Source organism: Bacteroides sp. MSK.20.12 (assembly GCF_019052435.1).
Lineage (GTDB): Bacteria > Bacteroidota > Bacteroidia > Bacteroidales > Bacteroidaceae > Bacteroides > Bacteroides xylanisolvens.
Genome location: NZ_JAHQVH010000039.1, coordinates 1 through 57,671 on the forward strand (window position 1 = coordinate 1; position 57,671 = coordinate 57,671).

Below are 57,671 nucleotides of genomic sequence, written 5' to 3' on the forward strand. Positions count from 1 at the left end.
TAAGAGAGTTTGGATTACTTTTTCAATTTTCAGGAAAAGATACCTGAGTAGTTACGAATTACAAAAATGAAAAAGTACTCTCATGCAGCACTCGGTCTTTTCATCGCCGAGCAGTTTAAGAAAGCAGGTGTGAAGATAGCTCCCATGTGCGCTGAAATAGGCTTGGGCAAAGCTGTCTACTATGCAAAGGTTATAAAAGGGGAGACGTTCGTTTAAGCCATTTCACCCGTCTTTTGGCTTACTTCTATGACTGTCATACCAAAGAGGAATTTCGAGCCAAAGCAATTGAATGGGTCGACCGTTATATTGATTATCGTGAGAAACACGGGTGATGGGAAAGAAATTTAATCAGTTGATAATAAAATAATGCAGGAAGTCCAACGTTTCAATAAAGTCCTAAAATCTTTTGTCCTTCTAGGGGACATCATCTTATTGAACTTGCTGTTATGGATGTTTACTTCGATCTGGGAAAACCGGTCTCCATTTGAGTATTCAATGCCTCTTCTCCAGAACATGGCTCTGATGACTTTATGTTATCTGGTTTGCAACATCCGTTCAGGAGTGATCCTTCATCGTCCGGTGGTTCGCCCGGAACAAATTATGCTTCGGGTGGCCCGGAATATGATTCCTTTTGTATTGATAGTCTTTGGGCTTTCATATATATTCCATTTTGAATGTGTCAATCTGCGTCAGTTAGGGGTATTTTATATAGTTCTCATTATCGTTATCATTTCCTATCGTCTGACGTTCCGATCTATTCTGGAGCTTTATCGCAAAAGTGGGGAAAATGTCCGAAAGGTAGTGTTGGTGGGTAGCCATGAAAATATGCAGGAACTTTATCATTCCATGACGGATGATCCGACATCCGGGTATCGTGTATTGGGATATTTTGAAGATTTTCCGTCAGACCGCTATCCTACGAACATAGCTTATTTGGGACAGCCGTGTGAAGCTGTTGATTATTTGACTCGTAATGCGGGAAAGGTAGACCAGCTTTATTGTAGTCTTCCTTCCGCCCGTAGTGCTGAAATTGTGCCGATTATCAACTATTGTGAGAACCATCTGATTCGTTTCTTCAGCGTTCCCAATGTCCGGAACTATCTGAAACGGAGAATGTATTTTGAAATGTTAGGTAATGTCCCGGTACTTTCTATCCGTCGTGAGCCACTTGAATTATTGGAAAATCGTATGATGAAACGTGGCTTTGATATTATTTGCTCGCTACTGTTCCTTTGTACTTTTTTCCCTATTATATACATCATTGTGGGACTGGCTATAAAGATTAGTTCGCCTGGACCTGTTTTTTTCAAACAGAAACGAAGTGGGGAGGATGGTCGTGAATTTTGGTGCTATAAGTTTCGTTCAATGCGAGTAAATGCTCAATGTGATACATTACAGGCTACAGAACATGATCCTCGTAAAACCCGAATCGGTGATCTGATTCGTAAGACGAATGTGGATGAACTTCCTCAATTTATTAATGTATTGAAAGGAGATATGTCTTTAGTGGGTCCCCGTCCGCACATGTTGAAGCACACAGAAGAATATTCCCATTTAATAAATAAATATATGGTTCGTCATTTTGTAAAGCCTGGTATTACAGGTTGGGCACAAGTGACAGGTTTCCGTGGAGAAACGAAGGAGCTTTGGCAGATGGAAGGACGTGTGCAACGTGACATCTGGTATATTGAGCATTGGACGTTTCTTTTGGATTTATATATCATGTATAAGACTGTGTATAATGTAATCCGTGGGGATAAAGAGGCTTATTAGGCGAAGAGTTGGAATTTGAATAAAGATTAAATCAATAGTTGTAAAATTACATGAGTAGGTGGTTATGAGAAAATTGAAACGATTGACTTTGGGTGCGTTACTTGCTTTTTTGCTGGTATCCTGCCAATCATATAAGAAAGTGCCTTATTTGCAGGATACGGCTTTTGTGAATGATACAGAACAGAGTGTTCGTCAGACAGGTGTGAAGGTTATGCCCAAGGATTTGTTGACGATTGCCGTATCTTGTTCTACTCCGGAACTGGCTGCACCTTTCAATCTGGTAAATTCGGGTACTGCTAATGGAACGGAGGGAAAGACGGTAGGACAAGGAACTGCATCATCTGCTCTACAGCAATATCTGGTGGATAATCAGGGGAATATCAACTTTCCAGTATTGGGCGAGATTCATGTAGGTGGATTGACTAAACTGGAGATAGAAAATCTGATTATAGATAAGTTGAAGGTTTATTTGAAAGAAGCACCGCTTGTAACTGTACGTATTGTTAATTATCGGATTTCGGTATTGGGAGAGGTTACTAAGCCAGGAAGCTTTGTAGTCTCTAACGAGAAGATTAATTTGCTGGAAGCACTCGCCATGGCAGGTGATTTGACTATTTATGGTATGCGTGATAATGTGAAATTAATCCGGACAGGGCAAGATAATAAGCAGGAAATTATTACTATGGACTTGAATAAGGCTGAAACGGTACTGTCTCCTTATTATCAGTTACAGCAGAATGATATAATTTATGTGACACCTAATAAGACTAAGGCGAAGAATTCGGATATAGGAACCAATACGGGATTATGGCTGTCTAGTACTTCTATTCTGGTTTCACTTGCAAACATATTGGTAATTTTATTAAAATAACAATCAACAATGAAAGAAAATTCGTATGACAATAATATGAATGAATTGGACGAAGAGAAAGTAGATTATCAGGAACTTTTTTTTAAATATGTAATTCATTGGCCTTGGTTTGTAGCTTCCGTTTTAGCTTGCCTAATTGGTGCTTGGGTGTATTTGCATTTTCAAACTCCCGTGTATCAGGTTTCTGCTTCCATCATGATAAAAGATGATAAAAAAAACGGTGGTGGAAATGTTGCTGATTTGGAAAGCTTGGGATTGGGTGGAGTGATTACTTCTGCACAAAGTATTGATAATGAGATTGAAGTTTTACGCTCAAAAACGATTTTAAAAGAAGTTATCAATAATCTGGAACTTTATATAACTTATTATGATGAGGATGAATTCCCTAAAAAAGAATTATATAAGACTTCTCCGGTAGTCGTAAACCTGACACCTCAGGAAGCAGACGAATTGTTGGATGTAGCTTTGATTAATATGAAGCTTACTCCAGAGGGTGGTCTGGATGTAAATTTGAAAATAGGGTTGAATGAATATGCTAAACATTTTGATCAACTTCCAGCAGTGTTACCTACAGATGCGGGTACATTTGGGTTTGCATTGAAAGATTCCTTGGCGAATGGGAATATAGAAGGACAGAATGTGGTGCGAAATATCAGTGCTGTGGTCAGTCAGCCGTTTAGAGTAGCAAAAGGATATCAGTGGGCATTGGAAATAGCACCCACTTCCAAAACGACTTCTGTAGCAGTTGTTTCATTGATGAATACGAATATACAGCGAGGACAGGATTTTATCAATAAGTTGATGGAAATGTATAATCGGAATACAAATAATGACAAGAATGAGATTGCTGAAAAGACAAGGGAATTTATCAATGAACGTATTAAGATTATTGATGAAGAATTAGGAAGTACGGAGAATAAATTGGAAGCCTTTAAAAGAAATGCGGGTTTGACAGATATTAGCAGTGATGCTCAATTGGCTGTATCGGGGAATGCTGAATATGAAAAGAAGCGTGTAGAGAATGGAACCCAGATTAATTTGGTTCGCGACCTTGTTAAATATATCAATAATCCGTCAAATGAGTATGAAGTTTTACCAGGTAATATCGGTTTATCTGATGATGGATTGACTACTCAGATAGAACGTTATAATGAATTAATTATTGAACGTAAACGTTTGCTTCGTACTTCTACGGAGAGCAATCCGATGATAGTGAATCTGGATACGAGTATTCGTGCTATGAAATCGAATGTTCAGGCTGCTATTAATGGTACTTTGCAGGGTTTACTTATTGTGAAGGCTGATTTAGATCGTGAAGCGAGCCGTTTTTCTCGTCGTATCAGTGATGCTCCGGGGCAAGAACGTCAATATGTAAGTATTGCACGGCAGCAAGAAATCAAGGCAGGACTTTATTTGATGCTTTTGCAGAAGCGTGAAGAGAACGCCATCACTTTGGCCGCTACAGCCAACAATGCTAAGATTATAGATGAGCCAGCAGCTGAAGGTGCTCCGGTATCTCCGAAACCAAAGATGATTTACATGATTGCTTTGGTGGTAGGTGTAGGATTACCTATTGGTATCATTTTCCTGATTGGTTTGACTAAATTCAAAATAGAGGGGCGTGGTGATGTTGAGAATTTAACGAGTCGACCTATTGTGGGTGATGTACCATTAACTACTGAAAAAAATGGAACTATTGCTGTATTTGAGAATCAGAATACTTTAATGAGTGAGACTTTTCGTAATGTCCGTACTAATCTTCAGTTTATGCTTAAAAGTGATCAAAAAGTGATACTAGTCACTTCTACTGTCAGTGGTGAAGGTAAATCTTTTATTTCTTCAAACCTTGCGATTAGCCTTTCTTTATTGGGAAAAAAGGTTGTAATTGTTGGTCTTGATATTCGTAAGCCTGGTTTGAATAAAGTGTTTAATATTCCTCGTAAAGAATTGGGTATTACTCAATACTTAGCAAATCCAGAAAAGAATCTGATGGATTTTGTTCAGCCTTCGGATATAAGTAAGAGTCTGTATATTCTTCCAGGTGGAACTGTGCCGCCTAATCCTACAGAATTATTAGCTCGAGATGGTTTGGATAAGGCGGTTGAAACATTGAGAAAGAACTTTGATTATGTGATTCTAGATACAGCTCCAGTTGGTATGGTGACGGATACTTTATTGATAGGTCGTGTAGCTGACTTGTCGGTGTATGTATGTCGTGCTGATTATACTCGAAAAGCTGAATTTACTTTGATTAATGAATTGGCTGATAGTAATAAATTGCCTAATCTTTGTTCCATAATTAATGGTCTTGATCTTCAAAAGAAGAAGTATGGTTATTATTATGGCTATGGCAAATATGGCAAGTATTATGGCTATGGCAAACGTTATGGATACGGTTATGGGTATGGAGAACATAAAGTGAAGGAAGAATGAATAGCTAATAAGGTCATTAAATCGTTTCATTGTTTGGATACTAAAAAGTATCTAAAACAGTGAGGAGTACTCTTGTCTGAGTATAACTTTAATCTGCGTGAAATATAAAATTCGGAATAACCCAATGAAGGAAATTATAGCGACTGATACACAAAGAATTGCGAAAAATTCACTATTCTTATATTTAAGAATGTTGTTCACGATGGGTGTATCATTCTATACATCAAGAGTGATCTTAAACACATTAGGTGTCGTAGATTTTGGAGTATATAATGTGGTAGGTGGCGTAACGGTCATGCTTTCTTTCTTTAATGGTTCACTTCAATCAGCAAGTTCTCGTTATTTGACATTTTCAATCGGAAAGGGGAATGTTGATGAAGTGAAAAAAGTTTTCAGAAGCGTGTTAGGTGTTCATCTAATACTTGCATTAGTTTTATTTGTCTTGTGTGAAACTGTAGGTCTTTGGTTTGTATTAAATAAACTTATTATACCAGAAGAACGATATGATGCAGCTTTATGGGTATATCAATGTTCTATTATTGCCATGCTCGTTTCAGTGGTTAGTGTACCATTTAATGCTTTAGTAATAGCTCATGAAAAGATGAATGTTTTTGCTTATATATCAATAGTGGAGTCGACATTAAAACTTTCTATTGTATTTTTATTATTGATAATTCCGTATGATAAATTAATAAGTTATTCTATTTTGTTCTTGTTGGTTCAATTAATGTTAAGAGCAATATACACCATATATTGCTCAAAGAATTTTGTAGAGAGTAGAGAGAAACCGCAATGGAATTCAAAATTGTCAAAGGAACTGATTGTATATGCTGGTTGGGCATCAAATGGTAGTCTTGCTTTATTGGCAAATAATCAAGGTATAAATATTCTTTTAAATATGTTTTTTGGACCTGTAGTGAATGCAGCTCGCGGTTTAACAACCCAAGTACAGGCCGCTGTTTTAGTGTTTGTGCAAAACTATCAAATGGCATTGTCACCTCCTATTATTAAAGCGTATGCAACTAACGATTTGCAGAATATGCATAAATTGGTGATAGCGTCTTCTAAATATGGTTATTTAGTTATGGTTTTAGTTGTTTTTCCTTTATTTGTTTTTGCCTCTGTTGTTCTCCAATTATGGCTAGGCACTGTACCTGAATATACAATTAGCTTTGTCCGAATAACATTACTTATTTGTTTGTTGGCGCCATTAAGACAGGCTATGATAAATGCAGTACATGCTACAGGTAACATAAAAAGATTCCAAGTTTATGAGGGTACTACAATGTTATTGGTCTTGCCCTTTTCCTATATAGGTCTTAAAATGTTTGACATATCTCCAGATTCTGTAATGATAATATATGGAATTATAGAGGCACTTGTTCAGTGTATTAGGTTTTATATTGTATTACCATTGATAAAAATATCCTTTGAAGAATATTTTAAAAAAGCTTTAATGCGTCCTTTATTATTAACTGTATCATTGTTTCTTCTGGTATTTTTCTTGCCGTCATATGACTCTCTATCTGTAGATACTTTTTTATGTATGGTAGTTGTGTTCATGATAGAAATCTTTTTCCTTTTCTTTATTGGATTGTCTTTGGGTGAACGGGAAAAAATATTGTTACTAATTAGAACTAAATTGTTATGACGCCATACACTTCCACTGCAATCCGTATTGTGCGTTTTCCATTAGCTGTTCTTGTAGTATTTATACATAGTGTAGGACCAACAGATAATATTGCTTATTATCCTTTTCGTGATTTCTTTTCTCATACATTTTGTAGTTTTGTTGTACCTGCTTTTTTCATCATATCTGGGTTCTTGTTTTTTCAGCGGATGGAGAATGGGTTTACGAAAAAGATCTATATTAAGAAGTTAAATTCGAGAATCTCTACTTTACTTATACCATATTTCGTTTGGAATGCCGTAACTCTAGTGATTGATTTGCTAAAGTTCTATACAGGAAGACCTTCCTGGATTGATTATGGAAATGCTTCGATAGGTGAAATTATAGTCCATTGTTTTTGGGGCAACGTTTCCGATATCTCAAGTGGTATTTATTACCCGATAAATCTTCCTCTATGGTATATACGTGATTTGATAGTGTTGTGTTTGTTTTCTCCGATAATATATAAAATCTGTGATAAGTTTGGCTGGTTTACAATTGTGGCTTTAACTGTATCATATTTTTTAGGTTTACATCTTTTGTACTTTAACTTGCTCGGCATTCTATTTTTTAGTTTAGGCGCTTTTCTGGCTATACATAATCGTAATCTGGTTTATGATAAGTGGTATTATATGTGTCCCATTATCATTATCGGACTGATTGTTTATATAATGACAGGACAAGAAATAATCCTAAAATTATATATTTTTACTATGCCATTCTTTATATTTTTTCTATGTTCGAAAATAAGAAAAGTCGAAAAAATAGCCTCTTTGGGCAAGTATTCAACAGTGATATATTATAGTCATTATCCGCTTACGTTAATTGTAGCTTTTAAGATAGTCGGGTTAATTTTGCCTTGTTATTCACTTATAAATTATTTTATTATCCCGTTGTTGGCTGTACTTTTGAGCATAATGCTGTGTGAGATATTAAGCTCTTTACGTCTAAAATATGGAAAAAGAAAAAATTAAATATTCAATAATCGTTCCAGTTTATAATGCGCAGCGGTACATTGAACGCTGTATAAACAGTGTCTTTTTGCAGACAGAAACAAATTGGGAGTTGATATTAATAGATGATGGAAGCAAAGATGGATCAGGTGAGATATGTCAAAGGTTTGCTGCTTTAGATACTAGAGTTAAGTATTTATATCAAGAAAATAAGGGAGTTAGTGCAGCTCGTAATAAAGGATTAGACATTGCGTGTGGTGAATGGATTACCTTTATGGATTCGGACGATTGGGTAGAGCCGTTTCATCTGGCTACATTTAATAAACAAGTAGAAAAAAATGTAGATTTGTGTATCAATAGTTTTATTATAGATTTATATTATGGAGTAAGAACATTCAATTATTTAGATTCTGTGTCAAAGAATAAGAATGAAAGCTTAGATCTGTTTTTGGGACCATTGAAAGCACATTCTCAATTCTTGTGGATAAAGGCTTTTAAATCCTCAATAATAAATAAATACGGATTACGATTTGACGTTAGTGTTAGTCTAGGTGAAGATAATATTTTTATTCTTAGTTATCTTCTTTATGTCAAAACGTTGTCAAGTACTTCCATTGCAACTTATCACTATGACCAGATTGATGAAAATCAGAATTCTTTAGGACGTAAGAAAAGGCCGGTGAAGGATGCATTGCATCAAATAAAGCAAAATACGACGGCTATTTACAGTATATATGAGCAGACTGGCAGGGAATCGTTGTTACACTATTCTTCTGATTATTATTATACACGGGTTTTTGAACGCATTCTGGTTCAAAATAAAAGAAAAATAGGGGGGGGGATTTTTTTATAAGCCTGCTCTGACTGGCGATTTTAGAAGTTTTATTAAAGACTTAAGAATTGAATATGTTCAAGATCGTTTAATTAGATTTTATTGGCTGTCATTTGACAAACCGATAAATGCTTTCGTTTTATTCAATTATTACATAATAAGAAAATGCTTGACATTAAAGACAATAAGATGTGTTGTGGCTGCGAAGCATGTAGTCAAGCGTGCCCTAAGGCATGCATAGAGATGAGAGTCGATGATGAAGGATTCTTTTATCCCGTAATTGATTATGCTATATGTGTCGACTGTGGTTTATGTGAAAAAGTTTGTCCGGTAATTAATAAGAGAGAAGCTTTGCTTGTACGAGAGGCTTATGCGATAAAAAATCCGTCTAAATTTATTCAACAACAAAGTTCATCTGGCGGTTTTTTTTCTCTTGTAAGCGAATATGTACTACAGAATAAAGGTGTAGTTTTTGGCGCTCGTTTTGATAAAGACTGGGGAGTACGGATGGATTATGTTGAGGAGCGGAACTATTTATCGAAGTTTAGAGGTTCCAAATATGTGCAGTGCAGAAATGAAGAGACTTTTGCTAAAGCTAGGGAATTTCTAAAGAATGGCAAGCTAGTACTTTATACAGGTACTCCCTGTCAGATTGCAGCTTTAAAGAACTTTCTAGGCAGAGACTATACTAATCTTATAACTATAGACTTTATTTGTCATGGTGTACCTAGTCCGGGAGTCTGGCAAAAGTATCTTAGCGAACAAAAAAACAAATTGTCCTTGCAAAGCATAGCAAATGAAAAAGATACATTCTTATCTTCTTCTCTAAAGGAAAGACTTGAGATTACAGGTATTAATTTCAGAGAGAAAGCAGGATTCGGATGGGAAAAATTTGGTTTTATCATTCGTGGAATGTCGGTTTCTAAAATGGATCAAAATCAGATATTGTTCTCTGAAATGCATAGTCATAATCCTTTTATGAAAGGTTTTCTTTCTAATATAACAATTCGTCCATCGTGTTCGTTATGTCCTGCGAAGGGGGGGCGTTCTCAAAGTGATATTTCAATGGCTGATTTTTGGGGTATTAAGGAGATTGATAAAAGGTTCTATGATCCAAATGGGGTAAGCTTAGTTTTTGTTCATACTGAAAAAGGTGATAGCATAATGGAGAAGTTAGTCTGTGAAAAAAAATCGGTAACACCTGATGATATAGTCTTTACTAATATCTCCTATATGCATAGCTCACCTCTTCATCCTAAACGAATAGCCTTTTTTTCTAGATGGAAATCCGAGTCTGTTGTAAAATTGCTGGAGGAATTTGCAAAACCATCATTGCTTGATAAACTTAAATTTATTATTAGAATGATACTTATTAAGCTTAACCTGAATTATAAGTTAAATAAGCTGCTTAAAAAACGATAAAGATGAATATTGGTATAATTACGATGTGGAATAGTAAAGATAATTATGGTCAAGTATTACAGTGTTATGCGCTTCAGCATTATCTTCGGGAACAAGGTCATAATGCTTTTTTGATAAAAAGTATCAGTGATGCAGTAGAGAAGAAGTCTTTGAATACACGATTTCTTCAGTTGCCGGGAAAGATCTTCTCTTATCGTTTTTGGTCGTTATTGATATTTAGATTTAAATTGAAGCAGTTTTCGAGACGATATGGTCATTTGGATAGAGGATTTGATTATTTCCGAACGAAGTTTATTGTATCAACAGATAAGATTTATGATATTGCTATGCTGGAAGATAATCCTCCTCTATGTGATGCTTATATTACGGGTAGCGATCAGGTGTGGGGGGCATTGTCTAAAGTCTATTTTTTGACCTTTGTTCATGATAAACCCAAATATTCATATGCTGCAAGTTTTGGTAGTAATCCTTTTACTATAGATGGACGTAAAAAGATGGCAGAAATGCTCTTTTCATTCTCTGCAGTTACAGTAAGGGAGGAAAAAGGTCTAATTTATTGTAAGGAAATGGGTATTGATGCTCGTCGTGTTATTGATCCAACTGGGTTACTCACAAAAGAGGATTATCTTAATATTGCAGATATACCAGAGGAAAAAGATTATATATTACTTTATCTATTAGGTAATTATACAGATGTTAACATAGATGATATTTATAGTTATGCTAAAATAAAACACTTGAAAATAAAATATATAGCTAGTCAGGCTCGTAATGACAAATATGAAAAAATATTCCCCTCACCAACAGAATGGCTTGGATTGATATCAAAAGCTAAATATATATTGACTAATTCATATCACTGTTGTATGTTTGGTATTTATTTTGAGAAACCATTTATGTTTTTTGAATTAAAGGGTATTTTTAGAGGTATGAATTCCAGAATGGAAACCTTGATATCACAATATGCAGTACCACGAGTGCGTCGATTGGAAGAACTTGATTTTTGCGAATTTGACTATAGTAAAATTTCCCAAACTCTGAATCGCGATAGAAACGAGGGAAGAAAGATGTTGCAATCGTGGTTTTCATAATTCATTATTAGAGATGAGCTTAAAAACAAAAACATTTCGCTATTGGATACATCTGTATTTGTATAACAATAGTTTTATCTTACATGTTAAACGTAATATTAAGAGTCATTTATTTTCAAATTCGGTATTGTTGGTTTGTTTTCCCTATATTCTTTTGAACTATTGGTTTTCTATGTTTTATGAGAAAGCTTGGGGATTTAGGAAAGTTGAGAAAATTATGGAAAAAGAAAGAAGTGAAATATTCAAACATGAAGTCGCAATTGTGTCCATCAGTAAAAATGAAGGTCCTTATCTGATAGAGTGGATTGAATTTCACAGAATGGTAGGGGTTACAAAATTTTATTTTTATGATAATGAAAGTAATGATGATACTTTAGATTTACTAAAACCTTATATAGAAGCAGGTATTGTGGATTATACCTTACAAAGAGGTAAAGCACAGCAGCTAGTAGCTTATAATGATGCTATCAAAAAACATAAAAGGGAATGCAGGTGGATGGCTTTTCTTGATATGGATGAGTATTTGATGCCTGTGGATAGTTCTAAAGGTTTGGGTGAAGTAATGAATGAACTTGTTTATAAAGCTAAATTGGGGGCTTGTGGTGTAGGAGTGAATTGGGCTATATTCGGAACCTGTGGCTTAAAACATAAACCGGAAGGACTTATAACGGAAAATTATACGAAAAGAGCTGAAAATAACTATTATTTAAATATCCATATTAAAACAATTTGTAATCCTCGATTGGTGATAGATTACATCTCACCTCACTATCCTCTTTATGTAAAAGGTGGATATTCTATTCGAGAAGCATGGGGTAATCGTATTTTTGGCTGGGGAGCTAGTGATATTGTTTTCAGAAATTTGCGTATTAACCATTATTATACAAAATCAGAAGAAGAATATATCGCTAAACGAGCGAGAGGGTTAGGCGACCGTATAGGTATTTATGACGATGATCATTTTAAGAAATATAATAAATATGATATAGAGGATTACTCAATGAAGCCGTTTATAAGTGAACTGCGGAATAGAATTGTGAAATATCCTAATATAAGATAAGTATGATACCCAAAATTATTCATTGGTGCTGGCTAAGTGGAGATCCTTTGCCTGACAAAATTAAAAACTGTATTGATTCTTGGAAAATATGTCTTCCTGATTATGAGATAAAATGCTGGACTACTCAAAATTTTGATATCAATTCCATAGAGTATGTAAGGGAAGCTTTCGAACAAAAGAAGTGGGCTTTTTGTGCAGACTATATACGTGCTTATGCTTTATTTACAGAGGGTGGCATCTATTTAGACTCTGATGTACAGGTGCTTAAATCGTTTAATGATTTGCTTCATTTTCATTTTTTCTCTTCAGTGGAATATATTCCTGATAATGTGAAATGTTTTGATGTAGTGAATAAATGCTTGGATACAAATTTAAATCGTTTGCCTAATGTAGACTATGTACAGGGAATAGGAATTCAAGCGGCCATTATGGGTGCAGAAAAAGGAAACGAATATATGAGTGATTGCCTGGCTTATTATAGAAATCTTCATTTTTCAATGAATAAGGGTTATGATAACATGGCTATTGTTGCTCCCAACATTTATGCCGTGAATGCTGAAAAATATGGCTTTAGATATAAAAATGAAGATCAGTATCTGGATAATAATATGGTAATTTTTAAAGATGAGGTTTTTTGTGTGCCAGAATTTATGAATCATCGTACCTATGCATTGCATCTGGTTGCTCATAGTTGGTATAATCCTACGCTATCACAGAAGATATATCAATCATTGGCTCAAATAAAATTTCTGAAGAGAATATTTGACTGGCTTGAGAATAGTAAATGTACTCGTAATATGATTGCTCTTATAAAGAAAAATATATGGCTGAAGTAGTGGCAAAAGAGGTGTTTACTTTTAAAAATGGATTTTTCCTACTTCTTTGTATGTGTTCAGTTGCATCTTATTTAGGAGGCCCGATCTGTTATGCTTTATTGGTGTTGTATTCGTTGTCGAAAGTTTTTAGAATTAAGGGATATACTTATAATATATTTGCTGCTCTTTTTATTCTTATTGCCATTATTAGTACATTGGTGAATTTAAGTGAAACAGAGGCTGTTTTTAAACCGGGACAAAGAATTGTAATGCTAATTTTGGTGATGATTGTATTCTCTCCTGTAATAACTAATCGTTCAATATATGCATATAGAAAAAGACTTTTTATCTACCTGCTTGCTGGTTTGTCTATTACTTCATTTATTTCTTCAGTTTTAGGCTTATTAGGAAAGAGATTTATTGATGGCTATCTTGTGGGATGGTATGACTTTCCTAATTCTTTAGGTTATGCGCAAGGTTTAACTATTATAGCATTGGCAAGTCTTCTTGGCGTTGTTTCTCTAAAATTGAAATTATTATGTATAGGTGGAATTTTAGTCACTATTGTTGCTATACCATTAACAGGTACTCGTACAGCTTTTTATTCTATTCCGTTAGTTATGGTCGGTTATGCTTTCTTGAAAAGTCGAAATATAAAGAAACTGTTTCAAATATTAGCAATTGTTATTGCCGGCGGTATATTATTCCTTAATTATGTAGATTTGGATACATCTATTATAGATCGCAAAAATAAATTGCAAGAGATTGAGGGGAGTAGTCGGGATGCTTTATGGAAAGCGCGTATGAATGAATATGAACAGTCCCCTATAATAGGTATTGGTACGTTTAGAGCGGATATGCGTTGGTCCATCGTGAATAAAAATGGTAATGTTGAAGCAGGTAACTCTTTCTTAATGATGTTATCAATGAATGGTTTATTGGGGTTTGTAAATTTCTGCTTATTGTATTTGGGTGTTGTTATACCTTTCTGCAAATACATACTAAAAAAGCGAAAGTCCGGGCTTTCACCCTTTGAGATTATGTTAAGTTTAGTGATTACATATAATTTTATCTCTATGCAGCAAACTGGGTTGCTTTTAAATGTTGGACTATATTTCACAGGTATTAATTGGCTTACTCTATCATTGGCTTACAAGATCAATAGATTTAACACTATTAATTAAGTATGATAAAACGGTTATATTTTATTGATAATCTTAAAATGACTGCTATCTTTTGTGTAGTGCTCGGTCATATTGGTGGCATTACTTCTATTCCTTGGCTCGTTGAGATTATCTATAGCTTTCATATGGCATTATTTTTTGCAGCCAGTTCTTATGTTTTGGCTATTAATGGTAGAGTTCTTTCTAATAAAAAGAAGGCTCAACAATTATTGATTCCCTATATTAGTATATGTATGCTTGCTATAACTTTGCATGGTTTCACTGTAGATGCTATAAAGGGGTATTTCTTATCAGAAACAAGATGGGGCTATTGGTTTTTACCAACTTTGTGGTTACTGTTTTGTTTGATAAAGATTAATATGATAAAACTATTTAGATCTAGTACTTTTTTATTCATAATTATCGCTGTAGCAATAGAATTTTTTCTTTGTTTATGCAAATTGATACTACCTCCATCATTCGTTGAATTCTTTTGTATTAGGCATTTAGTTACAAACTGGCCTTTGTTTATATTGGGATATTTATATCATGATTTACATATATTACATGGAAAGAAAATCTTGTTATTTTCTTTGTTTGTGTGGATATCTGTATTGTTTTTATCTCTTGCTTTGGGTATTTCTAATGAAATTATTCGTATGTGCGGTCGTTTTGCAGCTGTCTTGTTTTTTTTAATACTTATCAGAGAATTCTCAATGTTGATATTGCATATATTACTTCCATTGGTAGAGCCTCATTGACGATTTATCTATTTCATTATTTTCTTTTGCAATTCATTCCGGCTTGTAAAATGGGCGGTATATATTCTCTGCTTATATCTTTATTTGGTAGTTGTTTGATAATCTTGATTTGCTGTATATGGCATTATCAAGTGATACAACGATTTAATATACTTCAAGTTTTATTTTGTGGAAAGATTAGTTTGTTAAAATCAATTATAAATAAATGAAGCGTGTAAAAATATTCTTAAGTCTTTTATTACCTTGGTGTTTGAAAAGAAGATTACTAAATAGTATTAAGGGATTTGAAGTATCTAAAGAGGCTTATATTGGATTATCTTTTGTAAATCCTCAAATCTTAGTATTAAAGCCAGGAAGTAATATCGGCCATTTTAATGTTATAATTAATTTGGATAAATTGGTTTTGAATGAGAATTCGTCTATTGGTAGAAGTAATTGGATTACAGGTTTCCCGACAAAGAGTGATAGTAGGCATTTTGCTCATGATAAAGGACGAGAAAGTGAATTAATCATAGGTAAGGAATCTGCTATTACAAAGAATCATCATTTGGATTGTACTAATGCGATACATATAGGTGATTTTGTCACAATTGCAGGCTACAATTCGCAGTTACTGACTCATTCTATAGATATTTATAAAGGTAGGCAAGATAGCCATCCGATAATGATAGGTGATTATTGTTTTGTCTCTACTGATGTAAATATTTTAGGTGGTTCAGTATTGCCTGCTTATAGTGTTTTGGCAGCAGGGGCTGTATTGAATAAAATATATGCAGAAGAATGGAAACTCTATGGTGGTGTTCCAGCCAAACCTATAAAAGATATATCTAAAGATGCTAAATATTTCAATCGTAAAATAGGATTTGTTTATTAATAAACTGTATAATGGAAACTACTAAAAATTATAATACGGTTGATATCGGTAAGTTCATTGCCTGCATTGGGATTGTAGCTCTACATGTCTCTCCTTTGAGCTCTTTATGCCATTGTGTTTTTCTTCATTCTACTTTAGGATTCCTCACAAGTCTATGTGTTCCCTATTTTTTTGTTATAAGTGCTTTTTTATTTTTTTCTCGTAATCCTGATTATTCATTAAACAAACTTTTACATTTTGTGAAACGTATCACTATATTGTATTTGGGTTGGCTTCTCATTTATATTATTGTTACTTGGGATTACCAACTGTTTACAAATTTTTCGTTTGCTAAATTATTTAACTCCTTTTATGGCTCTTGGTTCTATGTAGCATTGGTAATTTCGACAGTTATAATCACTTTTCTCTCAAAAATTAACGAATACTTAGCTATAATATGTTGTGCTATAGTTTTTGTCTATTTTGTAGCTTGTCATTGTGGATTTGAATGTAAGGCTGTTTACGATTGGAGTTATAAGCACATCAATGGATGGTTCTTAAGTTTTCCATATGCATTGATTTTTACTTGTATTGGATTGATTGTGGGGGGGTAAAAAAAAGAGACATATTCTTAAAATTGTCATTACTAAATATGCTAGTACCTCTTTTATTATTATTAATAGGTTTTGATGTTTTTATTGATGCTCTTAGCTGGATTGGTCGTCTCATAGTGGTAACATTCTTAACTTTTATCTCTATAAATTTAAGAATCAATAAAAAAATGCCATATAGAACATTACGTGGATTGAGTGTGCTCATTTTTATGATACACTTCTACTTCTTTTATACAATAACACAGGAGAGACCACTAGGTTGGTTTAACTTGAGATTTATTTTTGTACTAGCCCTAACAATCGTAGTTGCTTTGTTTCTATATAGATTATCAAAATATCGTTATGGTTCTTTTCTAAAATATCTATTTTAATCATTTATTTATGATTCTAATTCATTATATACCCAGTCTCGATCGTACATCGGGGGGGACAGCTGCTTATATGCAATTACTTGCTAAGGAGTTAGGAAAACTTGTGGAACTTCATGTGGTGAGTCATACCAGTAACAATCCTATGAAAATGGAAAACTGTGAGGTGCACAATGTGGCATCCATGTGCCATCCTTTAGAAATGAATCGTCAATGGACATTTTTGCTGCATGAGATACAACCTGATGTAGTGCATGTGAATTGCTGTTGGATACCGACTTGTGCTTTCATACAAAAGTGGGCGCAGAATCTAGGATATAAAGTGGTACTTACTCCGCATGGTATGTTAGAGCCGTGGATTATGGCGCGTCATTATTGGACTCGTAAGTTACCGTCATTATTGCTCTATCAAAAAGAAGCAGTGAAGAATGCGAACAGGCTTCATGCCACAGCAGAGAGTGAAAAGGAGAATCTCCTCAAATTGGGGTATAATGATAAGATTATCGTGATAGCCAATGGTGTAGATGTGGAAAGTATTGTGATGAAGCAAAGTTGGAAGCGAAATAAGGAAATTCTCTTTTTGAGTCGAGTTCATGTGAAGAAAGGTATTAACTTCTTGGTGGAAGCGGTAGCACAACTTAAAGAACTATTGCAAGGGTATGTGGTACGTATTGCCGGTGAAGGTGATGCTACCTATATGGAGGACTTGAGGCAATTGGCTGTATACTTGGGAGTGTCGAATTTAATTCGTTTTGAAGGGGGTGTTTATGGCAATCGTAAATGGAAACTGTTTCAACAGACGGATTTATTTGTACTACCTACGCATAGCGAGAATTTTGGTATTGTGGTGGCGGAGGCTTTGGCTAGTGGAACTCCTGTGGTAACTACCAAAGGTACACCGTGGAGTGAATTGGAAAGTGAACATTGCGGTTGGTGGACGGAAGTTGGTACGGAAGCAACTGTACAAGCACTTCGCAGTTTTTTGTCGCTTACCGAAGATGAACTGGAGACGATGGGACGCAATGGTCGTAAACTAGTAGAGGAGAAGTATTCAGCACGTAAAGTGGCACAGGAATTTGTGGGAATGTACAAATCTGTGTGATTATGAGCATAATTGTGGTATGTGATTTCCTTCTCTCATAAAGTCGAAAAGAATAGAAATACCTATTATCTGCAATACTGTAACTATCTTGTTAACAACTGATGATATACATCTTGTGGCAGATAGCAGATGCTTTTGTTTTTCTAGTGTGTCCCGTTTTGTGGATATTTGTAATAATTTGTATTTAAGAATACTGATAACAGAAAAAATATATGATAAAGAATTTGATGGAGTATAAAACTCCATATTCGAAAAGTAATAAACTGCGATTAGTATGGGACGTTATCGAGTCCTATTTAGCTCACCTGTTTCTTTGCACTGGAGTGATGGGAAACCCTGCTAATTTAATACCTTCATTGTTTTTTCTCGAGAGTTACTAACCTGTAGAATATTGCTGCATAAATAATGTGCTTAATGGAAAAGAAAATTTTAATTTGTGGTCATCGTTCATTTGTGGCAACTGGACTAATAAATAAGTTCAAAACTGCGGGGATTGATTTTGATTGTTTTTCTCGTGGAAAAGAAGAACGAAATGGAAATGTTGTAACGGGAGATGTATTTTTGATGCATCAGAATTCAGAACTTTCTGAAAATTACGATACTGTTGTTAATTATATATTATTGAAGGGAAAGAGTGTTGAGGAGAATATTCAATATTGTCAATCTCTCCTACAATTTTGTAAAGATAAACATGTAAAGCATCTTATTCAGATTTCTTCTATTAGTGTCTATCCCAATGAATCCTTAGAGGTGGATGAAACATCTGCTATCGAAGAAGATTATCACAATAAAGGTGGCTATGCAAGTATTAAAGTGGCAGTTGATCATTACTTAATGGAACATCCAATAGGAGGGTTACATGTGTCTTTCGTAAGACCAGGCTATATCTATACCAAGAATCAAGATATCAGTAAAGCTGGAATTCTGGTTTCAAAGTTTGGCTTAAATATCTTATTGGGAGATAAAAGAACAACTTTACCTCTTATTTGTCGAGAGAAAATTCATGAAGCATTACTTCGTATCATTCAAACTGATAAGAAAGAATCAGTTTATCTTTTATTGAATAAAGATAAGGAAGAGGGTACAAAATACAATTTTGTAACTCGGCAATGGAATGTCAAACCTATTTGCTTGCCTTATTTTTTCTTAATGATAATTGCTAAAGGCTTGAAATCTATAGGAATAGCAAAACAACATCACTATTTAAAGGTTGTTGGGTTATTTAAACGAACTTGGTTTAATTCTGCTAAAACAGAGCAGGTTTTAAACCTTGATTTGGGCAAAAGGAAGATAGCGGTAATTGGCGCAGGTACCTATGGTAGTTATACGTCAGACTTACTAGCCAGCGTTTATCCGCATGAGGATATTACTCTCATTGACGTTGGAGATTCACACTTAAAGACCGAATCAGAGATGGGTTATATTTCACATGTCGTGAATGCGCCTTACGAAGGTTTGCAAAAAGCACGTTTCTTTGGCTATGGAGGAGCTTCTGCTAAATGGGGCGGTCAATTGCTGACTTTTACAGAAAATGATTTTGCTAATCCAACAGAGTTCATGAAAGGAATAGTAGCTCTTGATATAAAATACAAAGATCGGGTTTTGGCAAAATTTGGTTTGGAAAATAAAATCCCGGAGGTTAGATTAGAACATAACCTGTTCACCAAGACAGGAATATGGTTGAGCTATTTTCATCGAAATCTTTTTACGCATTTTAGGATTGCAAAGAATAAGAAGATTAAACTATTAAGTAATTCTCGTGTAATTAAATTCCTGAATGAAGGAAAACTGATTACCGGAATTGAATTAATTCAGCATGGACAACACAAGACGCTTTCTTTTGATCAGTACTTTTTAACGTCAGGAGCATTTGAAAGTAGTCGTCTTCTAGTAGAATCTGGATTGTCAAAAGAAAAAGGAACAATGACTTTTTCCGATCATCTTTCTCAACGTGCTTTTAAGGTGAAGAGCGGTCCTCAAATGGGAGACCAAGATTTTACTTTCCATGTTCAAGGTGCTTCTTTGGTTACAAAACGATTTGTTGGTGAAGTTGATGGCTACTCTTTTTATTCTCAGCCCATCTGTAATGAGGACTTCCCATTCTTTAGAGATTTAAAGAAACTATTGTTTGGGCATAAGTTTCGTGCCGGATTGTTGATGAACATTATTAAGAATATTCCTTCTTGTGTTGCTTTTGCATGGAACATGATAATTCTTAAAAGAATGTATATCTACAAGAATGAGTTTTATCTCCAAATAGATATAGAGGCTCCACGAGAATCAGGTAAGATGAGTATGAACAATGAAAAAGATGCATTTGGTGAACGTAGTGTCGATGTTGACTTGACTATCATGCCTAAAACTGGAGAGTTGTTTACCAAAGCACGAGCTTGTGTGAAGTCTTACTTGGATAAAAATGGAGTTGTTTATGAAGAACTGCCTTTTAGTACTTCTGCAGAAAAATATGAAGATGTATATCATCCTTTTGGAATGTTCTGTGATTTTAATAGTGTAGAGGATTATTTTCAACGCTTTGAAAATATGTTGGTGGTAAACACAGGAGTACTTCCTCGTGCCGGCGGTATAAACTCAACTTGCGCGGTTTTACCTTTAGTGGAAGAATATGTAAATAATGTAATGGAATAATGGGCTTTCAATCATCAAATATTGGAAAGGTATCTTTAACCAATAAAATGCTGCGGACTCTTTGGTATATTGTAAGATTCCTTCTATTCCGTCCATTTGGAACTAAATTATTTTTGCCTTGGCGATTGTTCTTATTAAAGCTGTTTGGGGCAAAAGTGCATTGGGATTCGGGGGTATATAGCAGTACTGTTATCTGGGCACCTTGGAATTTAAGACTTGGGCATAATGCTTGGTTGGGACCCCATGTGATTTGCTACAATCAAGCTCTGGTTACATTAGAAGATGATGTGACGGTTTCTCAATACAGCTATTTATGTACTGCGGGCCATGAACTCTCTTGTAGAAACAGCAACCAAGGAGGACTGATTGTTGCTCCCATAACTTTGCATAAAGCCTCATGGATTGGGACTCGCGCATTCATTAGTATGGGAGTTGAGATCGGTGAAAATGCAGTAGTTGGAGCAACAGCCTCCGTCTATAAAGATGTTGGTCCCGATATGGTAGTTGGTGGTAATCCTGCAAAAATTATAAAAAGGAGATTATGAGCAAGGAAAAAATTGTTGGCGTGGAGTTTATTAGACTCTGTGCCACCATAGGAGTAATCATGAATCATGTAGGTGTTTGTTGGATTTCTGCATATGGAGATACTGCGAATGCTAACGGGTTGGTATTGTTTAAAACAATTAATGGTTTGGCTTTTTGGCCTGTGCCGCTCTTTATGATGATCACAGGATTCCTGCTCCTTTCGAGACAACCTATTGATTATAACAAAGCATTTTGTTATTTCAAACGAATTGCTATACTCTTGGCTTTATTCGGAACATTATTTGCATCTATGGAATTGTTCTTTAAAACCAAATCGTTGACTTTAGATTTGTTTGTTAACTCGTTTGTTGATATGATTCAAGGAAAAACTTGGAATCATCTTTGGTATTTGTATATGTTGTTAGGAATATATTTAATACTTCCAATATTTAGTTGGAAAAATACCTCTCCCCATCCCAAGCAGTTGTTGATTTTACTCCTGATAATATTCTTTTTCACATCCATACTGCCATGTGTAAAACAAGATATTGGTATCGTCTTTCCACTTTCATCAGTTTATGTTGGCTATTTACTACTTGGCTATTTTTTATCAATAGAAGAAGTGAAAGATTGGTGTTCTTGTTATTTGAAAGATGAATATTGCGTTTTTATAATATTATTTCTATTTGCCCTGGTTGTAATAGAATACGTATTTGATATACAATTTCGCTTTTCTGGCTACACATCGCCATTCACTGTAATGCAGGTTACCTTGATGTTCATAATGGCGATGAGACAGAGAAAATTGATTGATAAAATTTGTTGTAATCCTCTTGTGAAAAATTTTAATAGATGCTCATTGGGTATCTATATAATTCATATGGTTTGGATTAATTTGATTATTAAAGTGTTACATGTTAATATCATGGGGCTTAATATTCTTATGATATTGATGGTATCGCTAGCTATTGTAATACTTTCTTGGATGTCAGTAAATGTTTTGATCAGAGTTCCCATTTTAAAGAAATATTTATGAAACAATCGATTGCAGCTGTCATTCTGACCAAGAATGAAGAAAAGCATATTGTTCGCTGTTTGAAATCGTTAAAAGGAATTTGTGATGACATAGTTGTCGTAGATTGTTTTAGTGACGACAGAACGACGGAACTAGCTAAAGAACATGGTGCAAGGGTAATCCAGCATGAGTGGAAAAATTACGCCACACAGTTTAATTACGGTGTTTATGAATGTGGTATTACTGCAGATTGGATATGGCGAATAGATGCAGATGAGTTCCTAGAAGGTGAACTCGGCACAGCTGTAAAAGAAGCCGTTAGTAAATGCTCCGACCAAGTCAATGGTGTTTATGTGCGTAAACGCATTGACTTTATGGGCCATCCATTGCTCCATGGTGGCTGGTATCCTAGCTATCATTTGAAAATCTTTCGTAGAGGGCATGGAGAGTGCGAAAACAGATGGATGGATGAACACATTCGTCTAACTGATGGAACATCCATTACCGTAAATATGGGCAATCAAGTGGATGCTAATCTTAATAATTTGACATGGTGGACAGATAAACATAACGGATATGCAACTCGTGAAATGGCTGATATGCTGATGACAGAGTATGCCATGGATGCCAAAGCGCAGGAAGTAGTACCTAAATTTTTCGGAACGGAGGAGCAACGCAAACGTTGGCTAAAAATAAAATACATTAAGTCACCTCTTTTCATACGACCTTTTGTCAACTTTACTATCCGTTATATTTTGAAAGGCGGGTTTCTTGATGGAAAAGAAGGTTTCATTTGGCACATCTTACAAGGTTTTTGGTACAGAATGCTGGTAGATGCAAAGGTGTATGAATTGAAGAAGCAATGTGGGTGGAATGAAGAAATGATAAAGACATATTTGAAAGAGAAATTCCTATGATCTTTTAATATGTGTAAGGTCTTTGATGTATAATAAAATTTTATGAAAGTATCTATAATAACGTCGTGCTTTAATCGTGCGGCGACGATTCGTGGTGCCATAGAGAGTGTTTTGGCGCAGGATTATAATAACATAGAGTTTATTGTTGTAGATGGGGCGAGTACAGATGGTTCGTTAGAGATTATTAGAGAATATGAAGGTCGTATCTCAACTATTATCTCGGAGCCCGATCATGGAATGTATGAAGCCATCAATAAGGGAATTCGTTTGGCTACAGGTGATGTAATTGGATTACTACATTCGGATGATTTCTTCTATGATAATGGGGTCATAAGCCGCATTGTGGAACACATGAAGACTACTCGAGCAGATTTTCTGTATGGTGATGGACTTTTTGTGAATCCTGATAATACAGACAAGGTGATACGTAACTGGATTGGCGGTGATTATCGTTTATGGAAGGTACGTCATGGCTGGCTTCCATTACATCCTACTTGTTATATTCGCCGCGAGGTAATGATGAGACTAGGTCTTTATAACGAAAGTTATAAGATTGCTGCGGATAGTGAACTGTTGGTGCGTTATCTGATGACGGGCGGACTTTCTGTTACTTATTTGAAAGAGTATGTTGTACGTATGCGCATGGGAGGGCTTTCTACCGATAGTGCTAAGCGTAAGAAAATGTGGGGAGAAGACATTAGAGTGTACTCCTCTCACGGTCTATGGCCTACTCTGACTAAATTAGAGAAGATGGCATGGAAAGTACCACAGTTTGTGTTGGCATTATTGAAAGGATAATGGCAATTAAATGAGATTGGTTGCTGATTTGTGCAGAGCAACTAGCTATTTTCTAAAAATAGCTCCTGAAGATTATTAGCTTATAATATAACGATACATGTAGGTCCCTAATTTCATGCTACACACATGAATCCCCTACATTTTGCAGGTTGGGAAAAATACAGCGGTATATTCCTGATCTGTCCCCCTCATATTAGCAAAATGCTGATATGTATTCTAAATATATCAACTGTCTGTGAAGATCGTTGATATATTGTTTTTTAATAGTATGCTTGTTGATTAAAAATAATATTCAGATTTCTAGTTTTGTATTATAGAAAGGATTAGGATATTTATCCTTGCTTCGTGAGTATATGCGAAAGAATTCTGCTAAATATGGTATTTCTTGCATGGGGATATTTGGCTCCGTTACTCGTGGTGAACAACGTGAGGGTAGTGATGTCGATACTTGTGTTGAAATTTTCATTCTTAAATGTGGATAAATGAAATTTTATTTGTTTCTTTGCAATGAAAGCTTTATAATTTATCAGGTAGTGTATGATGGATACAGTAGAAATAGTGAAAATCTTAAAGAAGTTTAAGGCTGAATCTGCTCATAAATATGGGATTAAATCTCTTGGTATTTTCGGCTCATTCGCGCGTTGTCAGCAAAATGAAGCGAGTGACTTGGATATATTTGTCATGCTACAGGAATCTGATTATTTTATTTTGGAGAAAATAAAAGAGGAACTAGAACATCTGATACATTTCAAAGTTGATGTCGTTAATTTTAGAGATTCATTACGTGAGTCTTTTAAACAAAATATTTTGCGAGATGCGATCTATATCTAAAGCTTTAGTTATTGAATATCTGGAATTATGATTGATAAATCAAATCTGGTAATAGAACGTAATAAATCAATAGTAAACGTTCATGACTTTTTGATTTCTCCTGAAAGAATGGAGAAATTTGATGCTGCTTGTATGCTTATTCAAGTGATAGGTGAAACGGCTAAAAAAATAGATGATTGGACGTCATCCAATTTATTCTGTAATTATCCAGATGTTTATTGGAGAGGAGTGTTTGGATGTAGAAATATTATTTCCCATGAATATGGTAATGTTGATTCGGAACAGATTTTTATAATTATAAAAAAGTATTTACCGGAATTAATACTTTGTACGGTTAATATTGTAAAAGATGTGCAAGAGGGAAAACATGACTTATTGTTCCATGAGAAATGAAAATGCCCCAAATGACTGTGACATCTTTCCTATCTCAAATTCCTAAAATACGCCCGCACTTTCCGCATAATCTTGATTCCCATCACTACGCCATCAAATACAGCCATACCGGTATTGAACGAACGCATGATTGCATCTGCTTTATTGGTTGCCGGAGCAAGCGGGGCGAATATTTCGCGTGTAGTAGCTGTCATGGCCTTTTTTTGAGCATGGATCTCATTTAAAAGCTTCTTTTTACGTTCGGCAATCTCTTCTAATGTAAATTTCTGCGGGGTCTGCGCATTCATAATTTATTTATTTGAATCAGTTAAAAATAAATTAGCGAGGAAGTTCACCATCGGAGAAATGATGAGCTGCTTGCGGAAAATAATAACCAGGGCGATGAGAACAACATTGATGCCTGCAATGATGGCGAAACTCGACATCAGGCCGCCCACTAAAGGCTCCAATATATAAGCAAGAGCAAAAAGCAGATAAAACAGGGCCACCATGCCAAGGATAATAAGTATTAATATCATAATTAACGTGGAAAAAAGTATGGTTAACTTCTCCGTCAATTCTAATTTGGTATATTCTTTTTGAAGCTCCAGATATTTCTTGAACTCGAAAAACAACTGCTGAAAATTCTCAATACTTTTATCGTCTGCAAACATGGTCGCTCTGTTTTTAGTCTTTGATTACTCACTTATTCTGCTATTTCTCCTTTCATCTCCGCAGCAATCTCATCAACGAGAGTTTCCATTTCGCTGCGATTCAGCTTGATTCCCTTTTTACGAAGAATCTCTGCGATTTTGTGACGGGTGTCTTCTCCTTTTTCAGGAGCAAATAAAATACCAAGGGCTGCGCCTACGGCTGCACCACCCAGAAAAGCTGCTAAAACATTCAATCCTTTCATAATGTATAATGTTTAAAATGATTATGATACAACAAATATAACATTTTTATGGAAAGGTTGTTCGTGAAAACTGAAATTTTTTGCTACGTTTTATAATTCTTTTTTTCTTTTATGGTTTAATCTTATTTAACTGACTTTCGTAGCTAACCTTTGAAGGTTAAGGCGTACTTTTGTTTTCGAATATTGTAAATCAAAACATAATGGAAGCTAAGATTGTTTTTATAACCGGTGCCAGTAGCGGAATTGGCGAAGGTTGTGCCCGTAAATTTGCGAAGGAGGGATGGAATCTGATTCTGAATGCCCGTACCGTTTCGAAACTGGAAGAACTGAAAGCTGAACTGGAAGCGACGCATGGTGTACGGGTTTATATATTGCCCTTTGATGTGCGCGACCGGAAGCTGGCTGCCGCCTCTTTGGAATCATTGCCTGAAGAATGGAAGGCGATTGATGTGTTGGTGAACAACGCCGGACTGGTGATCGGTGTGGATAAGGAATTCGAGGGTAACCTGGATGAATGGGATATCATGATCGATACGAATATAAGAGGACTGCTGGCAATGACGCGTTTGGTGGTTCCCGGTATGGTAGAACGCGGACGCGGGCATATTATTAATATCGGATCTATTGCCGGTGATGCCGCTTATCCGGGTGGGAGTGTGTATTGCGCAACGAAAGCTGCCGTGAAGGCTCTTTCGGACGGGCTCCGGATCGATTTGGTGGATACTCCGTTGAGAGTGACGAACATCAAACCGGGAATGGTGGAGACAAACTTTACAGTGGTGCGTTACCGGGGAGATAAGGAAGCTGCCGATAATTTTTATAAAGGGATTCGTCCGTTGACGGGAGATGACATTGCGGAAACAGTTTATTTTGCCGCGTCGGCTCCTGCGCATATTCAGATTGCGGAGGTGCTTTTGATGCCTACTTATCAGGCAACGGGTACTATTTCGTATAAGAAAAAGCCGGAATAGATGTTTTTTTGACGGATTTCTTTGCCGGATGATAAAATTTCTATTATTTTGTTGCCCGAAACTAAATGTAATAGACGAAAATATTGAATTATTAATTAAAACAGAGTATAGGATTATGAAAAAATTAGTCGTATTAGGAATGGGAGTATGCTTGGTGCTAGCATTTGCATCTTGTAAATCCAGCGAAAGTGCCTATAAGAAAGCTTACGAAAAAGCGAAACAGCAAGAATTGGCAGAACCGCAGGTGGAAGCTCCGGTAGAAGTAACTCCGGTGGTTGCAGCTCCTGTGACAACTACTAAAGTAGCAGATACATCCGGCGTTCGTCAGGAAAAGGTTACAGTGGTTTCCGGCAACGAAGGGTTGAAAGATTATAGCATCGTAGCAGGTAGCTTTGGTGTGAAAGCGAATGCTGAAGGCCTGAAAGATTGGTTGGATGGACAAGGATATCACTCTACGATTGCATTTAATGCTGACAAGGCAATGTATCGCGTTATCGTGAATTCATTTGCTGATAAGGCTGCTGCTGCTGAAGCTCGCGACGCATTCAAGGCTAAATATCCGAACCGTTCGGATTTCCAGGGCGCTTGGTTGCTGTATCGCGTATATTGATTTCTTTTTGGTAATATATATTGGAAAGAACGAACGTTTTTTTCCGAATAAGAAGGCGGTAACTGGGAAGTTACTGCTTTTTTATTGAAAATGAGTGACTTCTTCGTTTAGATATTTTTATCTTTCTACTAAAAGAAGTTATAAATGATAGGAGGGAAACTTTTATAGCAAAGAAAGTTTTTACTTTTGTCAATTCTTAATTTGGAGAATGTATTGCCTGAATGTGAATAGGGCATTAATTTAGAGATTGAATGGAACAAAAATATGTAATGGCTGCTATCGACGCGGCTTTAAAAGCAGGTGAAAAGATTCTTTCTATTTATAATGATCCGGCATCGGACTTTGAAATAGAGAGGAAGGCCGATAACTCTCCGCTAACTATAGCAGACAGAAAAGCGCATGAAGCAATTGTGGCTATTCTGAATGATACTCCTTTTCCTGTTCTTAGTGAAGAAGGGAAGCATTTAGGGTATGAGACTCGACGTGAGTGGGATACTTTATGGATTGTAGATCCGCTGGATGGAACGAAGGAGTTTATCAAGCGTAATGGAGAATTTACGGTAAATATCGCTTTGGTGCAGAACTCTGTGCCTGTGTTCGGTGTTATTTATGTGCCTGTGAAAAAAGAACTTTATTTCGGGATTGAAGGTGCAGGAGCTTATAAATGTTCTGGTATTGTCAGTTTGGAAGGTGACGGCGTGGCATTGGAAGAACTGATCGGAAAATCAGAACGGTTACCTTTGAAGGAAGTGCACGATCATCTGATTGTGGTTGCTTCACGTTCGCACCTGTCGCCTGAAACAGAATCATATATTGCAGATTTAAAGAAGAAACACGGCAGTGTGGAGTTGATTTCGAGTGGAAGTTCTATTAAAATCTGTCTGGTTGCTGAAGGAAAGGCTGATGTATATCCGCGTTTCGCTCCGACGATGGAGTGGGATACGGCTGCAGGGCATGCGATAGCCCGTGCCGCAGGGATGGAAGTATATCAGGCTGGAAAGGAAGAACCTCTACGATATAACAAGGAGGATTTATTGAATCCGTGGTTTGTTGTTGAGCCAAAAAGAGAACACTAAATAATGTTTATATGACATTTGAAATTGTATTTGTACTATTATCCCTATTAGGAATGGTAGCGGCTTTGGTAGCAGACAAGATGCGTCCGGGCATGATACTTTTTTCGGTAGTGGTTTTGTTTCTGTGTGCCGGCATTCTGACTCCTAAGGAGATGCTGGAAGGGTTTAGTAATAAAGGGATGATTACCGTTGCTCTGCTGTTTTTGGTGAGTGAAGGTATTCGTCAGTCGGGTACACTGGGACAAGTGATTAAGAAGTTGCTTCCGCAGGGAAAGACAACGGTGTTTAAAGCACAGTTGCGTATCTTGCCTTCGGTGGCTTTTATTTCTGCCTTTCTGAATAATACGCCTGTCGTGGTTATTTTTGCCCCGATTATCAAGCATTGGGCTAAATCGGTGAATCTCCCGGCTACGAAGTTCCTGATTCCTCTTTCTTATGTGACTATTTTGGGAGGTATCTGTACGTTGATCGGTACTTCTACTAACCTGGTGGTGCACGGAATGATATTGGAGGCCGGATTTGAGGGCTTTTCTATGTTCGAACTCGGAAAGGTGGGAATATTCATCGCTATTGCCGGAATTATTTATATATTTCTTTTTTCCAAGCGCCTTTTGCCGGATGCGCGTCCAGATACGGCTGTGCCGGATGAAGAAGTAGAGGAAGGGGAGAAGTTGCATCGGGTAGAGGCGGTTTTGGGTGCCCGTTTTCCCGGTATCAATAAAAAACTGAAGGATTTTAATTTCCAACGTCATTACGGTGCGGAGGTAAAAGAGATTAAAACACGTAACGGACAACGTTTTGTGTCGAATCTGGAGGATGTGGTGCTTCATGAAGGAGATACGCTGGTGGTGATGGCTGATGATACATTTATTCCGACATGGGGTGAATCTTCTGTGTTTGTCTTGTTGACGAACGGAAATGAACCGGATACTACCGGAAAGAAAAAGCGGTGGTTTGCTTTGCTGTTATTGGTTCTGATGATTGTCGGCGCAACGGTAGGTGAACTTCCGGTAACAAAGGAGATGTTTCCGGATATCAAGCTGGATATGTTTTTCTTTGTGTCTATCACTACTATTATTATGGCATGGACAAATCTGTTCCCTGCCCGTAAATACACTAAATATATTTCGTGGGATATATTGATTACGATTGCCTGTGCGTTTGCTATCAGTAAGGCAATGGTGAATTCCGGCGTGGCAGATAGCGTTGCGAAGTTTATTATCGGATTGAGTGATGATTATGGTCCGCACGTGTTGCTCGCGATGTTGTTTATCATTACGAATCTGTTTACGGAACTGATAACGAATAATGCTGCGGCTGCCTTGGCTTTCCCGTTGGCATTGTCGATTGCTTCACAATTGGGAGTAAGCCCGACGCCCTTCTTTGTGGTGATTTGTATGGCTGCATCTGCCAGCTTCTCAACGCCTATCGGTTATCAAACGAATCTGATTGTGCAAGGTATCGGTAACTATAAGTTTACGGATTTTGTACGTATCGGTTTGCCGCTTAATATTATAACTTTCTTAATATCTATTATCCTGATCCCATTGATCTGGAACTTTTAATAAATAAATCTGTAAATGGAAGAAAAGAACCATATATATCCGATATTTGACCGCATGATGACGCGGCAGGATAAAGAAGAACTTTTAGGGCAACACAGTGTGATGATTTGGTTTACCGGATTGAGCGGTTCCGGAAAGAGCACGATTGCTATTGCATTGGAACGTGAACTCCATAAGCGCGGATTGCTTTGCCGTATCTTGGATGGGGATAATATCCGTAGTGGAATTAATAATAACCTGGGATTCTCCGAAACGGACCGGGTGGAAAATATTCGTCGTATAGCTGAAGTGTCTAAGCTGTTTCTGGATAGTGGCATCATTACGATTGCTGCATTTATCAGCCCTAATAATGATATTCGCGAAATGGCTGCGAATATTATCGGTAAGGATGATTTTATGGAAGTTTTCGTTAGCACTCCGTTGGAGGAGTGTGAGAAACGTGATGTGAAAGGCTTATATGCGAAGGCACGGAAAGGGGAGATTCAGAATTTTACAGGAATTTCCGCACCATTCGAAGTTCCGGAACATCCGGCTTTGTCACTGGATACTTCCAAATTGACTTTGGAGGAATCGGTGAACCGTTTGTTGGAGCTTGTTTTGCCAAAAGTGAAGAGTATAAAATGAAGAATGACGAATGAGGGATGAAGAATTAGTATGCGGTTATCAGCAAATTCATAATTCGTAATTCATAATTTTAAAAATAATGGAAGAATATAAATTAAGCCACTTGAAGGAACTCGAAGCCGAGTCTATTCATATCATCCGCGAGGTGGCGGCGGAATTTGAGAATCCGGTGATGCTTTACAGTATCGGAAAGGATTCTTCGGTGATGGTACGCTTGGCTGAAAAAGCGTTTTATCCGGGTAAAGTGCCATTCCCATTGATGCACATCGACTCGAAATGGAAATTCAAGGAGATGATTCAGTTCCGTGATGAATATGCGAAGAAGTACGGATGGAATCTGATCGTGGAAAGTAATATGGAGGCTTTTCATGCAGGGGTAGGACCTTTTACGCATGGAAGTAAAGTGCATACAGACTTGATGAAGACGCAGGCATTGCTTCATGCGCTGGATAAATATAAGTTTGATGCTGCATTTGGTGGGGCCCGCCGCGATGAGGAAAAGTCACGTGCGAAGGAACGTATTTTCTCTTTCCGGGATAAATTTCATCAATGGGACCCGAAAAATCAGCGTCCTGAATTGTGGGATATTTATAATGCCCGTGTGCACAAAGGGGAAAGTATCCGTGTATTCCCGATTAGTAACTGGACAGAGTTGGATATCTGGCAGTATATTCGTCTGGAGAATATTCCGATTGTTCCGCTTTATTATGCTAAGGAACGTCCGGTGATTAATTTGGATGGTAATATTATTATGGCAGATGATGAGCGTTTGCCTGAAAAGTACCGGGATCAGATTGAAATGAAGATGGTGCGTTTCCGTACGTTGGGCTGTTGGCCTCTGACTGGGGCGGTGGAAAGCGGAGCTGCTACAATCGAAGAGATTGTGGAAGAAATGATGACTACCACCAAGAGTGAACGTACTACCCGTGTGATTGACTTTGACCAGGAGGGTAGTATGGAACAAAAGAAACGTGAAGGATACTTTTAATTGTAACTAGTAATGGCAGATAATAAATTAGATATAAAAGCTTTTCTGGACAAGGATGAACAGAAAGACTTATTGAGACTGTTGACGGCGGGTTCGGTGGATGACGGAAAATCAACATTGATCGGACGCTTGTTGTTTGACAGTAAGAAATTGTATGAAGATCAACTGGATGCACTGGAACGTGATAGTAAGCGTGTAGGAAATGCAGGTGAGCATATCGACTATGCGTTATTGCTGGATGGTTTGAAGGCTGAACGTGAACAGGGAATTACAATTGATGTGGCTTATCGCTATTTTTCTACTAATGGACGTAAATTTATCATCGCGGATACTCCGGGACACGAACAATACACCCGTAACATGATTACCGGCGGATCTACGGCGAACCTGGCTATCATCTTGGTGGATGCCCGCACGGGAGTGATTACCCAGACTCGTCGTCACACTTTTCTGGTGTCTTTGCTGGGGATCAAGCATGTGGTATTGGCTGTCAACAAGATGGACTTGGTGGACTTTTCGGAAGAGCGTTTTAATGAGATTGTGGCTGACTATAAGAAGTTTGTTACTCCGCTGGGTATTCCGGACGTAAACTGTATTCCTCTTTCTGCATTGGATGGGGATAATGTGGTGGATAAGTCAGAACGTACTCCGTGGTATAAGGGGATTTCTTTACTTGATTTCCTTGAAACGGTTCATATCGACAATGACCACAACTTTACGGATTTCCGTTTCCCGGTTCAGTATGTGCTTCGTCCGAATCTGGACTTCAGAGGATTCTGCGGTAAAGTGGCATCGGGTATTGTTCGCAAAGGCGATACAGTGATGGCGCTTCCTTCCGGAAAAACATCTAAGGTGAAGAGTATCGTGACTTATGACGGAGAATTGGATTATGCCTTCCCACCGCAGTCTGTGACATTGACGCTGGAAGATGAAATCGACGTGTCACGTGGTGAAATGTTGGTGCATCCTGACAATCTGCCGACTGTGGATCGTAACTTTGAAGCGATGATGGTTTGGATGGATGAAGAACCGATGGATATTAATAAATCGTTCTTTATTAAACAGACTACCAATTTGAGCCGTACGCGCATCGATACAATAAAGTACAAGGTGGATGTGAATACAATGGAACATCTGTCTCTGGAGAATGGTCAGTTGACCAAAGAGACTTTGCCTTTGCAATTGAATCAGATTGCCCGCGTGGTATTGACTACGGCTAAAGAGCTGTTCTTTGATCCTTATAAGAAAAATAAATCGTGCGGTTCCTTTATCTTGATCGATCCGATCACCAATAATACTTCTGCGGTAGGTATGATTATTGACCGGGTGGAAATGAAAGATATGAGCGACACGGAAGATGTGCCGGTATTGGATATGACGAAGCTGGGAATTGCTCCGGAGCATTATGAAGCGGTAGAAAAAGCAGTGAAGGAGTTGGAACGCCAGGGCTTGGCCGTACGACTAATAAAATAGATTGTTAAACAATAATTTGGAAGTTGGAAATGATGGCTTTACTGTCATTTCTAATTTTCGATTTTTAATTTTTAATTAATAAAGTGGGATTACTCGAATTTAATAAACTTCCGATTAATACATTGGTAGGTGCCGACTGGAAGACATTCAAGGCTATTACTGCCGGTCGTGAAATTGATGCAGCCTACAAGGGGAAATATCGATTGACTAAGGCTGTGTGTCGATTGCTTTCTCCATTGGCGTCATTGCAGGACAAGCGTTACGAGAAACTGCTCGCTAATCAGCCGTTGGAGCATGACCCGGTATTTATCCTAGGACACTGGCGAAGCGGAACTACGTTTGTACATAATGTATTCTCTTGTGATAAGCATTTTGGGTATAATACTACTTATCAGACTGTATTCCCTCATCTGATGATGTGGGGACAACCTTTCTTCAAAAAGAATATGAGTTGGCTGATGCCGGATAAGCGTCCGACGGATAATATGGAACTGGCAGTGGATCTTCCCCAGGAAGAGGAGTTTGCTTTGTCGAACATGATGCCTTATACCTATTATAATTTCTGGTTTCTGCCGAAGTATCAGCAGGAGTACGCTGATAAATATCTTTTGTTTGATGACATAACGGATGCCGAATTGAAGGTGTTTGAAGAGGTGTTCACTAAATTGATTAAGATTTCTTTGTGGAATACTCATGGTACTCAATTTCTTAGTAAGAACCCTCCGCATACCGGAAGGGTGAAGGAATTGGTGAAAATGTTCCCGAATGCTAAGTTTATCTACCTGGTGCGTAACCCGTATACTGTATTCGAATCTACACGCAGTTTCTTTACAAATACGATTCAGCCGTTGAAATTGCAGGATGTCAGCAATGAACAATTGGAGGAAAATATCCTTTCTATCTATGCAAAGCTTTATCATAAGTATGAATCGGATAAGAAGTTTATTCCGGAAGGTAACCTGATGGAAGTGAAATTTGAAGATTTCGAAGCGGATGCGATGGGTATGACGGAAACTATTTATAAGTCTCTTTCTATCCCCGGATTTGCTGAAGCACGTAACGATATAGAAAAATACGTGGGCGGAAAGAAGGGATATAAGAAGAATAAATATAAATATGACGACCGTACGATTCAATTGGTAGAAAAGAACTGGGATTTTGCTTTGAAACAATGGGATTATAAATTATAAGAAGAAAAAGAAAGGAAAAGTATTGATGATTCAGAAAAGCATTCATCGCCTGTTGATGACAGGTTTCGTTGCATTTATTTCTTCCTTGTCTTTGATGGCGCAACATAAAGTTGAGGTGATTCCTTTCGGGGACATGAATCAATGGGTGGACCGTCAGATAAAGGAGTCGAGCATTATTGGCGGGAATACTAAGAATGTATATGCGATAGGGCCGACGTCGGTGATCAAGGGGGATCAGGTTTATAAGAATATGGGTGGTTCGCCTTGGGCTACTTCGAATGTGATGGCGAAAGTGGCCGGTATTACGAAAACTAATACTTCGGTCTTTCCGGAGAAGCGGGGAGATGGATACTGTGCCCGTTTGGATACACGCATGGAAAGTGTGAAAGTGCTGGGATTGGTTAATATTACAGTGTTGGCGGCAGGGTCTATCTTTACCGGTTCGGTGCATGAGCCGATTAAGGGCACTAAAAATCCGCAGAAAATGTTGCAGACGGGTATTCCGTTTACAAAAAAACCGGTTGCTCTTCAGTTTGATTACAAGGTGAAGATGTCTGACCGGGAGAATCGTATTCGTGCTACCGGTTTCAGTAAGATTACGGATGTGCCCGGAAAAGATTATCCGGCAGCTATCCTGTTACTGCAAAAACGTTGGGAAGATGCCAATGGAAATGTGTATGCGAAACGGATAGGGACAATGGTGACTTATTATTATCACTCTACGGACTGGAAAAATAATGTAACTTATGAGATTATGTATGGTGATATAACGAATCGTCCGGAGTACAAGGCGCACATGATGCGTCTGCAAGCAACCGAAAGTTATACGGTGAACAGCAAGGGTGAAAGCGTGCCTATCCACGAAGTGGCCTGGGGAGATGAAAATGATGTTCCGACTCATATGTATATTCAATTTACATCCAGTCATGGAGGAGCTTATATCGGTTCTCCGGGAAATACATTATGGGTTGACAATGTAAAACTGGTATATTAACAAAGTATATAGACAAAGAAGAGAAATAGTCAGTGATATCATTTATCATTGACTATTTTTTTTGTTTTAATTCTTTTGTCACAAACCCTTTCAGATGCCTTCTGGAGTTATCTAAGACTTTTATCGCTCTATAAAAATCTATGAATGAATGAAAATTTACGTGTTTTTTTGTTTGTGTTATATTAAATATCTATATTTGCACCAAATTTAGAAAGAAGAATGACGTTTATTGTCTCTTAGTCAGGTGTAGAACATTTGGGTTGTGTATCTATCCTGTAAGACAATTGAAATATATTATTTACTAAAATAAATTGAGATGAAAAAGGGTTTATTGTTTATTTTATTGGCAGCAGCATCTGTATGTTTGCCTGCACAAGAAAAAGAAAATGCAGCAAAGAGTTATAGAGTGGAAACTAACCGCTTTGGTGCTAACTGGTTTATTAGTGGTGGCGTTGGCGCACAAATGTATTTTGGCGACAATGATGGTAAAGCCGATTTCGGAAAACGTCTTGCTCCGGCACTTGACATTGCTGTAGGTAAGTGGTTTACTCCAGGTATCGGATTACGCGTGGCTTACAACGGTCTTCAGGCTAAAGGTGCTACTCCTTATGCTAACGGTCCGCTTGTAGACGGAGGACAGTACTCTAATGGTTACTACAAAGAAAAATGGAATGTTGTTAACCTTCACGGAGACGTATTGTTGAACCTTACCAATATGTTCTGTGGTTATAAAGAAGATCGTCTGTACTCATTCATTCCTTATGTAGGTGCTGGATTCGTACACACAGGTAAAGGTCCGGGTTATGATGAACTGGGTATCAATGCCGGTTTGATCAACCGCTTCCGTCTGTCTTCAGCTTTGGATCTTAACGTTGAATTGCGCGGACTTTTGATGAAAGGCGCATTTGGTAACTCAGGTCCTGAAGGATTGGCTGGTCTGACTGTAGGTGTTACTTACAAGTTCAAGAAACGTGGTTGGGATGCTGTTCCTACTGTACCGATGGTTCCGGAAAGCCAGTTGAACGACATGAGAGACAGAGTAAACGCTCTGAAGGGTGAAAACGAATCTTTGAAACGTGACTTGGTTGAAGCACGTAACAAAAAACCGGAAGTGATCGTTAAGAAAGAAGCTGGTTTCATTCCACGTTATGTTGTTGTATTTAATATCGGAAAGAGCAACATCAGCAAGAGAGAGTATATGAATATCGAAGCTATGGCTAAAGGTATCAAAGCAACTGATAAAGTATTTACTGTAACAGGTTATGCTGATAAAGGTACTGGTTCTGCTGAATATAACATGAAATTGAGTAAGAAGAGAGCTGAAGCAGTTCGTGACCTGATGGTTAATGAATTCGGTGTTCCTGCTTCTCAGTTGAAAGTTGATTATAAGGGTGGCGTAGGCAACATGTTCTATGATGATGCTAAGTTAAGCCGTGTAGCTATTGTTGAAGAATAATATACATTTTAAATAATAGAATAAAAGAGACGTTTCCTTTCACAGGAAGCGTCTTTTTTGTATTTTTGTACCCCATGAGCAGAATAGTAGCAATAGATTATGGAAGAAAGCGTACTGGGATAGCTGTGAGCGATACTATGCAGTTGATTGCAAACGGATTGACAACAGTGCCTACGCATGAACTTCTGAACTTTATCGGTGAATATATGGCTAAAGAACCGGTGGAACGGATTATTATTGGATTGCCAAAGCAAATGAATAATGAGGTTTCGGAGAATATGAAGAATATAGAACCTTTTGTTCGTTCGCTGAAGAAGCGCTATCCGGACCTTCCGGTCGAGTATGTGGACGAACGGTTCACTTCTGTTCTTGCGCATCGTACCATGTTGGAGGCCGGTCTGAAGAAAAAGGACCGCCAAAATAAAGCATTGGTGGATGAGATAAGTGCTACTATTATTTTGCAAACATATTTGGAGAGTAAACGTTTTTAATAGAAGATATTGAATAACTTAATTTTTAGTAGAGTATAAAAATATGATTTTACCTATTTATGTATATGGTCAGCCTGTATTGAGAAAGGTTGCAGAGGACATAACACCGGATTATCCGAACCTGAAAGAGTTGATTGAAAACATGTTTGAAACAATGGTGCACGCCGATGGCGTAGGACTGGCTGCTCCGCAGATTGGTTTGCCTATTCGCGTGGTTACTATTACGTTGGATCCGCTTTCGGAGGAGTATCCTGAATTTAAAGACTTCAATAAGGCTTATATCAATCCCCACATTCTGGAAGTCGGGGGCGAAGAAGTGAACATGGAAGAGGGTTGTCTCAGTCTTCCCGGTATTCATGAAACAGTGAAAAGAGGTGATAAAATTCGCGTGAAATATATGGACGAGAATTTTGTGGAGCATGAAGAAGAGGTGGAGGGTTATCTGGCTCGGGTGATGCAGCATGAATTCGATCATTTGGATGGTAAGATGTTTATCGACCATATCTCACCGCTTCGTAAGCAGATGATTAAAGGAAAGCTGAATACGATGTTGAAGGGGAAAGCACGCAGTTCTTATAAGATGAAACAGGTGAAATAAAGATAAAAAACGTTTATATCCCTGTTAAGTAAGCGAAAAGCATTATTTTTGCTTCGTTTACAAGCATAAAATATCAATGGTAAAAAGAATCTTAACAGTTTTATTACTGTTCCCAACGCTGGTGTGTGCTCAGATAAATACGGATCGGGTGATGACTATTGCCCGAAACGCTCTTTATTTTGAGGACTATGTACTTTCTATTCAGTACTTTAACCAGGTTATTAACGCTAAACCTTATCTGTATGAGCCCTATTTCTTCAGGGCATTGGCAAAACTAAACCTGGAGGATTTCCAGGGTGCTGAAACAGACTGTGATGCAGCTATCCAACGCAATCCGTTTGTGGTGGGTGCTTATCAGATTCGTGGTTTGGCAAGGATTCGTCAGAGTAAATTTGATGGAGCGATTGAGGATTACAAGAAAGCATTGCATTATGATCCGGAGAATATTACCTTATGGCATAACCTGACATTATCTCATATCCAGAAGAAAGATTATGATGCTGCGAAAGAGGATTTGGAAAGTTTGCTGAAAGTATCTCCGCGTTATACCCGCGCTTATTTGATGAGGGGGGAAGTGTCCTTGCAACAGAAGGATACGATTGCTGCCTTGAACGACTTCAATAAGGCTCTTGAACTGGATAAATATGATCCGGACGCATGGTCTGCAAGAGCGATCGTTAAATTACAGCAGGCTAAGTATGCGGAAGCTGAAGCGGATTTCAACCGTGCTATTCCTTTGAGCGCTAAGAATGCGGGAAATTATATAAATCGTGCATTGGCACGTTTTCATCAGAATAATTTGAGAGGCGCTATGAGCGATTATGATCTGGCGTTGGATATTGATCCGAATAACTTTATCGGTCATTATAACCGTGGTTTGTTGCGTGCTCGGGTAGGAGATGACAACCGGGCTATTGAAGATTTTGACTTTGTCATCAAGATGGAGCCGGATAATATGATGGCTGTCTTTAACCGTGGATTGCTACGTGCCCAAACGGGTGATTATCGCGGGGCAATACAAGATTACACAACTGTTATCAACCAGTATCCGAACTTCCTTGCCGGATATTACCAGCGTTCGGAAGTTCGCAGAAAGATTGGCGACAAGAAAGGAGCGGAGCAGGACGAGTTTAAAGTCATGAAAGCTCAAATAGATAAGCAGAACGGTGTGACGAATAAAGATGTAGCACAGAATAAGGATAAGGAAAACGAAGAGGAAGGCGGAGAGAAGACCCGTAAGAAATCAGATAAGAATATGAATAACTATCGTAAGATAGTGATTGCCGATGATTCCGAAGCTGAACAACGCTATACAAGTGATTATCGTGGACGTGTGCAGGATAAGAACGTAAATATAAAACTGGAACCGATGTTCGCTTTGACTTATTATGAGAAGATGAGTGACGTGAAGCGTTCGGTGAACTTTCACAAATATATTGAGGATTTAAACCGTACAGGTATACTTCCGAAACGTCTTCGCATCACGAATATGGAAGCTCCGTTGACGGAAGAACAGGTGAAAGTGCATTTTGCCTTGATCGATACACATACATCGGCTATTGTGGAAGATGATAAGAATGCCTCAAAACGTTTTGCCCGTGCAATTGATTTTTATTTGGTGCAGGACTTCTCGAGTGCAGTTTCTGATTTGACTCAGACAATCTTGTTGGATGGTGATTTCTTCCCGGCATATTTTATGCGTGCATTGATTCGTTGTAAACAGTTGGAATATCAGAAAGCGGAACAAGCTGTCGAAACAGATGTTGTTCCTGGCGATAATAAGCGTAAAGAGATTACCGCGGTAGATTATGAGGTGGTGAGAAAAGATTTGGATAAGGTGATTAATCTGGCTCCGGACTTTGTATATGCATATTATAATCGTGCCAATGTTTCTGCCATGTTGAAAGATTACCGGGCTGCAATTGTCGACTATGATAAGGCGATCGAGCTGAATCCTGATTTTGCGGATGCTTACTTCAACCGTGGACTGACTCATATTTTCTTAGGAAATAATAAGCTGGGTATTTCTGATTTGAGTAAAGCCGGTGAGTTGGGGATTGTTTCTGCTTATAATGTTATCAAACGTTTTACAGATCAATCGGAATAACATTTTTTTGATAAAAAATAGAAAACTCAAAAGATTTAGTTACTTTTGCGTTCAAATTATGAAAATATAACATCATCATATTATGATAAAGATAACATTTCCCGATGGCTCCGTTCGTGAGTATAACGAAGGAGTGAACGGTTTACAGATTGCTGAAAGTATCAGCTCGCGTCTGGCACAGGAAGTGCTTGCATGTGGAGTGAACGGCGAGACTTATGATTTAGGACGTCCTATTAATGAAGATGCTAATTTTGTTCTTTATAAATGGGATGATGAAGAGGGTAAACATGCGTTTTGGCATACAAGTGCACACTTGCTGGCGGAAGCTTTGCAGGAACTTTATCCGGGTATCCAGTTTGGTATCGGACCGGCTATCGAGAACGGATTCTACTATGATGTGGATCCGGGTGAAGCTGTGATTAAAGAAAGCGACCTTCCAGCCATTGAAGCTAAAATGTTGGAACTGGCTGCAAAGAAAGAAGAGGTAGTCAGAAAAAGCATCGCAAAGACAGATGCTCTGAAAATGTTTGGCGATCGTGGCGAAACATACAAATGTGAATTGATCTCCGAACTGGAAGACGGACACATTACAACTTATACCCAGGGTGCATTTACTGACCTTTGTCGTGGTCCTCACTTGATGACGACTGCTCCGATCAAGGCTATCAAGTTGACTTCAGTGGCTGGTGCTTACTGGCGCGGTCATGAAGATCGTAAGATGCTGACCCGTATTTATGGTATCACGTTCCCGAAGAAAAAAATGCTGGATGAATATCTGGTATTGCTGGAAGAAGCGAAGAAGCGTGACCACCGTAAGATCGGTAAGGAGATGCAGTTGTTTATGTTCTCCGAAACTGTAGGTAAGGGACTTCCTATGTGGTTGCCGAAAGGTACTGCATTGCGTCTGCGTCTGCAAGAGTTCTTGCGTCGTATTCAGACACGTTACGATTATCAGGAAGTAATCACTCCGCCAATTGGTAATAAATTGCTGTATGTGACTTCAGGTCACTATGCAAAATATGGTAAGGATGCATTCCAGCCTATTCATACTCCGGAAGAGGGTGAAGAGTATTTCTTGAAACCAATGAACTGCCCTCACCACTGTGAGATTTACAAGAACTTCCCACGTTCATATAAGGACCTTCCATTGCGTATTGCAGAATTTGGTACGGTTTGTCGTTATGAACAAAGTGGTGAGTTACATGGTTTAACTCGTGTACGTAGCTTTACACAGGATGATGCGCATATCTTCTGCCGTCCGGAACAAGTGAAAGATGAATTCCTTCGTGTGATGGATATCATATCTATCGTGTTCCGTTCTATGGATTTCCAGAATTTTGAAGCACAGATATCCTTGCGTGATAAAGTGAACCGTGAAAAGTACATCGGTAGCGATGATAACTGGGAAAAGGCTGAACAGGCTATTATTGAGGCTTGTGCGGAAAAAGGCTTGCCTGCTAAGATTGAGTATGGAGAAGCAGCTTTCTATGGTCCTAAACTTGACTTTATGGTGAAAGACGCTATCGGTCGTCGTTGGCAGCTGGGTACGATCCAGGTTGACTACAACTTGCCGGAACGTTTTGAACTTGAATATATGGGTTCTGACAATCAGAAGCATCGCCCGGTAATGATTCACCGTGCTCCGTTCGGATCAATGGAACGTTTTGTTGCCGTACTGATTGAACATACTGCCGGTAAATTCCCATTGTGGCTGACACCGGAACAGGTAGTTATTCTGCCAATCAGTGAGAAGTTCAATGAATATGCAGAGCAGGTGAAGATGTATCTGAAGATACACGAAATCCGTGCGATTGTAGATGATCGTAACGAGAAGATCGGCCGTAAGATTCGTGATAATGAGATGAAACGTATTCCTTATATGCTGATTGTCGGCGAAAAAGAAGCAGAAAATGGAGAAGTTTCTGTTCGTAGACAAGGCGAAGGTGACAAAGGAACTATGAAATTTGAAGAATTTGCTAAAATTTTGAACGAAGAAGTTCAGAATATGATAAATAAATGGTAACTTTGCAGCCGTTTCAGAATAAAATATTTAGTATAACAATAAAAAGATCAAACTAGGAAGTAAACGTTTTTAATGAAGAATGACACTCTAAAAGGGCAATACAGAATCAATGAACAGATTCGTGCCAAGGAAGTTCGCATAGTAAGCGATGATATTGAACCGAAAGTATATCCAATCTTTCAGGCTCTGAAAATGGCTGAAGAGAGAGAATTGGATTTAGTGGAAATTTCTCCTAATGCTCAACCCCCTGTTTGTCGTATTATTGATTATTCTAAATTTCTTTATCAATTAAAGAAACGCCAGAAGGAACAGAAAGCGAAGCAGGTTAAGGTTAATGTGAAGGAAATCCGTTTCGGACCCCAGACAGACGACCATGATTACAACTTTAAGTTGAAGCATGCTAAAGGATTTTTGGAAGATGGCGATAAGGTGAAGGCTTATGTATTCTTTAAAGGTCGCTCCATCCTTTTCAAGGAGCAAGGTGAAGTGCTTTTGCTTCGTTTTGCAAATGACTTGGAAGACTACGCTAAAGTAGATCAAATGCCGATACTGGAAGGTAAGCGCATGACTATTCAGCTTTCTCCGAAAAAGAAAGAAGCTTCTAAAAAGCCGGCAACAGCTGGAACACCGAAACCTGCTGCTCCTGCACAAAAAGCAGAGAAGCCGGAAACGGGCGAAGAATAAGAAAGGATGCGTAACGCGCAGGTATAGTGCGTTGCCATTATATATTTAATAATTTAAAAACAAGTAAGATGCCAAAGATGAAGACTAACTCCGGTTCTAAAAAAAGGTTTACCCTTACCGGAACAGGTAAAATCAAAAGAAAGCACGCTTTTCACAGTCACATTTTGACTAAGAAAACTAAGAAGAGAAAAAGAAATCTGTGCTACTCTACAACTGTTGATACAACAAATGTAAGCCAGGTTAAGGAACTCTTAGCAATGAAGTAATCAAAAGCGTAAAAGTATTATTAAAGTATTAACCGAATGCATTAGCCTGAAGTTCGCTGCGTGAAGTAGCGGCGCTAACATTCAAAAAAAGTAAAACTATGCCAAGATCAGTAAATCATGTTGCTTCAAAAGCAAGAAGAAAGAAAATTTTGAAATTAACCAGAGGTTACTTTGGTGCAAGAAAGAATGTATGGACCGTAGCTAAAAACACTTGGGAAAAGGGTTTGACTTACGCGTTCCGTGACCGTAGAAATAAGAAAAGAAACTTCCGCGCTCTTTGGATACAACGTATCAACGCTGCTGCACGTCTTGAAGGAATGTCTTATTCTAAATTGATGGGCGGTCTGCACAAAGCCGGTATTGAAATAAACCGTAAGGTTTTGGCTGATTTAGCTATGAATCACCCGGAAGCTTTCAAAGCTGTAGTTGCAAAAGCAAAAGCTGCTTAAGCATCAATAGTTTACGAGTTACAAAGTGTCAGTTACTAAGCTAGTAACTGGCACTTTTCTTTTGTTAGGCAGATGAAAGGGAATAAAAAAATGTTAGTTGGCAAACAAAATCCTTTTTTTTCTTGTTAGTTTCATGTATTCTTATTACATTTGTGATACTAAAATATTAGCCGTATCGACTGGATCGGGAAACTCTTCAAATTAATCTGATGCACCGAGAAAGCTTCGTTCTTCAATGGCGGGCCACATCCTTCGGGACAGCTTTAAGCCGGTGGATTACAAAGAGGGCGAGCGCTCAAATCTTGTTCTATCAGAGTTTCATCACATCGTCGATGCGGCTTTTTTTATATACTTTTCTATGATATTCTATTTCTCCGGTACAGGTAATTCTAAATGGATTGCAAATCAGCTTTCCAAAGAGCAAAAAGAAGAATTGGTTTTTATTCCCGATGCGTTAAATAACGGAACGTTCGAGTTTTGTTTGCGGGAAGATGAAAAGATTGGTTTTGTATTTCCTGTCTATTCGTGGGCGCCTCCTGCAATCGTACTTAATTTTATTCGGCAACTCTCTTTAAAGGAGTATAAAAGACAATATTTGTTTTTTGTTTGTTCCTGTGGGGATGATACCGGGCTTACGCAGCAGGTGCTGGAGAAGGCTTTGAGTCATAAAGGCTGGAAGTGTCATGCAGGCTTTTCTGTGACTATGCCCAATAATTATGTATTGCTTCCCGGTTTTGACGTAGATAAGAAAGAGCTGGAGGAGAAAAAACTGGCAGATGCTATTCCGGCTGTCAATCAAATAAATGCTTCGATAAGCAGGAGAGAGGAGTTGTTTCTTTGTCATGAAGGGAGTATCCCTTTTATTAAGACGAGGATTATCAATCCTTTATTTAATCGCTTTCAGATGTCTCCCGGGAATTTTTATACTACGGATGCTTGTATTGGATGTAAGCGTTGTGAGAAGAGTTGTCCGGTAGGGAATATTATGATGATGGGCAGAAAGCCTGTTTGGGGGATGGATTGCACCTCATGCCTGGCATGTTATCATGTTTGTCCGCAGCATGCGGTGCAATATGGGAAAAGAACGAAAGATAAAGGGCAGTATTTCAATCCTAATTAATCTACTCGCCAATTAATCTACTCGTCTTTGATTTTAATGCAGCAATTGGATAAGTCTTCAATGATAGCTAGGCTTTCTACTCTGACGCCTTGCTCCTCAAGTTTTTTACGCCCATTTTGGAAGGCTTTTTCAATAATGAATCCCATTCCTACCAAGTTTGCTCCGGATTGCTTGATGAGGTCGATAATGCCTAATGCGGCATTGCCATACGCGAGGAAGTCATCCACGAAAAGAACATTGTCATTTGGAGTGAGGAAATCGGCACTGATAACGACTTCATAATCACGATCTTTGGTGAATGAGTGCACGGTGGTGCTTAGTGCATTCTGAATGGTTTTAGGAGACTTTTTCTTTGCAAATACAACTGGTAAATCCATCAGGTAGCCTGTCATGATAGCCGGGGCGATGCCGCTGGCTTCGATTGTCATAATCTTATTTACGTTTGTGGCTGCAAAACGACGGACAAACTCGACTCCGATTGATTTCATCAGGACAGGATCCATTTGATGATTAATAAAACCGTCTACTTTCAGGATACCTCCTTCGTAGCATTTTCCGTCTTGCAGAATTCTTTTTTTAAGTAATTGCATGCTGTATGATATTAATTAATAATGTGCTAATATTCCATCCCGCATGGTGAAAACGGCGGTTGGTATATTAGCACATGGATATTTGAATCGTTACTTGTTGTCTCTTAAGTCTTTCACCCGGACGGCTTTTCCTTCGCTTTGAGGGAGAGAGCCTTTCTTTACCAGTTTAACTTTAGGAGTCACCAATATTTCATCCTTCAATTGGCGGGTAATATCCTTGCGGATCTTCTCCAGTTCAATATAATTGTCGGTAGAAAGGTCGCTTAATTCTACTTCGACGATCATTTCGTCTTGGTTGTTGACAGTTTCCAGCGTAATCAGGTAGTTGCTGCCTAATTCGGGGAATTGTACGAGAATCTTTTCTACCTGCATCGGGAAGATGTTTACTCCCTTGATAATGAACATATCATCACTACGTCCCTTGATACGGTCGATACGGATATGGGTACGGCCACATGGGCATTTTCCGGGAAGAATACGGGTTAAATCGCGGGTACGATAGCGAATTAACGGCATCATTTCACGATCGAGAGTCGTAAGTACTAATTCTCCGATTTCTCCTTCCGGAACAGGTTCGCCTGTTTCCGGATCGATAATTTCTACCAGATAACAGTCTTCCCAGAAGTGCATTCCATTCTGTTCCTTACATTCGAAGGCAACACCGGGACCGTTCATCTCTGTCATGCCGAAGCTGTTGTAGGCTTTTACACCCAGCATTTTTTCTATTTTCCGGCGTTGTTCGTCGGTATGGGGTTCGGCGCCGATAACCAGGGTTTTCAGTGTGGTTCCTTTGGGATCGAGTCCTTCTTCCTGGAAGACTTCTGCAAGGCGGATGGCATAGCTGGGGATAGCATGTAAAGCGGTAGTCTTAAAGTCGTTGATGAATTTAATCTGTCGTTTACTGTTTCCTGCAGCGGCAGGGACTGTCAGGCAACCCAAGCGTTCTGCACCGTATTGGAAGCCTAAACCTCCTGTAAACATACCGTATCCGGAGCTGTTTTGGAAAACGTCAGTCTTGCGTATTCCTACTGCATACAGACAGCGGGCTACCAGGTTGGCCCAGGAATCGAGGTCGTGTTGTGAGTGAACGATAACAGTCGGGTTTCCGGTGGTACCACTGGAAGAGTGAATACGTACACCATCATTGCTCATATCACCTGCCACCAGTCCGAACGGGTAGTGGGCGCGCATGTCAGATTTGGTAGTGAAAGGTACTTTGCGGATATCATCCAATGACTGTATGCTATCTGCCGTGATGCCATGTTTGCTGAAAACTTCTTTGTAATATGGAGCGTTCGCAGCTATATTAATTGTTTTTTTAAGCCGTTGAAGCTGCAATTCCTGCAACTTCTCCCGGCTCATGGTTTCTAATTCTTCTTCCCAGTATTGTGTACTCATGGTAATGCCTTTTATTGCATCAGCTTTTCCGCAATTTCTTTGCCGGCTGCCAATGCTTTAAGATTCATTTCTACAATTGCTTCTCCCTTGCGCTGGAAGATTTCACGGATGCTGTCTTGCACTTTTTCGTAATCAATGCCCAGGAATGGGATTGTTGCTCCCAGTAAGACAATGTTGGCAACGCGGGCGGAGCCTACTTCTTTTGCCACTTTATCTACGTTCAATACTATCTTATGAGGCAGTTTGTTGATTTCTGCCATCACTTTGTCTGTTTCCGGATAATTGGGGATGTTGACAAACGGAGTTTCGTTAGTCACCAACCAGCCGGTAGGGCTAAGGTAGGGGAGGTAACGCAATCCTTCCATCGGTTCCAATGAGATGATGAGATCACATTTGCCTGATGGGATCAGGTCTGAAGCAATCGGCTGGTCGCTGATGCGGAGATTGGATTGGACATCTCCTCCGCGTTGGCTCATTCCGTGTACTTCCGCTTGTTTCATGTATAATCCTTCTTTCAAGGCAGCTTTGCCGATTACTGTGGCAATGGACAGAATTCCCTGTCCGCCGACTCCTGATAATATAATGTCTTTTTTCATGGCTTACTTACTTCTTTTTTTGCGTGCTAATGTCTGGATACACTCTCTGCGTGGGATAATGACAGATACACCACGATATTCGATTTCTTCGCGAATGATTTGCTTCATTTCCTCATAGTTTTTCTTCAATGGAGTAACTACACGGATATGGGCCGGATCTACTCCGATACCTGCACAGATCGCTTCGATGCGTCCGGTTCCGGCAGAATCCTGTCCACCTGTCATGGCGGTAGTTTCATTGTCGGAGATGACGATGGTTACACTGGCGTTCTCGTTCACGCAATCTAACAGTCCGGTCATTCCTGAATGGGTGAATGTTGAATCGCCGATGACAGCTACAGCCGGGAAAAGACCTCCGTCAGCGGCACCTTTTGCCATCGTAATGGAAGCACCCATATCCACGCATGAATTAATTGCATTGAAAGGAGCATTTGCACCTAATGTATAACAGCCGATATCGCTGAATACTTTATGAGATGGATATTCTTCTTTCAGAACTTCGGTCAGCGTGATATACATATCGCGGTGTCCGCAGCCTTCGCAAAGTGCAGGCGGGCGCATTTCTACAACAGAAGGAATACCGAATTCCGATTTATTCTCTTTACCTACGGCACGGGCTACAGAGTCCGGATTTAACTCTCCGTCCTGTGACAGAGTACCGTCGAGGCGTCCTTTTACTTTAACGCCGATACCCAGATAACCTTTCAATTGTTTTTCTACAAAGGGTTGTCCGTCTTCCAGAACTAGGATTTCGTCACAAGACTCGATCAATTGATGCAATTGTTTTTTAGGCAATGGATATTGGCCGATCTTGAGTACCGGATATTCGCAACCTTCCGGATAGTTTTCCATCAGATAATTGTAACCGATACCACAAGCTACGATTCCCAGCTTTTTGTTAGGACCGTCTGTGTATTTATTATAAGGTGATTCTTCTGAAGCTTTGATAAATTCGTCTTGGCGGGCAAGCAATACTTTGTAGCGTTTGCGGGCATTTCCCGGCAACAAGATGAACTGACGCGGATCTTCGCTGAAAGAGATGCTGTTCTGCGGCTTTTGCTCTTTGCGTTCTACTCCTGAACGGGAGTGTGCCAGACGGGTTACCATACGCATCAGGATCGGTTCGCCTACTTTTTCAGAGAATTCGAAACCACTGTATACCATATCATACGCTTCCTGCTGATTGCTTGGTTCGTACATCGGTATCAGTGAGAAATCTCCGTAGAAACGGCTGTCCTGTTCGTTCTGCGAGGAGTGCATACTGGGGTCGTCTGCGGCTATCACAATCAATCCGCCTTTCACGCCTGTGATGGCAGAGTTGACGAAACAGTCGGCAGCTACATTCATACCTACGTGCTTCATACAAACTAATGCCCGTTTACCTACGAAAGACATACCCAACGCAGCTTCCATCGCTGTTTTTTCATTGGCACACCAACGGTTGTGTATATTCTGTTCGGTCGTTATAGGGGCCATTTGAATATATTCCGTAATTTCAGTTGAAGGAGTACCCGGATAGGCATAAACGCCTGAAAGTCCGGCATCCAGTGCAGCTTGTGCAATGGCTTCATCGCCAAGTAAGAGTTGCTTGCTCATATCTATTTCTTTTATTTAGTGTTGATCACAGTTTGTTAATCTATCGGGCAAAGATAGGCTTTTCCGTTCGTTTTATCACAAATTTACTTGAAAATCTTTCTTTCATTCAGGGCTTTCCAGTATTTTCTTGCATTTGCCATGTGGTCGGCGTAATTGGAGGCAAAGTTGTGGGTTCCGGAAAAATCTTCTTTGGCGCACATGTAGATATAGTTATGTTTGGTATAGTTCAACACGCTGTCTATTCCCTTTTTAGAGGGGATACGGATGGGTCCTGGAGGTAATCCGGTATTTATATAGGTATTGTAGGGAGAATTGACTTTTAAATGCTCGTTGGTAATTCGGCGCAGGCCAAAATCCTGCAGGGCAAATTTGATGGTGGGATCTGCTTGTAAGGGCATATCTTGATGTAACCGGTTGATATACAATCCGGCTACCATTGGCTTTTCTTCGTTGTTGTTGGTCTCTTCTTCAACGATGGAAGCAAGTGTGCTGACTTCTTCCGGTGTCATGCCGATGGCGGTAGCTTGTGACAGGCGATCTTTATTCCAGAAGCGTTTGTGTTCGTCCTTTATTCGTTTAAAGAATTCGTCTACGCCCATATCCCAATATACCTGATAGGTTTCCGGTATGAAAAGGCTGGGGAGTGTTATGTTGGTATATCCCATTTGAGCTAGGAAAGTAGAGTCGAATAGTTGGCTCGCGATTTCGGCAGAGTCTATCATGAGCTGCTTGCCGATGCTTCGTGCCAATCGGTCTAATGTCCGGACGCTTCCGATAGTAAGGTTCATAGGTTCCTGATAACCTCTGGAAAAACGGCTATATACATGATAAACATTGTCATTGGGGCGAATGGCATAACGACCGGTGTGGATATTCTGATTGAAATCCTTGTATTTTGCCATCCACTGGAATCCGGTGAACTTATTGACATGCCCGAATTCTTTTATTTTATGGTAGATAGAATCGGCAGTATCATCCCGGTCTACATAAATATATACGGTTTTAGATGGGTGAAATTGGGGGGCAAACAGATAATAATAAAAGGTGCCTCCGGCAACTGCACAAAGGAGGAATGCTCCGATTAGAATTGATAGTAGAATATTTCTCTTTTTTTTCTTCATCTTTTGAGGTGTATTTAAAAAAGTTCGTCAAAGATAAAAAGAATTTGGATAGGAGTGTTCTCTTTTTAGGATGAATCATAAGGCGACTACATCAAAAGTATATTTTCTTTCGGTGCGATTGTGAATTCATTCTTTCACGTTACGTCTGCCTTGCTTGATTTATTCAGCTGCTTATTGTGCTGCTTGGCATTCATTGCAATTATCTTTTTGTTTCCAGCGTAGTTCCATTATTCCCATATATTGTGGGACTATTTTCCCGCAATATATGGGAATATTTTCTCATAAAATAAGAGAATACTTTCCCACAATATGTGGGAATAAGACAATCTCTTGACGTTACAATGTGAAACCTTGAGAGTAATACAACAACTCCCTTTTATTGAAGTGAGAGTCTGTTTGTAACTAGAATGCCATTGGCACAGGGAAATGAATTCATTTCAGAGAAACGAGTTTTGCTACTTAATTAGGCCACAGGGAGTAATTAATATCTGCTTCTATTTTGTTTTCTATCTCATCGGGCAGAGGTGCGAAGAAATCCATGTTAGTCAGGCTCTCGATGCTATCTATTGTTACCGCATAGGATGATAGAGGTTCTACTGCCTGCTCATTATTGAATAAGAAACCGATAGCTCGTATCGGCTTGACAAAAGGAGAAAGGACTACTTTAAAAAACTTTTGAGGTACTACGACTTTATTCTTTCCGATTGTTTTGGGATGTTTTTCAATAATAGGGCCACATATAATAATGATGGCGCTGTCTGCTATGGCCCAATTCCGGATCTTTTCTTCCAGATTTTTCCATCCTCTTCTGTTTAGTTGTGGATGTTGCGGACACATATTGCTGAAATAAAATGATTCTTTCATAGCTTCAGGGCTCCATTTCATATCTGCGGCGGGAGCCATGTGACCTTTGTCATATCCTGAACGGGTATAGTCGGCATTCGTTGCAATCGGCCCTGTCACTAATGGATCGGCAATAAAACGATTACCTCTTTTTTCTTTTCCTTTGGTTTCTTCCCTGGTTAATTCGTAAGAAACCCAGTTGGGAATTTTTAAATCTTTGTTATATGACACTGTATATCCGCTATGGTGGATGATTTGTTCTTGCCGGGGAACTAGTGATACAAGTGTCTCCAGATCTTTACTGGGTGGAATTTGAAAGGAAGTATCAGTTTGCGGTTCGTTATTTTTCTGGATATTAATCTGCTGGCAATACAAATAAACACCAAAAAGAATAGGAATGAGCACAATAATGGCGATGATACATCCTAATCTATTATTAGAATGTGATTTCTTTTTGAATAGTTTTCTGTTTTTACCTTTTTTATTTCGATTCATTGATTGGCTGGTGATGACAGGTTTGTTTTATTCTTCTTTTCTCATGCTGAATTCGCAACCGCAATATTGTTGGTTGTAAAAGTTGTATTCTTTAATGATGGCAATACGTCGTTCGCTAAGTCCCCCTTTCCGCCAATTCTGTTCCCAGTACGTAACATCCGGGTAAAAGGCGGTAGCATATTGTCCGGCTTCATTGATCTGCTCCAGGCTTTTCCAACGACTGGAGGCAAGTGTCGTGGTAATTACAGAGAAACCATGTTCGTGTGCGTAACGGGCTGTCTCCAATAAACGCAGTTTAAAACAACGCAGGCAACGTCCTCCTCTTTCAGGTTCCTGCTCCATTCCTGCTATGTGACATCGCCAGTTGTCATGATCGTAATCCGCATCTATGATCTCCAATCCCAATGATTGGGCATAGCGCGTACATTCTTCTTTTCTTATCATATACTCTTCCTGCGGATAAATATTAGGATTGCAATAATAAATGACAGGGGTGATATGATGCTGCATCATACATTCAATAATGGCTGATGAACAAGGAGCACAACAAGTATGAAGCAAGACTTTATCGGCTCCTCCCGGAACTTCGAGTTGGAATTTCTTTTTCATGCTGTAAAGTTAGTACATATTTACGATACGAGTCAATGGTTTATGTTTTATTCAGAATAGTTTTTTTAGTATCTTTGTCCACTCAAGTTTATAACAGATCAATAATGAATGAATTAAATTGCGGGCAAGAAGAGCAATATGCAGGCCCGGAGAAGAAAAAAAGTACCTCGAAAATTGTAAAGAGAACTTTAGTTGTGGCTGCATTAGCTTTGGCGGTATATGTTGTATATTCCGTAGTTTATTTATTTGTTTCGCCTGATCGTAATATTCAGCAAATCTATCTGGTTCCCGAAGATGCTGCGTTTATCATTCAATCATCGGCTCCGATTGAAGATTGGGAAAAGTTTAGTGGAAGTGAAACATGGCAATGTCTGAAGAAAGCGAAATCTTTCGAGGAAGTAACGGAGAGTGTAGAGAAACTTGATTCGGTAGTCAAAAGTAATAAAGTGTTGTTGTCGCTTGTTGGTGAACGGGATATGCTTATTTCGCTTCACAAGACTCGTGCCACAAAGTGGGATTTTCTGCTGATTCTGGATATGCAGAAAACATCGAAAATGGATTTATTGAAAGACCAGGTGGAAACCGTATTGGTCATGAGTGGCTTTACTGTCACCAACCGGATGCATAACGGTATTAATATTCTTGAAATGCGTGATCCCGAAACAAGGGATATTTTCTATATTGCTTTTGTGGATAATCATTTGGTAGGATCTTATACGTCCGGGCTTGTCGAATCGGCTATTGATTCGCGTAATAAACCCAAAATCGGACTCGACCAGTCTTTTATTGAAACGGAGAAGTTGGTTTCCGGCAAGGGGCTTGTCAGAGTCTTTATTAATTATGCGCGCGTACCTCAATTCATGTCTATTTATCTGGGTGCAAGAAACGAATACATTGATCTGTTTAGCAATTCTATGAATTTTGCCGGACTTTACCTAAATACGGATAAGGAGCGGATGGAAGTGAAAGGGTATACGTTGAGAAAAGATTCTGCCGATCCTTATGTCACTGCTTTATTGAATTCGGGAAAACATAAAATGAAAGCGCATGAGATTCTGTCCGGGCGGACGGCTCTTTATACCAATATAGGTTTCAACAACCCGATAACTTTTGTAAAAGAGCTGGAGAATGCAATGTCGGTTCATAATAAACAATTGTATGATTCTTATCAAAGTTCCCGGAAAAAGATTGAAGGGCTATTCGGGATATCTTTGGAAGAAAACTTTTTGAGTTGGATGTCGGGAGAATTTGCTATTACGCAATCCGAACCGGGGTTGTTGGGGCATGACCCAGAACTAATTCTGGCTATCAGAGCTAAAAGTATAAAAGATGCCCGTAAGAACATGGAATTAATAGAAAAGAAGATTAAGCGGCGCAGTCCGGTTAAGATTAAGACGGTTAATTATAAAGATTTCGAGATTAATTACGTCGAAATGAAAGGCTTTTTCCGCCTGTTCTTTGGAAAACTATTTGATAAATTTGAAAAGCCATATTATACTTATGTCGATGATTATGTAGTTTTTAGTAATAAGGCTGCATCTTTGCTCTCTTTTGTGGAAGATTACGAGCAGAAGAATTTATTGAAAAATAATCCGGGATTTGAAAATGCGCTTTCCTATTTAAAGTCAAGTTCTACCATTTTCTTATATACGGATGTGCACAAGTTTTATTCTCAACTGAAACCTATGATGAATCCTGCCACATGGAATGAAATACAATCCAATAAAGATATTCTGTATTCGTTTCCTTACTGGACTATGCAGGTTATAGGAGATGGACGGTCAGCTTCTTTGCAATATGTGATGGATTACAGTCCATATCAACCGGAGGAGGTTGTTGCCGTTGCTGCCGATGAAGATGATGAGGAAATGAACGAAGATGCTGAAACTGAAAAAGAACAGATGAGCGAATTGAAGCGTTTCTATGTCGAAAAGTTTGAAGGAAACGTTTTGAGGGAGTTTTATCCGGAGGGAGCGTTGAAGAGTGAAGTGGAAGTAAAGGAAGGAAAACGTCACGGTCGTTACCGTGAATATTATGAAGATGGGACATTGAAGCTTCGTGGAAAGTATGCAAATAATAAACCGAAGGGTACATGGAAGTACTATACCGAGGACGGGAAATTTGAACGCAAAGAAAAGTTCTAGATTACGTCAACAAAAGTTGATTTAAAAATTATGCTCAAAAAATAATCGGATTCTTTTTGTTTTCTCAAATAAAGCTGTAATTTTGCACGCCGTAAACGAGAGACAAACGCCGCTATAGCTCAGTTGGTAGAGCAACGCATTCGTAACGCGTAGGTCGCCAGTTCAAGTCTGGCTAGCGGCTCTCAAACTAGAACGCTGATTATTAATTAATAATCAGCGTTCTAATTTTTACAGGATTCCCTATTCTTATTTTAAAAGGGAAATCCTGCGTATGTAATAGATGTGAAATATAAAAATGTAATCTATGTTGAGTCGTATTATTGTTTTAGTGGTTGCCGGAGTAGCCGTAGTCTATATCGTTCGATTTATAGATAACTTTTTCTCCCAGCGTAGAAGATAAAACTAGCTTTCAAACATTCTGCTGCGTGCGAGCATACAAGCGCCAACGATGCCGGCTTTGTCTTTCAGCTTAGATGTGATGATGGCTGAATCTTTATTAACCAGATTTAGAGAGTACTTGCGTACGGCTGTTTTTATGGGCTGGGTGATATAATCACCGGTTAAAGATAAAGTTCCACCTATAATGACCAGTTCCGGGTTGAAGATATTGATTAGCCCGGCAATCTGTTTGCCTAGTTTCTGTCCGATTTCTTCTACAATTTCAATGCAAAGCAGGTCTTCTTTATTCACAGCGGCAATGATCTCATCAAGAGTGATCGGGTTTTCCTCTGTGGCGATTCGTGTAGATAGAATGGAACTTTCCCCACTTTGAATACGCTCTAATAAGATACGATGAAGTGCCGATCCGGAAGCTTCCGTCTCCAAGCAACCTTTTTTTCCGCAATGGCAGATTATCTCATTATCATAAGCACTCATGTGTCCAAATTCACCGGAGAATCCGGATTTCCCGGTATAAATCTTACCATCAATAATAATTCCGATACCTACTCCCCAGCTTACATTCACAAAAATGATATCTTTTTCTCCTTTCACGCAGCCTTGCATGTATTCGCCATAAGTCATGGCACGCGTGTCATTATCAATGGTTACTTTATATCCCAATTTTTCGGATAATACATCCGCCAACGGCCTTTCCTCAAAATTGAATTGACTGAAGCTATACCCTGATTCAGGGTTTACACGTCCCGACACATTTACATTAATATTTAAGATCTTCTCTTTATTAATAGTGAGCTTTTTTATAAAATTGAGAATATGCTTGCATAACTCATTCATCCCTTCGATTGAGTTCTCAAATTTATAAGGTATATTCATTTTCAATTCTACCATATCACCTTTGAAATTTATCAGTCCGATATTGACGGCGAATCTTTTGATGTCTACACCCAAAAAGTAACCGGATTCCGGATTAAGCCCATAGAGGTTGGGATGGCGTCCGCCACTAGTCTCCAATTTGCCATAATCATTAATATATCCGTCATCGCACATTTCACCGATAAATTTGGTGACGGTCGGTACACTTAAATCCAGCTCTTTTGAAAGATCGGGAATTGTAGAACTTCCATTATATATATAATGTGTAATAATCCTCTTTTTGACAAGAGCACTTTTAGAGCCTTTTTCTATTTCTTTCAAGAATTGTTGGTTCATAACTATGTATATTTGGTAATTCACACAAAGATAATTAATTTTTTTATTAATATGTGGTTTTGGGGCTTTGAAAATTAGAATATCTTGAATGTTATATTTCCTATATACTATGTAATGGATTTATATATAGGATAATGTAGCTATGGATGATTGTGGATATAATAAATGAAAGAAGACGATTTGTGAGGTAATTCCCCCTTCTATTAATTAATAATGCAAGAAATAATGATTTTATTAATAAAATATTTTATTATCTATTGTTTATTTAATAAATATAGCTATATTTGTGCCGTGATATTATTAATAAAACTCTATATCCTTAAATGAATTTAGTATGAGAAACTATTTTTTAGGCCTGTGTTTATTTTTTGCATTGTGTTTCACGGCATGCTCTCATTCAGATGATTCTGTTGATGTGCTAATTATTGGTGGAGGCGCTAGTGGAGTGACTGCTGGTATTCAGTCTGCTCGAATGGGGGCTGCAACATTGATAGTAGAAGAAACAGAATGGCTGGGTGGAATGCTTACATCTGCAGGTGTAAGTGCTGTTGATGGAAACTATGATTTACCGGCAGGCTTGTTTGGTGAGTTTCGCGGACATTTGGCAGATTATTATGGAGGGCTTGATTCTCTAAAAACCGGTTGGGTGAGTGCAGTGTTGTTTGAACCTTCAGTCGGAAATAAAATTTTCCATGAAATGGTTGACGCGGAGAAAAATTTAAAAGTATGGCATAATGCTACTTTGGTAAAGTTGGAAAGAGAGAATGATGCTTGGATTGCTCAAATTCAGATGAAAGATAATACAATCAAAAAAATACATGCTAAAATATTGATTGATGGTACTGAATTGGGGGATATAGCAAAAATGTGCGGGGTGAAATATGATGTCGGTATGGAAAGCCGTCATGATACAAAAGAAGATATTGCTCCGGAAGAGAAAAATAATATAGTTCAGGATATTACATACGTAGCAATCTTGAAAGATTATGGTAAAGATGTGACTATTCCTTGTCCTGAAGGATATAATAAGGATGAATTTGCTTGTGCTTGTGCCAGTCACGTTTGTATCACGCCTAAAGAACCAGATCGTGTATGGTCTAAAGACATGATGATAACTTATGGAAAACTTCCTAATAATAAATACATGATTAATTGGCCGATAGAAGGCAATGATTATTATGTAAACTTGATTGAAATGACCCGTGAGGAACGTGAAGAAGCCTTGAAATATGCAAAACATTATACGATGTGTTTCGTTTATTTTCTGCAACATGAATTAGGTTTTAATACATTGGGCTTGGCTGACGATGAATATCCTACAGCCGACAAATTACCATTTATTCCTTATCATAGAGAGTCTAGGAGAATACATGGGCTAGTACGTTTTGATTTAAATCATGCTTGTGAACCGTTCAGGCAGTCTCAACCTCTTTATCGTACTTGTATTGCCGTGGGGAATTATCCTGTGGACCATCATCATACGCGTTATCATGGATATGAAGAGTTGCCTAATCTTTATTTTCATCCGATACCGTCATACGGTTTACCTTTAGGAACTTTGATTCCGAAAGATGTTGAAGGATTGATTGTTGCTGAAAAATCAATATCTGTTTCTAATATAATTAATGGTACCACTCGTTTGCAGCCGATGGTTATGCAGATCGGGCAGGCAGCGGGAGCATTAGCAGCTCTTGCGGTGAAAGAAGATAAAAATATAAGAGAAGTATCTGTTCGGGAAGTACAAAATGCGATTTTGGATGGAAAAGGATATTTATTGCCTTATTTAGATGTTGAATTAGATCACCCAATGTTTAAGTCACTACAACGTATCGGCTCTACAGGTATATTAAAAGGTATAGGTAAAAGTGTTGACTGGTCAAATCAAATGTGGTTCAGAGCGGATACATTATTATTGGCAAATGAGTTGAAAGGATTGGGTGATGTTTATCCTTTTGTCAATAAGCAAGTATTCGAAGGTAATAATACTATATCAATTCAGAAAGCTACAGAGTTAATAGGAGGAATTGCCGAAAAAGAAGGTTTTGAGATGAAAGAGGGTAGGGTAGAAGAGATATGGAATGAATTTGAATTGAAGGACTTTGATATGAATCGAGGCATCCTACGAAGTGAAATGGCTATTTTGATTGATCAGATATTAGATCCTTTCAATAATAAAAAAGTAG

At 38.4% G+C, this 57,671-nt stretch carries 54 protein-coding genes, 1 tRNA gene and 1 pseudogene (1 of these 56 running past the window's edge); 45 read left to right on the forward strand and 11 right to left on the reverse strand.

Annotated features, from left to right (window positions below; genetic code table 11):
- The first annotated feature begins 66 nt into the window (after positions 1-66).
- The 24 genes and pseudogenes from KTR06_RS18025 (at position 67) to KTR06_RS18140 (ending at position 24,905) form a co-directional block, all read left to right on the forward strand.
- Positions 67-216, forward strand: coding sequence for a hypothetical protein (locus tag KTR06_RS18025; protein WP_195470836.1), 150 nt, complete (start codon positions 67-69; stop codon positions 214-216).
- Between the two features lie 150 nt (positions 217-366).
- Complete coding sequence (locus KTR06_RS18030; protein WP_217290662.1) at positions 367-1,773, forward strand: undecaprenyl-phosphate glucose phosphotransferase; 1,407 nt, start codon at positions 367-369, stop codon at positions 1,771-1,773.
- Between the two features lie 58 nt (positions 1,774-1,831).
- The gene (locus KTR06_RS18035; protein WP_371745221.1) at positions 1,832-2,644 is read left to right on the forward strand and encodes a polysaccharide biosynthesis/export family protein; all 813 of its coding nucleotides are present in this window, start codon (positions 1,832-1,834) and stop codon (positions 2,642-2,644) included.
- A 9-nt stretch (positions 2,645-2,653) separates the two neighbouring features.
- A complete protein-coding gene (locus KTR06_RS18040; RefSeq protein WP_217290664.1) occupies positions 2,654-5,077 on the forward strand; it encodes a polysaccharide biosynthesis tyrosine autokinase in 2,424 nt (807 codons plus the stop codon).
- 124 nt (positions 5,078-5,201) lie between these two features.
- Positions 5,202-6,728, forward strand: a complete 1,527-nt coding sequence (locus tag KTR06_RS18045; protein WP_217290665.1) for an oligosaccharide flippase family protein — start codon at positions 5,202-5,204, stop codon at positions 6,726-6,728.
- The gene (locus KTR06_RS24790; protein ID WP_217290666.1) at positions 6,725-7,720 is read left to right on the forward strand and encodes an acyltransferase; all 996 of its coding nucleotides are present in this window, start codon (positions 6,725-6,727) and stop codon (positions 7,718-7,720) included. The genes KTR06_RS18045 and KTR06_RS24790 overlap by 4 nt, the downstream gene beginning before the upstream one ends.
- Positions 7,701-8,552: a glycosyltransferase family A protein gene (locus tag KTR06_RS18055; protein ID WP_217290667.1), complete on the forward strand. Its 852-nt coding sequence runs from the start codon at positions 7,701-7,703 to the stop codon at positions 8,550-8,552. The genes KTR06_RS24790 and KTR06_RS18055 overlap by 20 nt, the downstream gene beginning before the upstream one ends.
- A 144-nt stretch (positions 8,553-8,696) precedes the next feature.
- A complete protein-coding gene (locus KTR06_RS18060) occupies positions 8,697-9,953 on the forward strand; it encodes a Coenzyme F420 hydrogenase/dehydrogenase, beta subunit C-terminal domain (RefSeq protein ID WP_217290668.1) in 1,257 nt (418 codons plus the stop codon).
- Between the two features lie 2 nt (positions 9,954-9,955).
- Complete coding sequence (locus KTR06_RS18065; RefSeq protein WP_217290669.1) at positions 9,956-11,044, forward strand: polysaccharide pyruvyl transferase family protein; 1,089 nt, start codon at positions 9,956-9,958, stop codon at positions 11,042-11,044.
- A 217-nt stretch (positions 11,045-11,261) separates the two neighbouring features.
- On the forward strand, positions 11,262-12,104 hold the full coding sequence (locus KTR06_RS18070) for a glycosyltransferase family 92 protein (RefSeq protein ID WP_217290670.1): 843 nt from the start codon (positions 11,262-11,264) through the stop codon (positions 12,102-12,104).
- A gap of 2 nt (positions 12,105-12,106) precedes the next feature.
- Positions 12,107-12,940: a glycosyltransferase family 32 protein gene (locus KTR06_RS18075; protein ID WP_217290671.1), complete on the forward strand. Its 834-nt coding sequence runs from the start codon at positions 12,107-12,109 to the stop codon at positions 12,938-12,940.
- Positions 12,928-14,103 carry an O-antigen ligase gene (locus KTR06_RS18080; RefSeq protein ID WP_217290672.1) on the forward strand — a complete coding sequence of 392 codons (1,176 nt, stop codon included), beginning with the start codon at positions 12,928-12,930 and terminating at the stop codon, positions 14,101-14,103. The genes KTR06_RS18075 and KTR06_RS18080 overlap by 13 nt, the downstream gene beginning before the upstream one ends.
- Before the next feature lie 2 nt (positions 14,104-14,105).
- Entirely contained in the window at positions 14,106-14,843 is a 738-nt protein-coding gene (locus tag KTR06_RS18085) for an acyltransferase family protein (protein WP_217290673.1), read from the forward strand.
- Between the two features lie 205 nt (positions 14,844-15,048).
- Positions 15,049-15,717: an acyltransferase gene (locus tag KTR06_RS18090; RefSeq protein ID WP_217290674.1), complete on the forward strand. Its 669-nt coding sequence runs from the start codon at positions 15,049-15,051 to the stop codon at positions 15,715-15,717.
- Positions 15,718-15,728: 11 nt separating this feature from the next.
- Positions 15,729-16,310, forward strand: coding sequence for an acyltransferase family protein (locus tag KTR06_RS18095; RefSeq protein ID WP_217290675.1), 582 nt, complete (start codon positions 15,729-15,731; stop codon positions 16,308-16,310).
- A gap of 381 nt (positions 16,311-16,691) precedes the next feature.
- A complete protein-coding gene (locus KTR06_RS18100; RefSeq protein ID WP_217290676.1) occupies positions 16,692-17,780 on the forward strand; it encodes a glycosyltransferase in 1,089 nt (362 codons plus the stop codon).
- 414 nt (positions 17,781-18,194) lie between these two features.
- Entirely contained in the window at positions 18,195-20,426 is a 2,232-nt protein-coding gene (locus KTR06_RS18105; RefSeq protein ID WP_217290677.1) for an NAD(P)-dependent oxidoreductase, read from the forward strand.
- Positions 20,426-20,971 carry a putative colanic acid biosynthesis acetyltransferase gene (locus KTR06_RS18110; RefSeq protein ID WP_217290678.1) on the forward strand — a complete coding sequence of 182 codons (546 nt, stop codon included), beginning with the start codon at positions 20,426-20,428 and terminating at the stop codon, positions 20,969-20,971. Before KTR06_RS18105 ends, KTR06_RS18110 begins: the two co-directional genes overlap by 1 nt.
- A complete protein-coding gene (locus KTR06_RS18115) occupies positions 20,968-21,987 on the forward strand; it encodes an acyltransferase (RefSeq protein WP_217290679.1) in 1,020 nt (339 codons plus the stop codon). Before KTR06_RS18110 ends, KTR06_RS18115 begins: the two co-directional genes overlap by 4 nt.
- Complete coding sequence (locus KTR06_RS18120; protein WP_217290680.1) at positions 21,984-22,883, forward strand: glycosyltransferase family 2 protein; 900 nt, start codon at positions 21,984-21,986, stop codon at positions 22,881-22,883. Before KTR06_RS18115 ends, KTR06_RS18120 begins: the two co-directional genes overlap by 4 nt.
- 42 nt (positions 22,884-22,925) lie before the next feature.
- On the forward strand, positions 22,926-23,681 hold the full coding sequence (locus tag KTR06_RS18125; protein WP_217290681.1) for a glycosyltransferase family 2 protein: 756 nt from the start codon (positions 22,926-22,928) through the stop codon (positions 23,679-23,681).
- 353 nt (positions 23,682-24,034) lie between these two features.
- A pseudogene (locus tag KTR06_RS18130) lies at positions 24,035-24,142 on the forward strand (nucleotidyltransferase family protein); the annotation flags it as partial.
- Between the two features lie 76 nt (positions 24,143-24,218).
- A complete protein-coding gene (locus tag KTR06_RS18135; protein ID WP_117809555.1) occupies positions 24,219-24,512 on the forward strand; it encodes a nucleotidyltransferase family protein in 294 nt (97 codons plus the stop codon).
- A 27-nt stretch (positions 24,513-24,539) separates the two neighbouring features.
- Positions 24,540-24,905, forward strand: coding sequence for a DUF86 domain-containing protein (locus tag KTR06_RS18140; RefSeq protein WP_217290682.1), 366 nt, complete (start codon positions 24,540-24,542; stop codon positions 24,903-24,905).
- A gap of 29 nt (positions 24,906-24,934) precedes the next feature.
- On the opposite strand, the gene KTR06_RS18145 is transcribed toward KTR06_RS18140, so the two are convergent.
- The 3 genes from KTR06_RS18145 to KTR06_RS18155 are packed head-to-tail and all read right to left on the reverse strand — an operon-like array spanning position 24,935 to position 25,800.
- Positions 24,935-25,192 (reverse strand): hypothetical protein, encoded by a 258-nt coding sequence (locus KTR06_RS18145; RefSeq protein WP_015531639.1) that lies wholly within the window; start codon positions 25,190-25,192, stop codon positions 24,935-24,937.
- 3 nt (positions 25,193-25,195) lie between these two features.
- Positions 25,196-25,558, reverse strand: a complete 363-nt coding sequence (locus KTR06_RS18150) for a phage holin family protein (RefSeq protein ID WP_004313233.1) — start codon at positions 25,556-25,558, stop codon at positions 25,196-25,198.
- A gap of 32 nt (positions 25,559-25,590) precedes the next feature.
- Positions 25,591-25,800 carry a YtxH domain-containing protein gene (locus tag KTR06_RS18155; RefSeq protein WP_004297513.1) on the reverse strand — a complete coding sequence of 70 codons (210 nt, stop codon included), beginning with the start codon at positions 25,798-25,800 and terminating at the stop codon, positions 25,591-25,593.
- Between the two features lie 200 nt (positions 25,801-26,000).
- Between KTR06_RS18155 and KTR06_RS18160 the strand changes: the two genes are divergently transcribed.
- The 18 genes from KTR06_RS18160 to KTR06_RS18245 all read left to right on the forward strand — a co-directional run bounded on the left by KTR06_RS18160 (position 26,001) and on the right by KTR06_RS18245 (position 44,485).
- Positions 26,001-26,771: an SDR family oxidoreductase gene (locus tag KTR06_RS18160; RefSeq protein ID WP_004313234.1), complete on the forward strand. Its 771-nt coding sequence runs from the start codon at positions 26,001-26,003 to the stop codon at positions 26,769-26,771.
- A gap of 115 nt (positions 26,772-26,886) precedes the next feature.
- Positions 26,887-27,381: an SPOR domain-containing protein gene (locus tag KTR06_RS18165; protein ID WP_004313235.1), complete on the forward strand. Its 495-nt coding sequence runs from the start codon at positions 26,887-26,889 to the stop codon at positions 27,379-27,381.
- A 251-nt stretch (positions 27,382-27,632) separates the two neighbouring features.
- Complete coding sequence (cysQ, locus tag KTR06_RS18170; protein WP_195436403.1) at positions 27,633-28,457, forward strand: 3'(2'),5'-bisphosphate nucleotidase CysQ; 825 nt, start codon at positions 27,633-27,635, stop codon at positions 28,455-28,457.
- A gap of 11 nt (positions 28,458-28,468) precedes the next feature.
- Positions 28,469-30,022 (forward strand): SLC13 family permease, encoded by a 1,554-nt coding sequence (locus KTR06_RS18175; RefSeq protein ID WP_055235434.1) that lies wholly within the window; start codon positions 28,469-28,471, stop codon positions 30,020-30,022.
- A gap of 15 nt (positions 30,023-30,037) precedes the next feature.
- Entirely contained in the window at positions 30,038-30,646 is a 609-nt protein-coding gene (gene cysC, locus KTR06_RS18180) for an adenylyl-sulfate kinase (RefSeq protein WP_217290683.1), read from the forward strand.
- 76 nt (positions 30,647-30,722) lie between these two features.
- The gene (gene cysD / locus KTR06_RS18185) at positions 30,723-31,634 is read left to right on the forward strand and encodes a sulfate adenylyltransferase subunit CysD (RefSeq protein WP_181981116.1); all 912 of its coding nucleotides are present in this window, start codon (positions 30,723-30,725) and stop codon (positions 31,632-31,634) included.
- Positions 31,635-31,646: 12 nt separating this feature from the next.
- Positions 31,647-33,107, forward strand: a complete 1,461-nt coding sequence (gene cysN / locus KTR06_RS18190; protein ID WP_049702999.1) for a sulfate adenylyltransferase subunit CysN — start codon at positions 31,647-31,649, stop codon at positions 33,105-33,107.
- Between the two features lie 83 nt (positions 33,108-33,190).
- Positions 33,191-34,297: a sulfotransferase gene (locus tag KTR06_RS18195; protein WP_120068182.1), complete on the forward strand. Its 1,107-nt coding sequence runs from the start codon at positions 33,191-33,193 to the stop codon at positions 34,295-34,297.
- Between the two features lie 25 nt (positions 34,298-34,322).
- Positions 34,323-35,291, forward strand: coding sequence for a PCMD domain-containing protein (locus tag KTR06_RS18200; RefSeq protein WP_120068185.1), 969 nt, complete (start codon positions 34,323-34,325; stop codon positions 35,289-35,291).
- A gap of 316 nt (positions 35,292-35,607) precedes the next feature.
- Positions 35,608-36,747, forward strand: coding sequence for an OmpA family protein (locus KTR06_RS18205; protein WP_004313243.1), 1,140 nt, complete (start codon positions 35,608-35,610; stop codon positions 36,745-36,747).
- Positions 36,748-36,821: 74 nt separating this feature from the next.
- Positions 36,822-37,238 (forward strand): Holliday junction resolvase RuvX, encoded by a 417-nt coding sequence (gene ruvX, locus KTR06_RS18210; RefSeq protein WP_008021987.1) that lies wholly within the window; start codon positions 36,822-36,824, stop codon positions 37,236-37,238.
- A gap of 43 nt (positions 37,239-37,281) precedes the next feature.
- Positions 37,282-37,836 (forward strand): peptide deformylase, encoded by a 555-nt coding sequence (gene def / locus KTR06_RS18215; RefSeq protein ID WP_004313245.1) that lies wholly within the window; start codon positions 37,282-37,284, stop codon positions 37,834-37,836.
- Positions 37,837-37,912: 76 nt separating this feature from the next.
- The gene (locus tag KTR06_RS18220) at positions 37,913-39,943 is read left to right on the forward strand and encodes a tetratricopeptide repeat protein (RefSeq protein ID WP_120068188.1); all 2,031 of its coding nucleotides are present in this window, start codon (positions 37,913-37,915) and stop codon (positions 39,941-39,943) included.
- A gap of 82 nt (positions 39,944-40,025) precedes the next feature.
- Positions 40,026-41,966: a threonine--tRNA ligase gene (gene thrS, locus KTR06_RS18225; RefSeq protein ID WP_004311453.1), complete on the forward strand. Its 1,941-nt coding sequence runs from the start codon at positions 40,026-40,028 to the stop codon at positions 41,964-41,966.
- A 72-nt stretch (positions 41,967-42,038) separates the two neighbouring features.
- Positions 42,039-42,650: a translation initiation factor IF-3 gene (gene infC / locus KTR06_RS18230; RefSeq protein WP_008021991.1), complete on the forward strand. Its 612-nt coding sequence runs from the start codon at positions 42,039-42,041 to the stop codon at positions 42,648-42,650.
- Between the two features lie 68 nt (positions 42,651-42,718).
- Positions 42,719-42,916 (forward strand): 50S ribosomal protein L35, encoded by a 198-nt coding sequence (gene rpmI, locus KTR06_RS18235; RefSeq protein ID WP_004326827.1) that lies wholly within the window; start codon positions 42,719-42,721, stop codon positions 42,914-42,916.
- A gap of 98 nt (positions 42,917-43,014) precedes the next feature.
- A complete protein-coding gene (gene rplT / locus KTR06_RS18240) occupies positions 43,015-43,365 on the forward strand; it encodes a 50S ribosomal protein L20 (protein ID WP_004297540.1) in 351 nt (116 codons plus the stop codon).
- 358 nt (positions 43,366-43,723) lie between these two features.
- On the forward strand, positions 43,724-44,485 hold the full coding sequence (locus KTR06_RS18245) for an EFR1 family ferrodoxin (protein ID WP_120068300.1): 762 nt from the start codon (positions 43,724-43,726) through the stop codon (positions 44,483-44,485).
- Positions 44,486-44,502: 17 nt separating this feature from the next.
- Here KTR06_RS18245 and xpt read toward each other — a convergent pair whose 3' ends face one another.
- From xpt to KTR06_RS18280, 7 genes are all read right to left on the reverse strand, one after another.
- The gene (gene xpt / locus KTR06_RS18250) at positions 44,503-45,075 is read right to left on the reverse strand and encodes a xanthine phosphoribosyltransferase (RefSeq protein WP_004311456.1); all 573 of its coding nucleotides are present in this window, start codon (positions 45,073-45,075) and stop codon (positions 44,503-44,505) included.
- Positions 45,076-45,165: 90 nt separating this feature from the next.
- Positions 45,166-46,473 (reverse strand): phenylacetate--CoA ligase, encoded by a 1,308-nt coding sequence (locus tag KTR06_RS18255; RefSeq protein ID WP_008774846.1) that lies wholly within the window; start codon positions 46,471-46,473, stop codon positions 45,166-45,168.
- A gap of 11 nt (positions 46,474-46,484) precedes the next feature.
- A complete protein-coding gene (locus KTR06_RS18260) occupies positions 46,485-47,069 on the reverse strand; it encodes an indolepyruvate oxidoreductase subunit beta (protein ID WP_151922048.1) in 585 nt (194 codons plus the stop codon).
- 3 nt (positions 47,070-47,072) lie between these two features.
- Positions 47,073-48,665 carry a thiamine pyrophosphate-dependent enzyme gene (locus tag KTR06_RS18265; protein WP_008644106.1) on the reverse strand — a complete coding sequence of 531 codons (1,593 nt, stop codon included), beginning with the start codon at positions 48,663-48,665 and terminating at the stop codon, positions 47,073-47,075.
- A gap of 83 nt (positions 48,666-48,748) precedes the next feature.
- Positions 48,749-49,786, reverse strand: a complete 1,038-nt coding sequence (gene mltG / locus KTR06_RS18270; protein WP_074910947.1) for an endolytic transglycosylase MltG — start codon at positions 49,784-49,786, stop codon at positions 48,749-48,751.
- 459 nt (positions 49,787-50,245) lie between these two features.
- On the reverse strand, positions 50,246-51,124 hold the full coding sequence (locus KTR06_RS18275) for a DNA/RNA non-specific endonuclease (protein ID WP_074910946.1): 879 nt from the start codon (positions 51,122-51,124) through the stop codon (positions 50,246-50,248).
- Positions 51,125-51,151: 27 nt separating this feature from the next.
- Entirely contained in the window at positions 51,152-51,733 is a 582-nt protein-coding gene (locus KTR06_RS18280; RefSeq protein ID WP_074910944.1) for an epoxyqueuosine reductase QueH, read from the reverse strand.
- A 104-nt stretch (positions 51,734-51,837) separates the two neighbouring features.
- Between KTR06_RS18280 and KTR06_RS18285 the strand changes: the two genes are divergently transcribed.
- On the forward strand, positions 51,838-53,877 hold the full coding sequence (locus KTR06_RS18285; protein WP_074708889.1) for a DUF3352 domain-containing protein: 2,040 nt from the start codon (positions 51,838-51,840) through the stop codon (positions 53,875-53,877).
- 108 nt (positions 53,878-53,985) lie between these two features.
- A tRNA-Thr gene (locus tag KTR06_RS18290) sits at positions 53,986-54,058 on the forward strand.
- A gap of 221 nt (positions 54,059-54,279) precedes the next feature.
- Here KTR06_RS18290 and KTR06_RS18295 read toward each other — a convergent pair.
- Positions 54,280-55,488 carry an ROK family transcriptional regulator gene (locus KTR06_RS18295; protein WP_004307234.1) on the reverse strand — a complete coding sequence of 403 codons (1,209 nt, stop codon included), beginning with the start codon at positions 55,486-55,488 and terminating at the stop codon, positions 54,280-54,282.
- 334 nt (positions 55,489-55,822) lie between these two features.
- Here KTR06_RS18295 and KTR06_RS18300 point away from each other — a divergent pair, with 334 nt between their 5' ends.
- A protein-coding gene (locus KTR06_RS18300; protein ID WP_008644113.1) for an FAD-dependent oxidoreductase crosses the window boundary here: on the forward strand, positions 55,823-57,671 show its 5' portion. 26 nt of this gene lie beyond the right edge of the window; the window shows 1,849 of its 1,875 coding nt (coding positions 1-1,849); it begins with the start codon at positions 55,823-55,825; its stop codon lies beyond the right edge, outside the window.

What these genes read in the sequence shown, in the direction of transcription:
- KTR06_RS18025 (WP_195470836.1), top strand. Translation starts at nt 67, where the DNA reads ATGAAAAAGTACTCTCATGCAGCACTCGGTCTTTTCATCGCCGAGCAG.
- KTR06_RS18030 (WP_217290662.1), top strand. Translation starts at nt 367, where the DNA reads ATGCAGGAAGTCCAACGTTTCAATAAAGTCCTAAAATCTTTTGTCCTT.
- KTR06_RS18040 (WP_217290664.1), top strand. Translation starts at nt 2,654, where the DNA reads ATGAAAGAAAATTCGTATGACAATAATATGAATGAATTGGACGAAGAG.
- KTR06_RS18045 (WP_217290665.1), top strand. Translation starts at nt 5,202, where the DNA reads ATGAAGGAAATTATAGCGACTGATACACAAAGAATTGCGAAAAATTCA.
- KTR06_RS24790 (WP_217290666.1), top strand. Translation starts at nt 6,725, where the DNA reads ATGACGCCATACACTTCCACTGCAATCCGTATTGTGCGTTTTCCATTA.
- KTR06_RS18055 (WP_217290667.1), top strand. Translation starts at nt 7,701, where the DNA reads ATGGAAAAAGAAAAAATTAAATATTCAATAATCGTTCCAGTTTATAAT.
- KTR06_RS18060 (WP_217290668.1), top strand. Translation starts at nt 8,697, where the DNA reads ATGCTTGACATTAAAGACAATAAGATGTGTTGTGGCTGCGAAGCATGT.
- KTR06_RS18065 (WP_217290669.1), top strand. Translation starts at nt 9,956, where the DNA reads ATGAATATTGGTATAATTACGATGTGGAATAGTAAAGATAATTATGGT.
- KTR06_RS18070 (WP_217290670.1), top strand. Translation starts at nt 11,262, where the DNA reads ATGGAAAAAGAAAGAAGTGAAATATTCAAACATGAAGTCGCAATTGTG.
- KTR06_RS18075 (WP_217290671.1), top strand. Translation starts at nt 12,107, where the DNA reads ATGATACCCAAAATTATTCATTGGTGCTGGCTAAGTGGAGATCCTTTG.
- KTR06_RS18080 (WP_217290672.1), top strand. Translation starts at nt 12,928, where the DNA reads ATGGCTGAAGTAGTGGCAAAAGAGGTGTTTACTTTTAAAAATGGATTT.
- KTR06_RS18085 (WP_217290673.1), top strand. Translation starts at nt 14,106, where the DNA reads ATGATAAAACGGTTATATTTTATTGATAATCTTAAAATGACTGCTATC.
- KTR06_RS18090 (WP_217290674.1), top strand. Translation starts at nt 15,049, where the DNA reads ATGAAGCGTGTAAAAATATTCTTAAGTCTTTTATTACCTTGGTGTTTG.
- KTR06_RS18095 (WP_217290675.1), top strand. Translation starts at nt 15,729, where the DNA reads ATGGAAACTACTAAAAATTATAATACGGTTGATATCGGTAAGTTCATT.
- KTR06_RS18100 (WP_217290676.1), top strand. Translation starts at nt 16,692, where the DNA reads ATGATTCTAATTCATTATATACCCAGTCTCGATCGTACATCGGGGGGG.
- KTR06_RS18105 (WP_217290677.1), top strand. Translation starts at nt 18,195, where the DNA reads ATGGAAAAGAAAATTTTAATTTGTGGTCATCGTTCATTTGTGGCAACT.
- KTR06_RS18110 (WP_217290678.1), top strand. Translation starts at nt 20,426, where the DNA reads ATGGGCTTTCAATCATCAAATATTGGAAAGGTATCTTTAACCAATAAA.
- KTR06_RS18115 (WP_217290679.1), top strand. Translation starts at nt 20,968, where the DNA reads ATGAGCAAGGAAAAAATTGTTGGCGTGGAGTTTATTAGACTCTGTGCC.
- KTR06_RS18120 (WP_217290680.1), top strand. Translation starts at nt 21,984, where the DNA reads ATGAAACAATCGATTGCAGCTGTCATTCTGACCAAGAATGAAGAAAAG.
- KTR06_RS18125 (WP_217290681.1), top strand. Translation starts at nt 22,926, where the DNA reads ATGAAAGTATCTATAATAACGTCGTGCTTTAATCGTGCGGCGACGATT.
- KTR06_RS18135 (WP_117809555.1), top strand. Translation starts at nt 24,219, where the DNA reads ATGATGGATACAGTAGAAATAGTGAAAATCTTAAAGAAGTTTAAGGCT.
- KTR06_RS18140 (WP_217290682.1), top strand. Translation starts at nt 24,540, where the DNA reads ATGATTGATAAATCAAATCTGGTAATAGAACGTAATAAATCAATAGTA.
- KTR06_RS18145 (WP_015531639.1), bottom strand. Translation starts at nt 25,192, where the DNA reads ATGAATGCGCAGACCCCGCAGAAATTTACATTAGAAGAGATTGCCGAA.
- KTR06_RS18150 (WP_004313233.1), bottom strand. Translation starts at nt 25,558, where the DNA reads ATGTTTGCAGACGATAAAAGTATTGAGAATTTTCAGCAGTTGTTTTTC.
- KTR06_RS18155 (WP_004297513.1), bottom strand. Translation starts at nt 25,800, where the DNA reads ATGAAAGGATTGAATGTTTTAGCAGCTTTTCTGGGTGGTGCAGCCGTA.
- KTR06_RS18160 (WP_004313234.1), top strand. Translation starts at nt 26,001, where the DNA reads ATGGAAGCTAAGATTGTTTTTATAACCGGTGCCAGTAGCGGAATTGGC.
- KTR06_RS18165 (WP_004313235.1), top strand. Translation starts at nt 26,887, where the DNA reads ATGAAAAAATTAGTCGTATTAGGAATGGGAGTATGCTTGGTGCTAGCA.
- cysQ (WP_195436403.1), top strand. Translation starts at nt 27,633, where the DNA reads ATGGAACAAAAATATGTAATGGCTGCTATCGACGCGGCTTTAAAAGCA.
- KTR06_RS18175 (WP_055235434.1), top strand. Translation starts at nt 28,469, where the DNA reads ATGACATTTGAAATTGTATTTGTACTATTATCCCTATTAGGAATGGTA.
- cysC (WP_217290683.1), top strand. Translation starts at nt 30,038, where the DNA reads ATGGAAGAAAAGAACCATATATATCCGATATTTGACCGCATGATGACG.
- cysN (WP_049702999.1), top strand. Translation starts at nt 31,647, where the DNA reads ATGGCAGATAATAAATTAGATATAAAAGCTTTTCTGGACAAGGATGAA.
- KTR06_RS18200 (WP_120068185.1), top strand. Translation starts at nt 34,323, where the DNA reads ATGATTCAGAAAAGCATTCATCGCCTGTTGATGACAGGTTTCGTTGCA.
- KTR06_RS18205 (WP_004313243.1), top strand. Translation starts at nt 35,608, where the DNA reads ATGAAAAAGGGTTTATTGTTTATTTTATTGGCAGCAGCATCTGTATGT.
- ruvX (WP_008021987.1), top strand. Translation starts at nt 36,822, where the DNA reads ATGAGCAGAATAGTAGCAATAGATTATGGAAGAAAGCGTACTGGGATA.
- def (WP_004313245.1), top strand. Translation starts at nt 37,282, where the DNA reads ATGATTTTACCTATTTATGTATATGGTCAGCCTGTATTGAGAAAGGTT.
- KTR06_RS18220 (WP_120068188.1), top strand. Translation starts at nt 37,913, where the DNA reads ATGGTAAAAAGAATCTTAACAGTTTTATTACTGTTCCCAACGCTGGTG.
- thrS (WP_004311453.1), top strand. Translation starts at nt 40,026, where the DNA reads ATGATAAAGATAACATTTCCCGATGGCTCCGTTCGTGAGTATAACGAA.
- infC (WP_008021991.1), top strand. Translation starts at nt 42,039, where the DNA reads ATGAAGAATGACACTCTAAAAGGGCAATACAGAATCAATGAACAGATT.
- rpmI (WP_004326827.1), top strand. Translation starts at nt 42,719, where the DNA reads ATGCCAAAGATGAAGACTAACTCCGGTTCTAAAAAAAGGTTTACCCTT.
- rplT (WP_004297540.1), top strand. Translation starts at nt 43,015, where the DNA reads ATGCCAAGATCAGTAAATCATGTTGCTTCAAAAGCAAGAAGAAAGAAA.
- KTR06_RS18245 (WP_120068300.1), top strand. Translation starts at nt 43,724, where the DNA reads ATGATATTCTATTTCTCCGGTACAGGTAATTCTAAATGGATTGCAAAT.
- xpt (WP_004311456.1), bottom strand. Translation starts at nt 45,075, where the DNA reads ATGCAATTACTTAAAAAAAGAATTCTGCAAGACGGAAAATGCTACGAA.
- KTR06_RS18255 (WP_008774846.1), bottom strand. Translation starts at nt 46,473, where the DNA reads ATGAGTACACAATACTGGGAAGAAGAATTAGAAACCATGAGCCGGGAG.
- KTR06_RS18260 (WP_151922048.1), bottom strand. Translation starts at nt 47,069, where the DNA reads ATGAAAAAAGACATTATATTATCAGGAGTCGGCGGACAGGGAATTCTG.
- KTR06_RS18265 (WP_008644106.1), bottom strand. Translation starts at nt 48,665, where the DNA reads ATGAGCAAGCAACTCTTACTTGGCGATGAAGCCATTGCACAAGCTGCA.
- mltG (WP_074910947.1), bottom strand. Translation starts at nt 49,786, where the DNA reads ATGAAGAAAAAAAAGAGAAATATTCTACTATCAATTCTAATCGGAGCA.
- KTR06_RS18275 (WP_074910946.1), bottom strand. Translation starts at nt 51,124, where the DNA reads ATGAATCGAAATAAAAAAGGTAAAAACAGAAAACTATTCAAAAAGAAA.
- KTR06_RS18280 (WP_074910944.1), bottom strand. Translation starts at nt 51,733, where the DNA reads ATGAAAAAGAAATTCCAACTCGAAGTTCCGGGAGGAGCCGATAAAGTC.
- KTR06_RS18285 (WP_074708889.1), top strand. Translation starts at nt 51,838, where the DNA reads ATGAATGAATTAAATTGCGGGCAAGAAGAGCAATATGCAGGCCCGGAG.
- KTR06_RS18295 (WP_004307234.1), bottom strand. Translation starts at nt 55,488, where the DNA reads ATGAACCAACAATTCTTGAAAGAAATAGAAAAAGGCTCTAAAAGTGCT.